Consider the following 57,671-nt stretch of genomic DNA (forward strand, 5'->3'; position numbering starts at 1 on the left):
GCCTTGGATTTTTCCAAGGCTTTTATTTTTGCAAAGAGCCAAAACAAAAATGGACCGAAGACCCCGTCCCCAGATTGTTGAAAATAGACCACAAACCCTGCCCCAAAGAAACCACACCTCCATACTCTGGTTTTGTCAAGTACGAAGTATGCATAAAATCATGCATATTCGGTAATTTATGCAACCATCAGGACATGTATACTTATAGTGTTATAGTATGCTTGTCAATCAGATGATACAGATGCTTATGAGGGTTGCAAATTGAATAACAGTCTGGGAAAAAGTTTAATTTTTGTTGGAAGACATGGCATAATAGAAAATTTTATATGTTTTAATGTAGGTACAGTTTCGCATCTTAGGAAGTGGTTTTCTTAAGGTGCGTTTTTGTTTGCATAAAGCGCGTAGCGGGGGTTTATCAAACTTAAAGGTATGCAACGAAAAATGAAAGGGGAAAGGAATATGAAGAAAACAGGTATTTTAAAGAAGGGTCTGGCGGCATTGGCTTTATCAGCCGGACTGTTTGCAATCTGGTCACCTATTAAGGCTTATGCTTATACAGGTGCCGTGAGTTCAGAAGATGAATTGAAGAAGGCCTTTGAAGAGGGCGGAGATATTTTTCTATCAAGTGATATTAATGCAGAATATGAACTGAACCTTCAAAAAACGCTTACGATTGATTTAAACGGGAATTCAATCATCAGTAACAGTCCATACGGCGTAATCTATATTTATGGTGACGGAAATTTGACGATAAATGATTCATATGGAGGTGGAAGTATCAAAGGAGGATATGCAAAGTATGAAGAAGGAGGAGGCATTTATGTTGTAGGAACCTTCACTATGAATGGCGGGAACATAACAGGTAATGAAACCGGTATAGGTATTTTTGATCCCGGTGACGAAAGTACTTATACTTACTATGATGGTGGCGGAGTATATGTTCACCGAGCAGGAACTTTTACAATGAACGGAGGCAGAATTACCGGCAATACTTCTGCAAATGCAGGTGGAGGTGTATATAATAATGGAATCTTTAACATGAATGGAGGCAGTATTACAGGTAATACTGCTAAAGGTGTAGGTGGAGGCGTATATAATTCCGGAACCTTTGAAATGAATGGCGGAAGCATTACCGATAATATTGCGGAAGGTTCAGGCGGAGGTGTAGATAATAACGGTACTTTTATCATGAGCAATGGCAAGATTACGAAGAACTCTGCTAAAGGATATGGTGATGGAGTATACACAAGTAAAAATGTGATTTTAAAAGATGATTTTAGTATCAATGATAACGTAAACAGCACCAAAGAATATGCTGAAAATTTATATCTTTATCGCGCAAAAGTAATAGTAGAGGCAGAGGCCAACAGTAATATTGGTGTGACATTGCACGATAAAACCGGTGTATTTGCTGAAGCAGATGATGGTTATAAGTCCGGGGAACTTGATTCTGATGATCTCTTGAATTTTGAAAGTGATTATAAGGGAATTCAGATGTTTCTGACTCCTGATAAAAAAGCAGCTCTTGGTGTGGATTTTTCAGCTGATAGCATTAACATAGAAGATCTGACTTATAATGGAAAAGACCAGATTGAAAATGTTGTAGTAAAGAGTAAGGATTATAAATTAGCAAAGGATGTAGACTACACTATTACTTCTCTTAAGAAGGATGGAATTGTTGTCTATACTGTTGTTGATGCCGGAGAATATACAGTTGATCTTAATGGACCGGATACAACTCTCACGAAAACATTCGTTGTGCATCCTAAAACTGTGACTGTCACCGGTCTAAATGGCAAAGACAAGGATTATGATGGTACAGTGGATGCTGAGCTTGATTGTTCAGAGGCGGTTTTTACAGGCATATGTGAGGGTGATAGCCTGTCAGCATCTGCTACAGGAACCTTTGAGGATGAAAATGTAGCTTCAGATATAACAGTATATATATCAGAGATAACTCTCGGAGGAACCAGCGCAAATAATTATAAGGTTGCAGATAGCGGAAACCAGACAAGCACGACGGCTTCTATCAGGAAAGCTGCACCTAAATTAGTGCATGCACCTAAAGCAAAGGCAAACCTGTTATATACAGGTGAATCCCAGACACTTGTAGAAAAAGGTCTTGTAAATGGTGGAGTATTTAAATATGCAATTGGTGATGATGATACTACAGCCCCTGTGGCAGGCGATTTTGCAGAGGAGGTTCCTTCTGCGTCGGCAGCCGGAACCTATTATGTTTGGTATATGGTAAAGGGAGACAGTAATCGTACTGATTTGGATCCCGTATGTCTTACCGTGAAAATTACAGACCCTTCAGCGGAAATCAAGTATGTTATAGCTTTTGATGCAAATGGCGGCAGCGGAACCATGGAAGGTACTGAAGTAACTGAAAATTCATCGTTTACACTTCCTCTTTGTGAGTTTACAGCTCCTGAAGGTAAGGAATTTGATAAATGGGATAAAGGAGAAGCGGGATCAAAAATCCAGATTACTTCTGACACAACTATTAAGGCTATCTGGAAGGATATGGCTTCTGCACCAAGCATGGTGAAGGCACCTGCAGCAAAGGATAACCTAATATATACAGGTGAAGCCCAGAAGCTTATTAAAGAAGGTCTTGTAAATGGCGGAGTACTAAAATATGCAATTGGTGCTGACGATATTACAGCCCCGGGAGCAGCTGATTTTACAGAGGAACTACCTTCTGCATCAGAAGCAGGAACCTATTATGTCTGGTATATGGTAAAGGGAGACAGCAGTCATATAGATTTGGATCCTGTATGTCTTACTGTGAAAATAGCAGACCTGCCAGAGGTGGTTGAAGTAAGGTATGCTATAGCTTTTGATGCAAATGGCGGCAGCGGAATCATGGAAGGGGCTGAAGTGGTAGAAAATTCAATGTTTACACTTCCGCTTTGTGAGTTTACAGCTCCTGAAGGTAAGGAATTTGATAAATGGGATAAAGGAGTAGTGGGGTCAAAAATCCAGATTACATCTGATATAACTATTAAGGCTATCTGGAAGGATAAGGCACATGAACCCGGCGAAGATCCCGACACACCGACTGACCCTGATACACCAACAGATCCGGATACACCGACAGATCCCGACACACCTACAGACCCGGATACACCAACAGATCCGGATACACCGACAGATCCCGACACACCTACAGACCCGGATACACCAACAGACCCTGACACGCCGGCAGATCCTGATACACCAACAAATCCCGACACGCCGGCAGAACCTGATACACCTACGAATCCGGATACGCCTACTAACCCTGATACGCCGCAGAATCCTACCACAGATCCTTCTGCTCCCGCAGATACACCACAGACTCCTGCTCAGGGTGAGACCAAGGCTCCTACAGTACAGAATCCTGCACCTGTAGAGCGCCAGGTTAACGAAGTTGTCAAGGATGGACACACAGCAGCTGAATACAAAATAACATCCATTACAGAAGGCGCAAGGACGGTTATTTACCAGGAGTACATACTTCCCGATGCTACAACAGCCAGCATCCCTGCAACTGTCACAATAGACAATCAGGAATATAAGGTAACTGAAATAGCAGCAAATGCATTTAAGGGCAATAAGAAGCTTAAGAAGATTACAATAGGCAAGAATATTGTAAAAATCGGAAGCAAAGCCTTCTATAAATGCAAGAACTTAAAGAACATAAATATTAAGACAACCGCACTTACAAAGAAGAGTGTAGGCGCAAGTGCCTTCAAGGGAATTCACTCCAAGGCTAAAGTCAAGGTACCCAAGAAGGTGCTTAAGGATTATCAGAAGCTCCTTAAGGCTAAGGGAGTAAAAGAAAAGACACAGAAGATAACTAAATAATGGCCCACTTGGGGACGGGGTTATAGGACCAAAATAAAATGGACCGAAAACCTCGTCCCTAAATTTTTGAAAATAAACTACTAACCCCGTCCCCAGGACCATTTATTATTGTTGACAAAGCAGAAAAGGGGCATTATACTGACTATAAATTCAAATTTAGTCAAAAAGGATGTGGAAAGATTTGCCTAAGAGTTATTCAGATCAGGAAAGGGAATATATTATTAAGCGCCTGAAGGAAGAGGCCGCAAAATGTCTTGCCCAGTATGGCGTAAGGCGCACTACGGTTGATGAGCTTGTTAAGCGCGTAGGTATTCCGAAGGGAACATTTTACCTTTTCTATAAATCGAAGGAATTGCTTCTGTTTGAGGTTATACAGGACCAGCATGAGGCGATCAATAATGAACTGGCAAGTGCGCTTTCCAAAATATCCATGAAGGCGCTTTCGGCGGATACGCTTACTGATCTGATTTTTGAATTTTTCAAAAAGACGGATGAGATGCCGATATTGAAGCTTCTTGATACGGATGAGGTTGAGCTTCTTGTGAGGAAGCTTCCGAGGGAGGTTGTTGCAGCACATCTTCAGGATGATACGGATACGATTGAGACAATGCTTTCCATGTTTCCGCTTAAAAAGAAGGTGGATGTGAAGGTTATAAGCGCAGCATTCCATGCAATATATTTTGCAACTCTGCATAAGGTAGATATCGGTGAGGAGCATTACGATGAGGCGCTACGCATGATGATATACGGCATTGTGGAGCAGATGCTTTGAAGAAGCTGAATGTGATGGCAATTCAGTCCGGCCGCGAGCCGGACTTTAAACAACAATTATTTTGACTAACAAAACAAATGTGGTCAAATAGATAAAAGGAGAAGAGTATGATACAAGTTAAAAACCTGACCTTTAGCTATACTAAAAAGCCCTTTATTCAGGATATGAATTTCGAGGTTGAAGAGGGAGAGATATTTGGTTTCCTTGGTCCTTCGGGAGCGGGAAAGAGCACACTGCAGAAAATTCTTCTTGGGATGCTTCCCGGGTATCAGGGTTCAGCAGTAGTTGGAGGCGTAGAGTGCAGTAAACACGACGCGGAGTTTTATCAGGATATAGGCGTGGATTTCGAGTATTCCACGATGTATGAAAAGCTGACAGCGAAGGAGAACCTTGAATTTTTCTCATCGCTTTATGATACCTCCGGCAAAACTGATGGGGCACAAGGCGGAAAGAAAAAGAGAGACCTTGATGAACTCTTTGCAGCGGTTGGTCTTGAGAATGACGCAGAAAAGCGTGTTTCAGACTACTCGAAGGGAATGAAAAGCCGCCTGAATTTTATAAAGGCACTAGTACATGAACCAAAGCTATTGTTTCTTGATGAACCCACAAGCGGCCTTGATCCTGCAAACAGCCGTCTGATGAAGGACATGATTCTTGAGGAAAAGCGTAAAGGCAAAACAATACTCCTTACAACTCACAACATGCAGGACGCTGCGGAGCTATGTGACCGCGTGGCTTTTATCGTGGGCGGACAGATTTATGCGTTGGACACCCCGCACAACCTGATAATGTCAAAGGGCGCGGCGAAGGTGACCTACACCTGGCTTGATGATGAGATGATTGAGCATAGCGCAAGCTGCGATTTATTAGAGCTATCACAGGACAAAAGACTTAAGAACCTTATCGCTGAAAACAGGCTGCAGTCTATACACAGCAGTGAGCCCACATTAAATGATATTTTCATAGAGATAACCGGGAGGACACTTGTATGAGTAGTTTAGGTCTTGCATCGGATAGGGTAAGCACGACTTACAAAACTAAAAACATTTTTTTCGGAAGATTCATGAAGCTTCTCATATGGGATATGAGATTCCAGATGAGATATGGCTTTTATCTGCTGTATACCTTTCTCACCATTTTTTATGTGCTTGTTCTTACGGCACTACCTGAAGCCTGGAAGGGAAAAACAGCGGCAATACTGATCTTCTCGGACCCTGCAGCAATGGGACTGTTCTTTATGGGTGCAATTGTCCTTCTTGAAAAAAGCCAGCGGGTGACATCCTATTTTGCAGTTTCACCTGTCAAAGCGTTTGAGTATGTCTGCTCTAAGGTGCTGTCACTGAGCGCCATTGCACTCATAGTAGCAGGTATCTTATCAAAGGCCTCCGGATGCGGATTGCTTGTGCCAGCCCTTTCCGGAACACTTTTGGCAAGCGTTATGTTTACACTTTTCGGAGTTATAGTAGCCACCAAGATCATCAGTCTTAATCAGTTCATTTTGTTTACCGTGCCGGTTGAGATGTTTGGCTTTATTCCGGCAATCATGCACCTTCTGGGGGTTACACCTTCAATTTTTAGGATATATCCCGCGAATGCATGCATGGAGCTTATTGGAGGTATGGGCATTTCAGTAGTGGGAATATTTTTGACCATAGTTTTGATAGTGGTATTGTTCGTTATCGCCTGCCGCTGCGTTTTCAAAATGTGGCAGGAGCAGGGAGGAGTTAAGATATGAGAGCGATTCGCTTTAGCTTCATTCATATGCTTAGGTTTGTCAGGAAGGATATGATGCTTCTGGCAGCGGGACTTTCGCCGTTTTTGATCGGCATCGCCATGCACCTTGGCATTCCTTTTATTGATCGGCAGCTGACACTTTTTACGGGATTACAAAATGTTATGGTTCCATATTTTGGACTGTTCGATATTCTCTATACGGCCATTACTCCGGTGATGTTCTGCTTTGTTGCTGCTATGGTAATGCTGGAGGAGCATGATGACCACATAGACAGATACCTCTTTATAACCGAGCTCGGAAGAGGCGGGTACTTTGTATCACGCCTGATGATTCCCGGCATTATTGCTTTTTTAGTGACGCTGATACTTCTTCCTATATTCGGGCTTTCAAAGTTGTCAGCTGTGGACATCCTTTTCCTCTCACTTACAGGTACTTTGCAGGGAATAGTCATTACGTTGCTTGTGGTTTCTTTATCGACGAATAAGCTTGAAGGAATGGCCCTCACCAAGATGTCATCGCTGATCATGCTCGGTGCGATAGCTCCGTATTTTATCCCAAGGCCATACGGATATCTGCTGTCATTTATGCCATCCTTTTGGACAGGAATGATGATAACTGAAAATAGTCCAATGTTCGTCATTCCGGCAATTATCGTTTCAGCTGTTTGGATGTACATATTGTGGAAGAGATTCGAGACGAAGATTAGATAAAATCCGAAATATAAGACTATGCAAAAGTGCAAAAACACCCTGTTTCTGTGGTAAAATAAGATGCGATATACTAAAGGAACATAATCGTGAGGGGACGATTTTAGTATATGAGCATTATTATGGAGGAATGGGGTATGAGCGACAAGTTTTTTCCTATTGAGACTAAGCATTTTTTTATAAAACCGCAAAAGGAAGAAATGGTTTGGGGAGATCCATGGGAAATCCGTTTTAAAAATGGGGATCAGAACAGTGTCGGTAAAATCGGCTTCGAGGATACAATTTTCCACGGAGAGGTTGCGATATCTTTAGATCTTGATGCGCCTTATGAAAAATCGGGATATAACGAAGAGATTCTGTTTTCTGTTTCAAGAGCGGTTTTCCGTTTTCGTAATGTTAATGAGGTGTCCACAAGCTGCAGACATGAGGATGACTACAAGGTTAAAGGTCTTGAAAAGGCTGGGTTTGTGCGCCGTGAGACTAAGGATGGGGTGGATTATTATTCCATCAAAAAGCAGAAGAGCGGCTGGACAGGACTCTATATAATCCTTGGAATGTGCGCAGGCTTTATGGTGGGAATTCTTATTTCGAATCTGTGGATAGGCACCATTGCCAGCGTCCTTATAGGTGCTATCATGGGCATTATTATGGATAAGAGAGTCGATACGGACAAGAATCGTCCTGCCTAAGATTTTCCAAAACAGTTGCAGGATAATCATTTCTGTTAAGATGCTGATCCTGCAACAATTATTAACAAATATTGTTTTGAAATGTTAATGACAGTTGGTAGACTATGCCACCTTGCGGAACTATTATCATGTTAAAAATAGTTGCAAAGGTGGTATGATTATGAGGAAAACATACTTAGACAATATCAAATGGATTACCGTAGTTATCGTAGTTTTGTACCATGTGATATATATGTACAACGCTATAGTAACGTCAGGAACTATCGGTCCTTTCAGCGAGGTTCAGTATCAGGATATTTTTCAGTACATCGTGTATCCCTGGTTCATGGTTCTGCTCTTTGTTGTGTCAGGAATGAGTGCGAGATTTGCGCTCACGAAACACACAGCTAAGGAGTTCATAGCTACAAGAACGGTGAAATACCTGGTTCCGTCAACACTTGGACTTCCTGTTTTTTACTGGATTCTTGGCTATTACAACATGCAGATCGGACATGCTTTTGATACTATGGGCGATGTTCCGGGACCTGTTGTTTTCCTTATTATGGCGCTTAGCGGAACAGCTGTTATGTGGTATATTCAGCTCTTGTGGCTCTATTCTGTGATTCTTGTTCTTGTCAGGAAAATCGAGAAGGACAGACTATATAACCTTGCCGGAAAATCGAATGTGATCGTTTTCCTTGCACTTATGCCTGTTATGTGGGGCGCTGCCAATATCCTCAATACTCCGATAGTAGTTGTATATCGTTTCGGAATTTATGGGGTAGCATTTTTTGCAGGTTACTTCATTTTTTCACACGATGAGGTCATGGATCGCCTTGAAAAGCTGTGGCTTCCGCTCACCGTCATAAGCATGGTGCTTGCAGTGATTTTCACAGTTGTATTCTGGGGACAGCACTATCCTGATCATGTGGTTCTTGATACATTTCTCTGCAATCTCTACGCATGGGCTGCGACTTTGGCGGTTCTTGCTTTTATGAAAAAGTGGGGGAATTTCAGTAATGACTTTACCGCATGGATGGGAAAAAAATCCTGGGGGCTTTACATGTTCCACTATCTGCCGATAGCGATGATTGCGTATTATACAAGAAAATACCTGCCGGGAATGGCACCTGTTTTAGTCTATCTTTTGACAACCTTCGGAGCCTTTGCAGGAGCATATCTGCTTTATGAGATTATAAGCAGGGTGCCTGTACTTAGGTGGTTTGTACTTGGAATTAGCAGGAAAAAAGTGCCTGTTGGAAGTAGTGAGAGGGACAAAAATGTTTGCTGATAACCTTATTGAGCTTAGAAAAATAAATAATTTATCACAGGAGGAGCTGGCGGAGAAGCTGGGTGTTACCCGCCAGACCATCTCCAAATATGAAACCGGCGAGTCACTTCCGGACATAGAAAAATGCGCCATGCTCGCAGATGTTTTCGGAGTATCAGTCGATGATCTTATAAACTATAAAAAGGAAGAGAACCTGGGACTAGCCGTGGCGCCTAAGGGAAAGCACATATTCGGGATGGTGAAGGTTGGAGACAAAGGACAGATTGTCATCCCTGCAAAGGCCAGAAATGTTTTCGACATAAAGGCGGGTGACAACCTTATCGTTCTTGGGGATGAAGGCAGCGGGCTTGCGCTTATCAAGGAAAAGGGGCTGCTTGATTTGCTTAATAGTGCTCGTCAGGTATAATGATTTAAGATTTATAAATACGTATGAAAAAGGATTTTTGCATTCTCCAGTCCTTCCCACCTTCCATATGAAAACGCAAAAACAGACCGCGCGGCACAAAACCGGGCGGTCTGCAAATTTATAAGGTTATTTATTCTTTTTCCAGAACGATAGTGATATCGCTGTAGGTATCGGGAGTGATGTAAACTGTATCATCGGGCTTGTAACCCTTAGGAGCCTTTAATACATGAACTTCATAAACGTCCTCAGGCTTTTCGAAGGTTGCAATACCGCTTTTATCAGTCTGACTCATGTTGCAGGTGTCTCCTGAGCAGAACTGAATCATTGCATCCGGAACAGGGTTGGATTCTTCATCTACAACATAGATTCTGTAGAAATTCTCAGTGTTTTCTGTTGAATATGAACCCAAGTCGTTGTAGGAAGCATCGGCATTTCCCTGAAGAGCTTTTTCTATTGCGTTTTCGTAGTTGTCAACCTGTGCTCCAACAATGGGATACGCCACGATTGTTCCTGTAGAATCAACAAGGAATGAAGTAGGCCAGCCGGAGCTCATATCAAACATATCAGTCCATCCATCGAAAGGAAGAATACACTGATAGGTACAGCCTGCATCCGTAAGAAGTGAGATACCTTCTTCTATAGTTTCAGCATCTGTTCCATCACCTAAAAGACCGACTATTGCACAGTTCTTCTTCTCAAGTCGGTTATTGATTTCCTCAAGCTCAGGAAGCTCGTTTACACACCAGCCGCACCAGGTTGCCCATACATTGACCATTGTGATATCGTGCTGTGAAAACAGCTCATCACTGGTAATGGGATTGCCATCGATATCTTTGGTTTTAAATGATATCTTTGATCCGATAATTCCGGGGAATACGCCGAGAGCTTCGTAGTACTCTGCACATTCAGCAATAGAGTCATTAAAAGACTGGAGCATATCGTATTCTTTTTGGAATTCAGGCTCAAGTTTGGAATAATTGGAGGAGTTGATATTAATTACTTCATAATAAGTGCAATCGTCATAGGTAGCGACTTCTACAAGATCCTTCTCGCTTATCTTCATTGAATCATCATCGCCTAACTGTTCAGTCAGTTCAGTGACCAGGGAAACAACGTCTGAAGCGCTTCTGTTTTTATCGATACCAATTATAGCGAAAAGAGTTAAATTAGATGCATAGTAGTGGTCAATCTCTTCCTGTGTTGGCTCGTCTTTTGACAGCAGCTCGTCAAGCTCGTCTTTGGCTATTCCAACATAGGTTCCATAAACCATGTATAATCCGTCACCGTTTGTCAGGTCCATCCCGCTTACGGAAATATCGCCTTTTGCAGTTTCATACTCAGCAGGAAGATATAGAGTTACACCCTCTTCCTCACATTCAAAGGTAGATGCAGTTTCCAGATCAATTTCGGATTTTTTGGAAGCGCCCGGAGCAGTATTGGCAGTAGCTTTAGCCTGGACTGTGTCAGACTTTGCTACTTCTGTTGTTTCAATTTCTGTAGTCTCATCTGCCTTAGGAGCAGCTGTTCCACAGCCACAAACCCCCACAAGCAGGCTTAATATTACAGTCTGCGCACATAAGAATCTGATTACTCGTTTTTTCATTGACTATTCTCTCCTCTCATGATTTTTATAGATACTCATTACATTATAAAAAATAATAATAAAACTCAGATGAGCAAACTATAAAACTTTTATGATTTATTACGGGAAAGTGTAAATCAGACGGTATTAAGTACAATTTATGGGGATATGTTTTTGTGGTAAAATAGGAAGCAACATGCATTACGAAATAATAATTGTGAGGGGACAATTTTTTATAATCTTAGTATCAGTAATGGAGGAATGGGGAGTATGAGTGATAAGCCCGTTTTTCTGAGTATAAACAAAAAAATATGAAAAAGGATTTTTAGGTGGACAGCATAAGTAAGACAATCAATAATCTCATATCTCGTATGCCGAGGGTGGATGGCAGCACATTAAAAATGGTTGCTTTGGTGACAATGTTAATAGACCATGTCGGAGCCGGAATTCTGTTGTTTGTCATAAGGGCGGGAGTCTATCCCTTTGGCGGAACCTTTAAAGCCAGTGCAGAGGTTTATGAATGGATAAGGCATATCGGAAGGCAGGCTTTTCCTATATATTGTTTTTTGCTTACGGAGGGTCTTATTCACACAAGGAGTATCCCGAAATATATCAGGAATCTGGCAATCTTTGGAATCATTTCAGAGCCGTTTTTTGACCTGGCGTTAAAGATTAAATATGAACCGTTTACAAGGGATATTTTCACAGTATATGCAGCAAATAAGAGCATACTACTGCATTGCCGCAATGTGTACGTCACCCTTCTGACAGGGCTGCTTGTTATATGGACCATGAAGCTTGTGGAGGATTCGTTTGGAGGGCCATTGTACTTTATTGACGGATCGGATGAAAGAAATCCTTTCCTTGCACTTTTGTATTTTATTCCGGCCGCAGCCGGAGCACTTTTGGCTCAATATATTAATAGCGATTACAGATGGTGGGGAGTGGTTCTTATTGCAATCTTCTTCGTCTTTAGAAACAACCGGCTGTTAGCATGTTTTCTTGGGTACATATTTTTTATGAACCTGGGAACAGAAGAGTGGAGTCTTCCGGCATTTTTACTGATAATGCTTTATAACGGCAAACCGGGAAAAATAAACAGGAAATTCAAGTATGTGTTCTACGCATTTTATCCCGTGCATTTAGCGCTGATATATTTTAGTCGAACCGTCCTATTGACAGGAATATTGCCACAAGGATAAGAAGCACCATGATAAGAAAGATGATCTCAATTATCTTGGCAAAGAGGCTGTACTGCTTGAACTCTCCGTTGAAGAATAAAAACCTTATGAGAATAAGGAAAAACAGCAACTCGGATATTATTATTATTGCGTCAAAGATTATGGACATTAAGGCTATTGAAGCCATTACAGGAATGGTGATCATCAGCATATTCCTTCCAAAATTGGGTATAGTTATCTAACGTTATTTTAACACCAAAATCATACGGAGTAGAATCCATAAACCGCATTTTTAAGCCATTTTTAATAGCTTCTTAATAGAAATAATATCATTCGCGGGTTTTTCCTTGAATTAACCATAAACGTATTTTAGGAAGCTCTGTTATGTTCGCTTGTTTTTCCAAATCCGGCGTCACATAGAGGGCAGGGAAGTTTTTGAAATTTACGAAAAACAAAATATTGCAATTGACCGGGATTTGGTTTACAGTATTGGTGTCACGCAACTGGCGGATTTGTGGGTAACCACAGGGGAGCGTGATTAATAAAGAATTGTCGACCGCCTGGGCAGCCGTTTTGTGGCATGCCCAGGCGGTTTTTTTCGTGCTATTGCAGAGCCATGCAGGAGAAATTATCAATGTGCTTGCACAAATTGATAATTTCTCCTATATGGCGAGCTACACGAATGAGGAAATGCGAAGCATTTTCGAGTTTGTGTCTGCAATAGCACATATACATGGAAGGAGAAAACATGGTTAATCTTGCACAGGAGCTTAGCTCAAATGCGTACCCGGGACGCGGAATCGTGATCGGCACAAGTGCTGACGGAAAGTATGCAGTTACTGCTTACTTCATCATGGGAAGAAGTGAGAACAGCAGAAACAGAGTATTTGTTACAGAGGGTGAGGGTATTCGCACAGAAGCTTTTGATCCCGCAAAGCTTGAGGATCCCAGTCTTATCATCTACGCACCTGTTCGCGTGCGCGGTGAGTACACAATCGTGACAAACGGTGATCAGACAGACACCATCTATGATCTCATGGAGGCAGGCCAGTCCTTCGAGGAATCACTTAGAACAAGAGAGTTTGAGCCCGATGCTCCCAACTACACACCTCGTATTTCAGGCCTTATGCACATTGATGATGGAAAATATGACATTTCTATGTCAATCCTTAAGAGTGATCATAACGATCCTTCTTCATGCCTTAGATTTACCTATACATATGAGAAGCCCGCTGCAGGCAAGGGATATTTCATACACACCTACATGGGTGATGGCAATCCGCTTCCCAGCTACGAAGGCGAGCCTACAGAAGTTGAGATTTCAGGCGACATCGATGAGTTCACAAACATGGTTTGGAACAACCTCAACGAAGACAACAAGGTTTCACTTTTCACACGCTACATCGATATTGCCACAGGCAAGTATGAAACACGCATCGTAAACAAGAACCAGTAAATTAAAGGAGAGTACATAATGAAAGAATTAGCACTTAAGTATGGTTGCAACCCCAATCAGAAGCCTTCAAGAGTTTTCATGGAGGATGGAAGCGACCTTCCTATAGAAGTTTTAAATGGTAAGCCCGGATACATCAATCTGCTTGATGCATTCAATGGCTGGCAGCTTGTATCAGAGCTGAAGGCAGCAACAGGAATGCCCGCAGCAACATCCTTCAAGCACGTATCACCTGCAGGTGCAGCTATCGGACTTCCGCTTACAGACATCGAGAAGAAGATCTACTGGGTAGAGGATCTTGGTGAGCTTTCACCTATGGCATCTGCTTATGCAAGAGCAAGAGGCGCTGACAGAATGTCATCCTTTGGTGATTTCATTTCACTTTCTGATACTTGCGATGAGGATACTGCAAGACTTATAAAGAGAGAGGTTTCAGACGGAATCATCGCTCCCGACTACACTCCTGAGGCTCTTGAAATCTTAAAGGCTAAGAAGAACGGCAACTACGCTGTAATCAAGATCGATCCTTCCTACAAGCCCGCTGCTCTTGAGAAGAAGCAGGTATTCGGAATCACCTTCGAGCAGGGTCACAACGACATCGTTATCGATGACAAAATGCTTGAGAATATCGTTACAGACAACAAGGATCTTCCCGACGCAGCTAAGAAGGACCTTCTTATTTCGCTCATCACTCTTAAGTACACACAGTCAAACTCAGTTTGCTATGTAAAGGGTGGTCAGGCAATCGGTATCGGTGCAGGACAGCAGTCAAGAATTCACTGCACAAGACTTGCAGGCTCTAAGGCTGACAACTGGTTCCTTCGTCAGGCACCTCAGGTTCTCGAGCTTCCTTTCCTTGATAACATCCGCCGTGCAGACAGAGATAACACAATCGATCTCTACATCGGCGCTGATTATATGGATGTTCTTGCAGATGGAAAATGGCAGAATCTCTTCAAAACAAAGCCCGAAGTATTTACAGAGGCTGACAAGAGAGCATGGCTTGATAAGAACACAGACGTTGCCCTTGGTTCAGATGCATTCTTCCCCTTCGGCGACAACATCGAGAGAGCTGCAAAGAGCGGCGTAAAGTATGTTGCACAGCCCGGCGGCTCAGTAAGAGACGACAACGTAATTAGTGCTGCAAATGACCACAACATGGTTATGGCATTCACAGGAATGAGATTTTTCCATCACTAATTAAAAGTTATGGGGCTGCGCACTAAATTAGTGCGACAGCCCCTATTTGCGCTTTTTTGGAGAGTCATATCATTCATTTATTCGAATGTTTTTATATTCTGAACCCTTTATAACATCGCGGTCAATATATATTTCATCACCAGAGTATCCATCTAGAACGGATCGGTCTGTGTACTGCCAAATTGCCCACTCTTGGAAAGGACTGAAATAGACGTTTCTAATCCAAATCGGAAAATCAATTTTTTCGCCATAGAAATACTTAAAGTAATAGCTCTGAGTAGTGTACACAATAGGTTTCTGGTCGTATTCCTGTTCAAAGAGCGAGACCATTTGAAAAAGGGTGCTCAAAACTACTTCTTTTTCTGGTGGATTCTGTCTCTTGTCACCATACCATTCGATATCAATTGCGGGAATTAAATCCATATGATACTCACCTGTAGCGGCTTTAAAGTTCTCAAGCTGTGTCTCAGGCGAACTTTCCAAACTCAGGAAATGGTAAAAACCATATTCAAGCCCGGTATTCTGTATACCTTGATAGTTTTGATTAAGACAGGAATCCACATAACTACTTCCTTCTGTTGCTTTTATATAAGCAAAAGATATCCCCTGTCTTTCTAACTCATTCCAATCTATATCTCCTTGGAAATGAGAAACATCTACGCCCTGTATAGCGTACTTAGATCCTATGTAAGTTGCTATTTTCTGTGTCAAAAAAAGTATAGCTATGATAAGTGTCAAAAGAGCAATGAACACTATTACGATTAGTCGCGTCTTTATTCTTTTCGCTGATTCAGTATATTTCATATCGTTATTCTCAAACTGACAAAAGGTGATATTCCCTACAAGTTTCGACTGTTCAAATTAGTCATATTATAAAATTTCCTCATTATAAAACAAGCTAAATTTTTGATTTGGCAACAAATTAGTGTTATTTAACATAGTTGTTGTCAATTCTAATCATGTCAATATATAAGAAAAACGCATATGGCAACAAAAGAAATATCAACTTTTTATTTTGTTGTCGTTTGAATTTCTCAAACATCATCAAATATCACCAGTAGCAATAAAATAATACTTATCGGATGCTTTTGTTGCCTTGTTTTGTTTTTGGTGCAACAAGAAATTTGATTTCTACATATTTGTTGCCGATGAAATTTTCAGGCACTTATTTAACAGGTGAACATGCAACAAATTTCCACTATTAAAATGATTTGTTGCTAAGAGGACTGTTTGTGTCTTTACAGACATGAAAAAAGGCAACAAATCAGCATATTAGTACCAATTTGTTGCCAATCCCAGCAAATACTACATACAAGACATGCTCCAGCAATTATTATGAATAATTAGCGAGAAAACCTCTTCCGACGATGTCGGTCGGGGATGAATCGCCCGTCTTCAACGCTTTGCTTTAACATATTTTCCAGATTTCTCATATTTTCTTCGATGGTCATCAGTGCGCTGTTCTTCTATGTATTTTTTGACGGTTTCCATGGATACGGAACCGGTAGTAGCGCAGAAATAACTGGCGCTCCAGAATGGTGAATCACCCCAGAGGTACTTTTCGATATGCTCTTTGTATCTTAAATGAACCTCTCGCGAAAGTCCGGTTTTTAATGTGTTGATCAGCTTTACCGGTGCCACATCAGGAGTCATTGAGATAAGAAGGTGCATGTGATCCCTGTCTGTTTCAGCTGAGAGCAGGTCACAGTCCATCCTTCCACAGAGATATGCGGCGTGGTTTTTCATGAAATCACCCATCTCGTCTGTGATGACCTTTTTCCTGTATTTTGTAACAAAAATAACATGGTATGTAAGCAGGTAGACTGAGTGCCTGTTCCTCTTGTAATTGTCCATGAAACCTCCAAATCTAATGCAAACAAATGTTTGAATATTTACTATAAATATGCTATAATACAGAGTATAAGGCTTGGTGAAGGGAATTACAACCGTGTACAGAACAAGGCAGTTCAGAATCAGTAAGAACAACAGACTATATGGTTACTGTAGCGATATCTGCAGAGCCTGCGCCATTCTGTACAACAGGGCTAATTTCATAATCCGTCAGTATTCTTCAGCCGTGGAAGCCATGGCATCCTACAGACCCCTGTATCCCAATCAGATGCAGGTATTCAGTCTTGTTAAGGACATCCTTGATGGTACAAAATATCAGGTAAAAGGTTCCTGGCTTTCTTACAATGCCCTTGACTATCTTTTAAAGGCCACAAAAGATAAGGCATACTATGGGCTTCCATCACAGGCAAACCAGCAGATACTGAAGCTCCTGCTCAGGGATTACAAGTCATTTTTTGAGGCAGTGAAGGCATATGCAAAGACTCCGTCTGCTTTTACAGGACGTCCCCGCATGCCCAGGTATGTCGGTGATGGGAAGTACAAGACAGCCATACTCACAAACCAGATATGCAGGATAAAGGAAGAGTCTCTTATCAGATTCCCCGGAACGAATGATATGCTAAGACTTGGTGAGGACTTCCCTTCCGGAAAGCTTAAGGAAGTGCGCATAAAGCCACATGGGAAGGACTTTGTGATAGATGTCGTTATGGATGTGGAAACAAGGGGCATGGCTCCTGCTGATGATAAGGAAATACTGAAGGATCTTGCAGATATGGCGGATATTTCAGGCATCCGTGTAATGGCAATAGATCCCGGAATAGATAACATAGCTGCCGTAGTAAACAACTTTGGCGAGAGCCCCTTTGTCATAAAGGGCGGAACCATCAAGGCTATCAACCAGTTTTACAACAAGGAAATGGGAAGACTCGCTTCATGTGCCATGAGATGCAATAAGAGATACCGTACCAGAAAAATGAGCATCCTTACTGAAAAGAGGAACAGGAGGATAAAGGACCAGTTCCACAAGATGAGTAGACAGCTTGCTGACTATGCAAGGGATAACCATGTCGATGTTGTGGTGATGGGACATAATGTATTCCAGAAACAGGAAGCAGATATGGGACATATCAGTAACCAGAATTTTGTGCAGATACCAATGCTGATATTTGCAGATATGCTCCGCTATAAGCTTGCTGAATACGGTATAAGATTTGCCCTGACCGAGGAGAGCTATACATCGAAGGCGGATTTTCTTGCCATGGATCCTATCCCCATGTATGAAAAAGGGAAGAATAAAGAATACTCTTTTTCAGGAAGAAGGATAAAAAGAGGACTCTACAGGCACTACGATGGAACACTCACAAATGCAGACATAAACGGGGCTGCAAATATCTTGAGAAAAGTATTCCCAAAGGTAACACAATGGGATAGAGGCATAGTGGGCATGCCATGTTCTTCAGGATGCCATAGGCAGACTGAAGGTTCATGCCGCACAGCGGCATAACAGAAACCCTTTCCGACGCAGAGTCGGTGAGGGTAGTTCATGAGCTAATATAAAAGGCAGTTAAGGAGATGAATCATGATGATAGAAAAAGATATGATTATAGATGATGCCATAGACTATGTTAAGGAACTTTTTGCAGGAAACTCCGATGGGCATGGAGCAGATCATACAATGCGTGTTTACTATAATGCACAGATGATCATAGCGGAATATCCTGATGCGGATAGCTTTGTAGTCTTGCTTGCTGCATTATTACACGATGCAGATGACCACAAGCTTTTCAATACGGAAAACAACATGAATGCCAGGTCATTTATGGAACAGAAGGATATCTCGTCAGAAACGATAGAACAGATATGCGAAATAATTAATTCTGTGTCATTTAGCCATAACAGAGGAAAAAGACCTGAAAACTTAGAGGGAAAGATTGTTCAGGATGCGGACAGACTTGATGCAATTGGCGCAATAGGGATTGCCAGAACATTTGCTTATGGTGGGAAAGTCGGAAGGCCGCTGTCAGATTCAATTAAGCATTTTTACGATAAGCTTCTCCTTTTGAAGGATGAACTAAATACTGATGTTGCTAAGACTATAGCCCAAAAGAGACATGAGTATATGCAGGGATTTTTAGAAGAATACTATGAAGAAACAGGAGATGGTCAGAGGGACGGGGGTTAACGGGTAAAATAATGGCCCTAGGGGCCGCTAACCTCGTCCCCCAGGACCAAAATCAGTCATATCATTCAGCTTTAGCTGCCTCACAGATAAGATCAATACACTTATCAAAACCAAGGCTTGAACTCTTTAAGCAAAGGTCATAGTACGGGGCATGACCAAACAATGTACTGGTGTAGTATTTGCAGTACTTTTTCCTGGTCCTGTCTACTTCACGAAGATGTTCAAGAACCTTTTCCTCGGGAGTGTCAGGCATTTTTTCACACATGCGCTTTAGTCTTGCTTTTTCGGACCCTGAGATGAATACATGAAGAGTCTTGTCAAATTCCTTGAGGATTATATTGGCATTTCTTCCTACGATTACGCAGTTGCCCTTTTCGGCAACTTTTTTTATGGCCTCCTTCTGGGCGTTGAAAAGTCGCTCATCAAGAGGCTTGTTGTAGAAATCAAAAAGGCTCTGGCCAAATCCGAATTGAAACGGAACGCGTTCATCATAGTGGCGAATCTCTTCAGGAGTGAGAGTTCCGCTTTCGAGCGCTGCTTTTAATATCATGTCCTTATCGCAATAATAAAATCCAAGTCTTTCAGCTACAGCCTGACCAATTGTGCTTCCGCCGGCACCGAACTGTCGGCTGATGGTTATTATGTTTCTCATAATTCCTCCATTAGTTCGAAGTGATTAAATATAAAAGAAATTACAGAACCTTGTTAAGGAAATCTATGGTTCTTTCTTCTTTAGGATTGAGAAGGACTTCCTGCGGTGTTCCTTCCTCGACGATGTAGCCGCCATCCATGAAAATAACTCTGTCAGCAACTTCTCTTGCAAAGCCCATCTCATGGGTGACGATAACCATTGTCATTCCGTCAGCTGCAAGATCCTTCATTACCTGTAAAACTTCGCCTACCATCTCGGGATCGAGAGCGGATGTGGGCTCATCGAAGAGCATGATATCGGGCTGCATGCAGAGAGCTCTTGCGATGGCTACACGCTGCTTCTGACCACCTGAAAGCTGGCTGGGATAGCTTTCTGCCTTATCCTCAAGGCCTACCTTTTTCAGCATGCCATTAGCTCTTGAAACAGCCTCTGATTTAGAGCACTTTTTGAGCTGAACAGGTGCGAGAGTGAGGTTGTCCAGAATGTTCAGATTGTTGAAAAGGTTGAAATGCTGGAAAACCATCCCGATGTTTTCGCGGACATGATTGATGTTGACCTTTTTATCTGTGATGTCAGTACCATCAATGATTACGCTTCCGCCTGTTACTGTCTCAAGCTTGTTCAGGCAGCGAAGGAAGGTGGATTTACCGGATCCGGAGGGACCGATAACACATACAACTTCGCCCTTTGTTACTTCTGTTGAGATATCTTTGAGGACCTGAAGGTCACCAAAGGATTTCTTTAAGTTTGATACTTTGATCTTAATTTCTTTATCTGCCAACGTTGAGCCTCCTTTCAACCATCTTTGCACTACGTGAAAGGATAGTGATAACGATTAGATACATAATTCCGACGATAGCCCATGTCTGGAAGGACATGAAGGTGTTCGCCTGTACATTTTTTGCTGTATTAACAAGCTCCGGGAATCCGATAACGGACAAAATGGATGTGTCCTTAAGTGTGATAATGAACTGGTTGATGAAGGTGGGAATCATTGTTTTGATAGCCTGAGGGAGAACGACCTTTCTCATGGCCATTCCGTAGGTAAGACCCAGGGATCTTGCAGCTTCCATCTGACCTTTATCAACTGACTGGATTCCGGCGCGGACAATCTCTGCCATATATGCACCGCAGTTAAGTGCAAGACATATGGTACCTGCCTGCAGCGCGGTTAAACTGATTGAAAAACCACCGATGATAGTATTAAAGAAATAAGGCACACCGAAGTAAACAAAGAATGCCAAAACTATCATGGGTACGCCTCTGATGACGTCTACGAATATTTGTGAAATGATGTTACATGCGCGGTTCTTAAGAACGCCCATGATACCGAATATCATACCGATGATACATGCGAAGAACAGTCCAAGAAGTGCAAGCAGAAGCGTTCTGCCAAGCGCAACGAGAAGCATTCCTCCATATACAGAAATAATTTTAATCATATAAAAGGTTCCTCATGATATACCGGGCAGGAAGCCCTGCCCGATATTGTTTGAATTTTATGAAAACTGATTTTCTAAAGATAATACAGAAACAAACCTAACTGTTTTATTCACCAAGATACTTCTTAAGAATTTCATCATACTTGCCGTTTGACTTGATGTTTGCAAGACCCTTGTTGAACATATCTACAAGCTCCTGATTATCAGCATTGAAAATAGCAAAGCCGTAAGCTGCGGGATCATTGCCTGTGCCGTCTACAAGCTTCATGGAGATGCCTGTATCCTTGATGTTTGCAGCCATGATCGGTGTATCATCAAATACTGCTGCAACCTGTCCGCCAACAACTGCCTGGTACATGGTCGGTGAATCCTCGAAATATGTAACAGTGAAGCCGTACTGATCAGCAAGGCTCTCAGCATATGTAGCGCTCATGGAACCTGTCTTAACAGCAACTGACTGACCGCTAAGATCATCAAAGCCTGCGATAGAAGAGGATGCCTCTACAGCCATGCTCTGGTTTGCATCATAGTAACCATCTGAGAAAATCCAGCCGGACTCTTTTCTCTCATCAGTGATTGAAGCGCCTGCGATCATACCATCAGCCTGACCTGCCTGACATGCTGCGATAGAAGCGTCCCAACCAAGAACCTGCATCTCATACTGGAAGCCCTGATCCTTAGCGATGGCGTCAAGGATATCCATATCAATTCCAACGAAGTTGCCATTGTCATCTGTGTACTCAAAGGGCTTGAAAGCTGTGTCAGTAGCGATTTTCCAAACCTTGCCGGATGCATCTGATGTAGCCGCAGCGTTATCTGCAGGTGCTGCTGAGTCTGCTGCGCCGCTTCCGCCGCAGCCTGCAGCTAAGACCATCATTGCGCTCATTACCATTGCCAACATTTTCTTTTTCATAACTATTTGCTCCTTCCTTTTTGACATTCTTGAACGAATGCTTTTACTAACTTCACGCTTTCCTCATTATTTTCGTAGGAAAACTCAGGATGCCATTGCACCCCTATTGCAAATCTGTGATTTTTCACAGCGATTGCCTCGATTAGTCCGTCCTCAGAGACGGCGAGCCTCTCTGCCTTTGGCGAGAGTTCCTTTACTGCCTGATGATGATAACTGTTTACTTCATGAATCCCTGCACCGAGAATGTCTGAAAGCTGAGTACCTTCAAGAATCTCAACTTTATGAGCAGCTCTGTCATAGGGCGGACTCATATGATGCTCGATGACGGAAGCGTATTCGGATGGCAGATCCTGATAAAGGGTTCCTCCAAGGTAGGCATTGATAAACTGGATTCCGCGGCATATACCAAGAAGAGGTTTGTTATCCGCTATACATTTTTCCAAAAGATAGCCTTCCATTTTATCTCTTGCTTCGCAGGTAGCTCCGCAGGTGCTCTTTTTATCCTCTCCGTAAACAGAAGGTGAGACATCGTGTCCTCCGGTAAAAAGGATTCCGTCGCAGAGAGAGTATGCCTCAGAAAGCTCCGCTTCGTCAGTGGTCAGCGGAAGCATAATGGGCAGAGCGGCGCATTTTTCCAGAACCTTCATGTATCCTGGAAGCATCCAGTAGCTGTCTTTTTCATCATCAAAAAGTGGTATTAAACCGATAACTGGTCTCAAATGATATCCCCTCCCAAAACTATGATGTTTGCAGGCTGAAAATGCGATGAACTTCGCGATTCGGCAACCATCATAAAGCAAAAGGCGCCTGCTTACGAAGTAGACGCCTTTGCCTTTATAGAAATTATACGAATAATTTTAAATTTTGCAATAGCCATCACCATTTCAATACATCTGTATACAGGACTCTTAAAAATGAAACAGATATGGCACATTTGTTGCAAGCCAAAGTGATTGGATTTTTTTCTTGCAATATTTGTGCCTTCTTTTTGAAAACAGAACAAAGAAAAGGGTGGCTCCAAAAGATAATATAAGACCATAAGAAATGCAAACGCGCCGGACAAAAAAGCGCGAAATAGCTGGATATTACCGCATGTGAAGGACATGGTGGGGAATAGATTTAAGAAAAGAGAGGATATTAAAAATGAGCAAACTTCCTGTAGCTATTCAGGTATATGGTCTTAGGGATTTACTTGAGAATACACCTGAAAACTTCAAAAACGTAATGACAAAAATCAAAGAATTCGGTTATGACGGTGTAGAGCTTGCCGGCCTGTACGGCCTTGAGCCTGCTTTCGTAAGAGACACTCTTAAAGAGGTTGGACTTACACCTGTCAGTGCACACGTTGCATTCGATGAGATGATGAATGATCTTGATAAGGTTATCGAGGATTACAAGCTTATCGGTGTTAAGTACCTTGTAATGCCTTATATGGCTGAGGAATACAGACCTGTAAATCCAGAAGGATTTGAAAAGTTCCTTCCTCTTTTAAATGAAGTAGGAAAGAAAATCCATGATGCGGGAATGACATTCCTTTATCACAATCATGACTTTGAGTTCGTAAAGCTTCCTGATGGAAGATATGGCTACGATGCAATGTTTGAGGCAATTGATCATGACAATCTCATGTGTGAGCTTGATACCTGCTGGTGTGATGTTGCAACAGGCCAGGCACCGGAATTCGTTAAGAAGTATACAGACAGAATTCCGATAGTACATCTTAAGGACTACATCAAGAAGGGTGAAGTTAAGAACATGTACAAGCTCATCGGTATCGAAACTGAGGAGTCAGAGGGAGATACAGGATATTTTGGATTCCGTCCCGTTGGCTTTGGACAGATGATCTGGGAGCCCGTTCTTGAGGCATCACTTGAGGCAAATGCAAAGTGGGTGATTGTTGAACAGGATGAGCACTATGAAGCAGATGTACTTGAGTGCGCAAGAAGAAGCCGTGAGTATCTTAAGATTTTCGGCTGGTAAAAAGAGAAAACAAATGAGTAATAACAAATAGATTTAGATTTAAGGAGAGAAAAACAATGAATACACCTAAGGAAATAAGAATAGCAATCATCGGATGTGGAATGATCTCACATCGTCACATGACAGTAATCAAGAACCTCAACAAGAGAGGACAGAATCTTCGCGTAGTAGCTGCTGCAGAAATCGATAAGGACAAGCTCATGGCTTGGGGTAAGCAGTATGGTCTTTCAGAGGATTGCCTCTATGAGGACTTCAGAGAGATGCTCAAGAGAGATGATATCGATGAGGTTGAAGTTTGTGTTCACAACAACCTTCATACATCTGTTGCAACAGCAGTTATGGCAGCAGGCTTCCCCTGCTACTCAGAGAAGCCTATGGCAGCAAGCTATGCTGATGCAAAGATTCTCTATGATGCACAGAAGAAGTATGGTCAGAAGCTCGCTATCCAGATCAGCTCCATCTACAATCCTCAGACACGTATCGCTAAGGAGATGATCGCTGAGGGCAAGCTTGGTAAGGTTTACCACTGCAGATCAGTAGGACACAGACGTCAGGGACGTCCCGGCTATGATATGCCTTTCTTTAGCCGTGACTTCGTAGATCCTAACGTAGGCGTACACGGACCTCTTTTTGACCTCGGTATCTATCACATCGCACAGATGCTCTATGTTATGGGAATGCCTGAGCTTGAGAGCGTATACGGAACCACAACCTGTGATTACTGGAGAGATAAGAGAATAGATGATGCTGTAGATTGCCACACACCTGTTGAGGATCTTTCAGTTGCACTTGTGCGCTTTAAGAATGGCCTTTCAATGGATATCTATGAAGACTGGGCTATCCACATGGATGAGATCGGCACAAGCTTTATTGCAGGTTCACTCGGCGGTCTTAAGTTTACAGATGTTGACCAGACAGGTGGCCCCATGGCTGTTCCGGAAGGCGGACAGATCGTAGGTGGCGGAGAACTTCAGAAGCCCAGACTTCAGCATTTCGGTGTTGATGAAAAGGGTCGTCTCTTCGATACAAAGCTTGAGTGCGCTATCAGTGATGTTACAGGTATGCAGGAGCTTGCACTTAATCCTGAGATGGAGAAGTACAACGACAACCAGCTTCAGTGGTATTCATACCTTCGCGGCGAGCTTACAGATGAGACAAGAATTGATTCACCTTACATCGCTATGCAGACAGCATTCCTTTCAGAGGGTGTTATGCTTTCAAACGAGCTCGGACGCAGCGTAACAGCAGATGAGATCAAGAAGATGTCAAAGTCTGTTGCACTTCGTGAGCAGAAGACACCTTTCGGCGTGATCAAGTATGATTTCGATGAGTACAAGCCGGAGTAATTGAAGGTAATAGGATAAAAATATAACTTCCCTCCCTGAATTCAGGGAGGGAACAATAATAGAAAGGACTTACAAAATGTATCAGTATAATAAAAAAGGTCCGAAGAGAGGTGTTGCTCTCTACAGCTATTCAGCAGAATTCGGACTTAACAAGACACTTGAGGATTGCTTTGAAGAACTTTATGACATGGGTGCACATGGCATTGAAATTCTTGCAAATACACATATTGAAAACTACCCCTATCCTACAGATGAATGGGTTGAGAAGTGGCATCATCTCTGCGAGAAATATGAGGTCGTTCCCGCAGAATATGGCAACTGGATCGACAGCCATGTTCTTGGAGACAGAGATCTTACTACAGAGGAGTCCGTTGAGATGTTAAAGAGAGACATCCGTCTTGCTCACCGTCTTGGCTTCCATGTAATGAGAACCAAGATGCCTGTTATCAATGATCTGCTTGAGCCCGTTGAAAATTGGAGAGAGATAATAAAGGGCGCACTTCCTCTTGCTGAGGAGCTTGATATAAAAATGTGTCCCGAAATCCACACACCTTCAAACCTTAATGGCAAGCTTGTAACAGATTTCGTTGATTTTATTAAGGAGACAGGCACAAAGAACTTCGGCCTTAACATCGATTTCTCGGTTTTCCGCACAGAGTTTAAGCCCGGTGAGTGGGTTGATCCGAACTATACTCCTAATAAGCCTAAGGATATAATTCCGCTTCTTTCTTATGTTTACTGTTGCCATGCAAAGTTCATAAACATGAGTGATGACTTTGAGGAAACAACAATTCCTTATCGTGAAGTAATAAAGGTATTACAGGATAACGGTTATGAAGGATATCTTCTGAGCGAGTATGAAGGTGCAGATAAGTATGATGATGGCTACGAAGTAGGTCAGACACTTAGAAAACATCACATCCTGCTTAAGAATCTGCTCGGAGATTAATTAGCAAATCAGTATAGAAGGAGATACACAATGGATAAACAGGTAATCCAGTCAGTTGGATTTAGGAATATTAAAGACGCAGAGGGAAATGTTACCGGCTTTCAGTTCAAGGTAAGACTCCCTTACTATAGAGGAATCTTCCTTTCACAGCTCCGTCCCGGCACACTTTTTGTAGACGGTGAGAGAATTGAGAAGGATGATATCATCTGGAATATCAAGGGTGAGGATTTCACCAACGAAGAAATGGCTTCAGATTTTAATACACATTGGTCAACAACCACACCGGCTGTTCTCAAGGTTAAGAAAAAGGGCGGCCTTGCACAGGGCTATCACGATCTTAAGTATGGCTTCTGTTGGACTTCTTCATATATGCCGCCGATCATTCAGGATGGTCTTGATCCTGATAAAGAGCCTATGGTATATATGCCTGAGTTTGGTCATCATGTAAATGAGAGACATTTGCTCATTGTTTAATACTTAGTATAGGATGCGCTTCGATAAAGAGAATTCTTTGTCGGAGCGCATTTTGTGCTTATATGGTAAAATTATTTTTTAGGGAAATATTTTAATTATTTATTTAACAAAATGAGGGAACTTATGAACTACGATACATGTTCTTATGAAATAATAAGACCTGAGAAAAATGAAAAGCACATTATTATGAGCCTGACATTTCTGTTTGTGCTGGAGGACAGTATAACTGTTGATGTGCTTGAGAACAGCTACACACTTGGCGAAGGGGATGTTATCATGATCAACCCCGGAGTTGAGTACAGCTACAGAGAGGTCGGAGAAGCTATTGTCGGCTGTGCGCTTTTCTCCATGAAGATGATACAGAATGTAATGAAAGGCAAAAGTGTTGTCTTTTATTGCAATTCCGAGGCTGATAAGAGCAGGTCCTATGAGGATTTAAGAACGATCTTTTATCATATGACAGAGGAACTACTGTATGGAGGCCGTCAGTCTGACTGCCGCGTAGACAGTAGCCTTTATTTACTTCTTGATACCCTCATTGAGAATTATCAGACAGAGAATCTTAATAAGGCTCAGGGTAATCCGGATAACGACATCCGCATGCAGCAGATGATGCAGTATATTATCGCGAATCTTGATCAGGAGGTTAATCTGACAGATCTTGCCGACAGTATGTATGTTTCAGCATCAACCCTGTCCAGAATTTTTAAGAAAAACACAGGAATCTATTTTGCTGACTATGTTACAAGGTTAAGGCTTCAGCAGTCGCTTTTCCTTCTGGCAACAACTGATCAGAATATGACTCAGATTGCGTTGTCCTGCGGCTTTACCAATTCAACTTCTTTTAACCGCGCATTCCGCAAGGAGATGAACATGTCTCCTTCCCAGTACCGTGAGGCTCATAAGGATGATGCGAAAAAGGAGAAAGAAGAGAAGGAAATCATTGACAATCAGATCAGGGAGAAGCTTGAAAAAAACGCAGCTATTCATGGCAGGCATGAGAAGCCGAGTGAACTGGTCTTTGATCTTGATACAAATCCCGGAGAAGATTACGTTAAAATCTGGAACAAGATAATCAATATAGGCAGTATCAACGATCTCACCAGGGCAAACACTCAGTATCATGTGCAGCGTCTTCATGAAAAGCTTCATTTTGAGATGGCGCGTATCTGGAACCTGTTTTCAACAAGACTGATGATTACTGATGGTACAGGCAGACAGCCCTGCAATTTCAATATGGTTGATATTGCATTGGATTTTCTTGTAAACAGCCATATTAAAGTGTTCATCAGTCTGGGTAGAAAACCCGATATGGCATCCATGGCTTCAGGTGAAATATATAACGTGAATGATTATATTTACTTTGCTTCAAGAAGAGCATGGGAGCAGGCTGTTACGGATTTTATTAACCATGTAGTTGACAGGTATGGCCTTAATGAGGTTTCAGGCTGGTGTTTTGAATTATCATATATTCCTATTTTGGATGACGAGACTTCCAGTCTGTGGGAAAAGGACCCATTCTCTATAGGGGAGGCCTATGAGTTCTTTCATAAAGCGGTAAAAAGAAAAATCCCCGGAGCTATGGTTGGAGGAATTGGCGGAGTAGTCGATCAGGATTGGGAGATGCTGTTAGACTTCTACTTAGACCTTGCAAGGAGGGGAGAGCATCCGGATTTTGTATCCTTCCTTTTGTTCCCATATGAAACGCCAAGAGGAAATGATGAAGCAATATATGGCAGGAGGGTAAGTAAGAATCCTGATACAGAGATCAGTCAGGTCAAGAAGATGAGAGAGCTGATGGATCAGACAGACATAGGAGAGAGTAAACTTTTTATTACAGAATGGAATATCTCTATTTCAAACAGAAACTATGTAAATGACAGCTGCTTCAGAGCAGCATATATTGCATCGCGGGCTGAAAAGCTCATGGAGCATGTTGATGCTCTTTCGATAATGTGTGCTTCTGATTGGATAAGCAATTACATGGATTCTACAGGACTCCTTAACGGAAGTATAGGACTTATCACAAAGGACAGTATCATGAAGCCGGCATATTACTCACTGGCTTTTATGAATACGCTGGGAGACAAGCTGCTATCTCGTGGCGATCATTATATATGCACGAAAACCGACAATGGAAGCATAAGAGTTCTGCTTTTCAATGATTCCTGGTTTTCGGCGGAATATTTCCTTAGAACTGAGGATGTTGGTCTTACTGAAATGAAGAAAAGCTTATATTCGAGGGGCTCTGTCCTTAATATGTCATTGTCAATAAAACATCTAAAAGGCAATGATAAATGGTATATAAAGAAAAGAATTTTAAATAGAAATCACGGTAGTATATTGGATGAATGGGAGAAATTTCAATATGAAACCAGACTTACCAGAAATGATGTAAAGTATTTGGAATCAATATGTGTGCCAAAGCTTACTTTGGAGAGCACACCGGTTGATGAGGGAGACCGCTCCATAACGATAGAGGCGAGTCTTGAACCGCATGAATTGTGCCTTGTTCACATATTCCCGGCGGAATAAATGTGCATGATTACCAATTGAAATTGGGCGTTGCAACAAGTGTTATCATTTGTTGCAATGTCCATTTTTATTTACGAAAAATACGAAACAGATGTATGTAAACGTGGAATTTATAGCAAGAGAAGATTGCATGAAAAAGATAAAGTATATATATCACAAACGTGCACGTAAAAAAGCTGTGTCTAAGGGGTTAGAACACAGGTGACAGAACAAAACTATATTTTATGAAGGTATATTTTGCGGGACTCAAAAAGGTTTCGTAGCTGGGAGGTAAATAATAGAAATGGTAAATCATGCTATATCAGATGAGGCTGTAGTTGACGTTGTTGCTGCGCCCTCGCTGGAATCAAAAAAAGAAAAAACTAACTGGATTACCGGTGGCTTCTACGCAATGGGTGAGGTCGGCTGCCAGCTTTCCTGGTATATGATCAACACTTATCTGACAATTTTCTACACAGATATCGTAGGGTTATCTGCTTCCGCAATATCGCTGATCTTTGTGGTTGCCCGTATCTGGGATGCGATAAACGATCCTATGATGGGTGCTTTATGTGACAAGACAAAAACACGTTTTGGTAAGTTTCGTCCATACGTTATGTTTTCACCAATTTTCCTTGCAATATTCAACATACTGACATTTACAGTATTTCCGATGCAGGGCATTATGAAGGTCCTTGTCTGCATGGTTTGCTACATCGGCGCAGGTATGGCTTACACAGCACTCTGCATTCCTTATCAGGGACTTGTAAACCTTATTGCAAGAGATTCACAGGTTCGTATGGACTATGCTTCATGCCGTGGTATTGGTTCAGGCGCTATCAGCATGATCCTTTCAGCTGTTGCAATGCCTCTTATTCTTTACCTTGGACACAGCGAGGCACCTACTGCAAGGGGATATTTCCTGACAACAGTTCTTTTCTCAATACTTCTTATTCCCTGCTGCCTGCTTTGCGCATGGAAATGTAAGGAAGTGGCTGCACCTGAGGCAACAGATGTAAAGCCCATGCCGATTAAAGAGGCACTTCCTTATATCGTTAAGAACAAGAACATCATGATTACAGTATTTTCAACATTTGCAGGTGCAATGGGCTGCATGGCACGTATGTCAATGCTTGCATTCTATGTACTTTATGTAGTTGGTAATCCTATGATGGTTGCTCCGATCTTCACAACAATGACAGTTTGCCAGCTTCTTGGTAATCTGACACTTCCTTGGGGAACAAAGACATTCTCAAAGAAGGGCTATATGCTCATCACAACATTTATACAGGTTGCAGCACTTGTACTGCTCTTCCTTGTTCCTGTAAACAACATGGCATTTATCATTGGTGTTTCAGCTATAATCGGTCTTACAATGGCTAACGCTAACATTGCTCCCGGTATGATGTGCGACAGTATCGAGTATGGCGACTGGAAGTATGGCGTTCGTGAGGTTGGTCTTACATTCTCACTTGTAAGCTTCTCAGTTAAGCTTGCTACAGCAGTTACAGGTGTTGTAACAGTATCACTTCTTGCAGCAATCGGTTATGTTCCTAACGCAGAGCAGACTGAGGCAGTTAAGACAGGTATCAACGCTCTTGTTAACCTGTTCCCTGCAGCAGTAATCGCAATTTCAGGTCTCTCAGTTCTCTTCTATGATCTTACACCCAAGAAGATGGAGAAGATTTACGCTGACCTTGATGCAAGAGCAAAGAAGGCTTGAAATTAGCCAGTAAAGCTTCTTAGTAAAGAAAGAAGCAACATGAGTTAAAACCTAATGGTAACGATAAAAAATCGCGCCGGTATGTTTAAATACATACCGGCGTTTTTGGCGAAAGGAATGATAATTATGAAAATTGAAACAATAACACTCAATGAAAAAAGAAATGTGACGCTAACCGCTATGCTTCAGGCGACCGGTGGAGAATTCCGAAATGTAACAAAAAGGCCGGCAGTACTCATTCTTCCGGGAGGGGGATATTTGTACTGCTCTGACAGAGAGGCTGATCCGATTGCATTTCCATATCTTGAGGCAGGCTATGATGCATTCATCTTAAGATACTCGACAGGTGAACATTTTGCATGGCCAAATCCCTTAGATGATTATGATCAGGCAATGGATTACATTAAGGAAAAAGCTGATGAATGGGGAGTGATGGCTGACAAGATAGCAGTTATCGGCTTTTCTGCGGGGGGACACCTTGCAGGAGCTGTGGCAACGATGGCTAAGAATCGCCCGGCAGCAGTAATCCTTGGATATGCTGTTTTACGAGACGATACCGCGCATGAGATCACTGAAGCACCTTCGATTGTGGATTCGGTTGATGAGAAAACACCGCCCTGCTTTTTATTTGCAACAAGAACGGACAGTGTAGTTCCAATCCAGAATACTATAGATATGATGAGCGCCTTAAATCGTTTTGATACTTCATATGAGTGCCATATTTACGATTTTGGTCCCCATGGTTTTTCAACCGCGGACTCAAGCCTTTTATCCAAGGGCACTCTTATTTCCGAAAGGGCAAAGAACTGGGTGTCAGACAGCATAGGATGGCTTCGCGATGTACTGGGTGATTTCGATGAAACAGGACTTTCTAAGCCTGTCTGCAAAGCTCATTTAACTGATGATGGTGAAGCATGGCTGTCGCTTGACTGTTCTGTCAGCAGAATCTATGGTAACCCCGAGGCTGTAAAGGTGATAGCGGATACTATAGAAATAATGAAGAAGAAAATAGAGCCCTTTAGTCCGGAGCTTTCCTTCGATGACATGATGGGAATATTAGGTAAAATGAAGTTAAGAGACCTGCTTGCTGAGCGAGGCATTGATATAGACCGCTTTGACGAGATTGATGAGAAGCTTTCAAAGATACCAAATATCTGATTGTTTGCTGATGATATTGGGCGGATTCTGATAGTGAAGCACATTTTGATTTTGAAAAATATCAGGTGATGGATAGTAGATAAAACATAAGGAGTTAAAGACATTATGGGTATAGATTTAACAAAGGAGCAGAAAAACAGGGTTGAAGAGCTGCTCTCAAAAATGACACTTACAGAAAAAATAGGACAGATGAATCAGGAGTCTGTCTCAATAGTCGGAGGATTCGATGTCCCCTTTGAGCAGCTCATTGAGATGATGACAGATGGAAGATTATCAAAAGAGGAATTCCAGAACATCATGGCCACCGCTGAAACTGACTATCACGAGGATGCCATCAGGGAGGGAAAAGTAGGGTCTCTTATGGTACAGGATCCGGAGAAGTGTAACGAACTTCAGAGGATTGCGGTCGAGGAGACAAGACTTGGGATCCCGCTGATTTTCGGCCTTGATGTAATCCATGGTTTCAGATCGGTTTATCCTATAGCAATTGCAGAGGCAGGTTCATTTGATACAGACCTCATGGAGAAAACTGCTGCCATGGCGGCTAAGGAATCAAGAAGTGCAGGTGTTGCCTGGCATTTTGCACCGATGCTTGATGTTGCAAGGGATGCAAGATGGGGAAGAGTTTCTGAGGGACCCGGTGAGGATCCATACCTTGGAGCAACCTTTGCAAGGGCTAAGGTCAGGGGGCTTCAGAACGACCACTCATCCACAGAGAACTATGTGGCAGCATGCTTAAAGCACTTTGTGGGATACGGAGCCTGTGAAGCAGGAAAGGACTATAACACGGTAAGCATGGCAAACCATATCTTATATAACAATTATCTTGTGCCCTTTAAGGCAGCGGTGGAAGAAGGCGCTCAGACAGCTATGGCATCCTTCAACGATCTGAACGGAGTGCCGAGCACAGTGAATAAGTGGGTTCTTCGTGACATCCTAAAATACAGCATGGGACTTAATGGCTTTGTTGTCAGCGACGCAAATGCAATAAAGGAGTGTGTGGTTCACGGCATAGCAGAGGATGAAAAGGATGCTGCAAGAAAGTCCGCGGTGGCAGGTCTTGATATGGACATGGGCACGGAGATCTATATAAATAATCTTGAAAGCCTTGTTAATGAAGGAAAGGTTTTGGTAGAAGAAATAGATGATGCCTGCAGAAGGATTCTTTCTGTAAAAATGTGGCTTGGACTTTTTGATCAGCCCTATGTATCTGAGGAAGCTATGAAGAGATACGAGGAAATACCTGAGGAGCATAAGGCCCTTGCACTTAAGGCGGCTGAGGAGTCTGCGGTTCTTTTGAAAAATGAGGGAAATATCCTTCCCTTGAAGAAGGATGCAAAAATCAGTCTTGTGGGAACACTTGCAGAAAAAAAGGATGAGGTTGTAGGTGCCTGGGCCATGAGCTGGAAGGAAAAGGACTGCGTAAGCATTTTGGATGGCATGAAGCAGGAATTTTCAAATGTGGAATATTACCCCTGCGGAGGTCCTGAGGGTGAGCTTAGCGAGGATGAGATAAGTGCGGCTTGCAATAACGGAGATGTAATCGTTGCAGTACTTGGAGAGACTGTTGCCATGTCAGGCGAAGCTGCATCAAGAGCTGATATAACACTTCCCGGAAAACAGAGAAAGCTTCTTGAAAAGCTCATTGCCTCCGGTAAACCTGTGGTTTTGGTTCTAATGAACGGAAGGCCATTGGCCCTTTCCTGGGAAGCAGAAAATGTGCCGGTAATACTTGAGGGGTGGCACCTTGGAATTCAGATGGGAAATGCCATTGCGCATATTTTGTCAGGAAAAAAGAATCCCGAGGGAAGACTTTCATCATCATTCCCTGCAGTAACCGGTCAGTGCCCGATTTATTACAACCATCCAAACACCGGAAGACCTGCGGGCAATTTTAAATTCACATCAAGATATCTCGATGCTCCGTTTACTGCGCTCTATCCCTTTGGATATGGCCTCTCATATACAAGCTTTGAGTACTCTGATCCGGAAGTAAGTGAAGAGAAGGACGCACTCGATATTTCCGTAAAAGTGAAGAATACCGGAGAAAGAGAAGGAGTGGAAACAGTACAGTTCTATATGCAGGATGTGGCTGCATCAATAGTAAGACCAGTGAAAGAATTAAAGGTCTTTGAGAAGGTCTCACTAAAACCCGGCGAAGAAAAAACTGTGAAGGTAAAGCTTTTCAAAAAGAATATGGGCTTCTGGAACAATCAGGGCAAGTACTTATTAGAGGATGGATTTTTCAGAATATATGCAGGAAGTGATTCAGCTACTGAAAACTGCAAAGAAATCAGAGTATCATTTGATGATGTAGAAAGGCTCTCTGATTATCCTATGGAAAAATAAGAATGTGTTTCCCTTGAAGAAATAGTGTGAAGAGGCATCGTTTTTGGTGTTTGCAACGGAGTTTTAACATCTGTTGCAAGCACCATTTTTTTTTGAGGCGCTTTGCAACAAATTAACTGTCTAAGTGGTAGGAGAGAAAAGAACGAGACCCGCTTCGGTTATAAGATAAGTACATCAAATGAAACAGGTACACGGCTTACGGAAATCTGTCGGGAAACCAGTATCCTTGATAGATACCGCCGTTAATCCAAGTAGAAAACATATTATATTTATCAATTTTGGGAGGAATATCAAAATGAAAAAGAAAATTTTAGCAGGACTTCTTGCAGGAACAATGGCACTTTCACTTACAGCATGCGGAAATGAGGCAGGCTCCAAAGCAAGTGCTGAGGCAACAGTAACAGATTCAGCTACAAGCACAGCTTCAGCAGATGCAACACATATCTATGTTTTAACAGCACCTGAGGATCACGGCTGGACAGGATCAGTTGCTACTTTTGCAAAGGAGAAGGTTTCTGAGGTTAACGGAGAAGGCAAGTATTCAGCAGAGCTTATAACCTGCGAGGATGCTGCATACCAGATCACACAGATCGAGGACATCATTGCAAAGGGCGACAAGAACATCGCAGTAGTTATTCAGCCTATTGATGATACAGTACAGTCTGCAATCCAGCAGCTTGTTGATGAGGGAATTCCTTATGTTGCATTTGACAGAATCATTGATGGCGTTTCAGCAAGCGCTGTTTCAAATGTTAAGGGCGACAATGAGGGTATCGGCGCAGGCTCTGCAGCATATTTCGTATCTCTTGGAATGCAGCCCGGTGACAGCGTTTACGTATACGAGGGAGATACATCATCAGTTACTACATTAAGAGATCAGGGCTTCACAGAGTACCTTCTTGGTGAGATCGAGTTTGACGGACAGAAGATCGCTGACGATGCAAAGTGGACACAGGATCAGATTGATTCCGCTATCACATATTCAGGTGCAATGAACTGGAGCAGATCAGATACGAAGTCAGCATTTGAGACCCTTATGGGCGATGCTTCAAACACAGAGATCAAGTGGTTCTATGCAGAGGATGATGAGCTTGCTATGGGTATGCTTGAAGCACTTAACGGCGGCGGAATCGATGATTCAGCTAAGGAAGCATTCCTTGGAAACAAGCCTGTAATAACAGGCTGCGGCGGACTTGATGAGCTTTACGGTGTTCTTAGGGGCGAGAGCTATGAGGATATCACAGCACAGCTTGGCGGCATCATGTCAGTAACCTACAGCCCCAGCATGATTCAGACTGCTATCCAGGATATGGTAGACAGCCTTGATGGTAACACAGTAACTCAGGATCACGTGATCGAGTGCCAGAATGTAACAGCTGACAACGTTGCTGATTTCAAGGGCTTTAACTGATTTAGGAAAATCGACACTTAAGATAATGCAGAATGGGAAAGAGGAACTATGGCACTTCTGGAAATGAAAGGGATTAAAAAGTCCTTTAGTGGTGTGCCGGTACTAAAAGGCGTGGATCTTACAGTTTCGAAGGGTGAGGTCCACGCCCTTCTTGGTGAAAACGGCGCCGGCAAATCAACACTTATGAATGTTCTTACGGGCACAATACCCTGTGATGGCGGCAGCATTGTTTTCGACGGGCAGCAGGCTAAGAACATCACTGTAAGGAAAAGTGAACAGATGGGAATTGCATTTGTTCACCAGGAACTAAATCTCTTTAATGACTTAAAGGTATTTGAAAATATTTTCATAAACAGGGAGATAACAGGACCCTTAGGGATGCTGAATAAAAAGGAGATGATCCGACAGTCCAGGGAACTTTTTGAGAGACTGGGGATAAAGATGGACCCTTGTGCAATGGTTTCTGATTTAAGAACCGGGGAAAAGCAGCTTCTTGAAATCAGTAAATCACTGCTTACGGGAGCAAAGCTCCTTATCCTGGATGAACCTACAACATCTCTTAATAATGATGAGGTTGAGCATCTCTTTGCAATGGTACGTGACCTTAAGAAAAAGGGAATATCCTTTATTTTCATTTCACACAAGATGCCTGAGATTTTTTCATACTGTGATTCATACACTGTATTCAGAAACGGAGAGTTTATCGGAAGCGGAAAAATTGCTGACACAACTCCTGAGGAAGTGACAAAGCTCATGGTTGGTCATGCCAGGGAGCAGGGAAGCTATGAAAAGAGGAAGACCGGGGATACAGTATTAGAGCTGAATGATCTTTGTGGAAAAGGCTTTAAAAACATCTCTTTTAAGGTGAAGAAGGGGGAGATCGTAGGCTTCACCGGACTTCAGGGATGCGGAAGCAGTGAACTTATGCAGTGTCTTTTCGGGATAACAAAGCCCTTTAGCGGAAGACTTAAGGTAAACGGAAAAGAAGTTACAGCGCATTCCGTGCATAACTCAATGAAGGCAGGAATAGGGCTTCTTCCTGCAAACAGAAAAGAAACATCAGTGATTCCTGATATGAGCCTTATTGAGAATATGTATCTTGCTGAGCATACGCTTTCAGCCTGCAAGTTTCATATAAACAAAAAGGATGAAGCAGGAAAATACGAGCGATATAAAAAGCAGCTAAATATAAAAGCGGAATCGGGAAATTCTCCAATTGTATCCTTAAGCGGAGGAAATCAGCAGAAGGTATTTATCGCAAGATGGCTCAATACCGATGCGGAGATTCTTCTTTTTGATAATCCCACACAGGGAATCGATGTAGGCGCAAAGGAAGAAATATATAAGCTTATTCTTTCTTTGGCAAATGAAGGAAAGACAGTACTTGTAAATACATTAGAAATCCAAGAGCTCCAGAAGGTTGCTGACAGATGCCTTGTTTTCTACGACGGACAGATTGCGGGAACGCTCAGTCACGAGGAAATTGAAGAGCATACTGTGATGATGATATCAACCGGATCAGTGGCAAACGGAAATATTGAAACAGAGAACGAGGTAGAAACACAATGAACACAGGTAAGACAAAATCAAATATGCTGGGAAAGGTCTGGAGAGACTACAGCTTCATATTTGTATTTTTAATAATATTTCTGGTATATGCCATGACAAGCAGCGCCTTCACATGGAGTGCTACAATGAACATCTTCCGCCACTCAGCGGTTATAGGAATCGTAGCCCTTGGCATGGGACTTGTGTGCTTAACGGGTGAGATAGACTTATCTGCGGGATCAACACTTGCATTCGTAAGCGGTTTTTCTGTGGTGATCTTTAACATGACAGGTGGAAATGTATTGCTGACACTTATTTTTTCACTCATCATGGGCGCGGTATTCGGACTTATAAATGGATTTTTTGTTGGTGTGGTAAAAATGCCTTCCTTCATTGTTACACTGGCAACCATGCTGATTTACAGATCCTTTGCACAGTACTTTTGCCAGCACATTTCAAAGGACCTTATTGGCGGTGGCAGCTCAGTTTATAAGATGACTTCAAGCTATAGTGGCTATGATGCAATGTATGGATTCGGTAATGGAAAAATTGCTACATTTCCTATCGTTGGTCTGGTGCTCATTATTATTACTGTTCTTTTTGTCTACATATCAAATGACACCAAATTCGGAAAAAAGGTATATGCAGTTGGTTCAAGTGAAAAGGGCGCATTTATGAGCGGAATAAATGTGAGACTTATCAAATTAATGACCTTTGTAATAATGGGAATCATGGTAGGCGCAGCCGCTTTTCTCTGGATCTGCATGAACGGCTCCTCAGACCCTGCCACAACAGGAAACAGCTATGAAATGTATGCAATAGCAGCAGTAGTACTCGGCGGAATAGCAATGTCCGGTGGTAAGGGCAAGATGATAGGAATCCTCTTTGGATCCCTTTCCTACACAGTAATCGATAAGATCATCATTGCACTGAAGATGGACTCACTGATCAACAATGCAGTCAAGGGAATAATTCTTATACTTGTTATTCTTATTCAGGTAGCAGGACCTCAGATAAAAGAGAGATTTGCAGTGATGAAAAAAGATAAATAAACAGAATTTCCTATTCCTTTTGTGATAAGAAACCTCCTAAGCAGATTGGTTTGATAACGAAACTGCTTAGGAGGTTTTTGAGTTGTCTTATCTTTTGATTATTTAATACTTTGTAATGGTAGCATACGGATGTAATGCATATATCCTTGATCTTTATAAGGATTAACTCAGAACATAGAAATTGTCAATTTTCTTGTATCTGGAAGCAAAAAGAGAGTTAAGAATCAGCAAAGATATGACGTTGAAGTCAGCAGCGTCGATGAGCGATATATGTGTTTAAGCGTTTAGATAAGAAATTTTGGGATTCACGACTATTACGAAGAGAACTATTGTATAATATTTTCACAGGCATTAGTTTTAAGAGGATGGACTATGAATGATCAATCTTTTTCATTTGTAATTTATATGATACACGCATGTGCCAATAAGTGGGGGAAGCTTCCATCAGAAGTGTATGTTTTACTTACAAAAGCAGACTGTATAAATAAATATCTTGTTCCTCATTTTGATATATTGCACACACAGAGTACCAATGCTGTTATTGATGACATTGTGCAGTACTTGGGAGTAAGGGGCATCAAAGTATGAAAGTTTATCATGGATCAATTGAAGTAGTTAAGGCTCCGGATGTTTTGCATTCATCCAGAGCTTTGGATTTTGGTAAGGGGTTCTACGTAACAACTGTTAAGGAGCAGGCTGAAAAGTGGGCGAAGAGAAAGGCTGATCTTTATGATAAACCCGTTGGAGTAATAAACGAGTATGAGATGAAGACCGATAAGTCAGGCTTTATTGAAAAAACCTTCACAGATGATTTGGGCGAATGGATAGATTTTGTATGTAATTGCAGAGATGGTGGGGATGATTATCTTAAGTATGATCTTATCTCTGGAAAAGTTGCTAATGACAAGGTGTTCAGAGTCGTTGACATGTATCATCAGGGAATCTGGGACAAAGAAAGAGCATTAAAGGAAATCAAGGTATATGAAACCTATGATCAGATTGCATTTGTGAGTCAGAAGGCTATAGATCAGCTTCTTTCATATGTTTCTTACTATGAGGTATGAGTATGGATGAAAAAGCTTTGGAACAGGTATATCAAGAGAATCTTGAAGAGAGGATAATAAAATATCTGGCAGAGCAAAATGGATTTTCATTAGAAGAGGCTATGTCAGTATATTATTCCAGTAAGCTTTCGAATAAGATTCATGAAGGCCGAGAGGATATACAGTATCTCGACTATAAAGTTTTGAGTGATATATTAAAAGAAACTGAACCCCAGTTATTCGTATGATTATATAAATCCCGCCTTTCCGGGTTTGGAAGGGCGGGATTTTGCTGTCCTAGATTTGGGACACTTCTTAGAGTATACTTGAAAGTGAGGTCGCGAGAAGAACTTGTGGTTTAGGTTGTAAATGAGTTGAAAATTGAGTAATCTGCGACTTTTAAGAAAAGGAGAGTTTATGCTGCGTTTTGTATTTGGTGCATCAGGATCCGGTAAGAGTTACCGGCTTAGAGAATACATAATAGAGAGGAGCTGTAAGGAACCCGAGAGGAATTTCCTTATTGTGGTGCCTGATCAGTTCACTATGCAGACGCAGATGGACATAGTAAAACAGCATCCCGATCACGGAATCATGAATATAGATGTTGTGAGCTTTTCACGTCTTTCACACCGTATTTTCGAAGAGGTTGGTGAGAGCCATGAGAAGGTGCTGGATGATATGGGTAAGAGTCTTGTGCTAAGACACGTTGCCGAGGAGAATAAGAGCAGTCTCCCGGTGATTGGTGGAAGCATGCATAAGATGGGATATATAGATGAGGTTAAGTCCACTATCTCCGAGTTTATGCAGTATGGTATAGAACCCGGGATGCTGGATGACATCATGAAGGTCTGTGAGAATAAAGGCGCGCTGAGGTCTAAACTATTGGACCTTCAGCTTTTATACTCTGAATTTAAAAATTATATTAAGGGGAATTATATCGCTCAGGAGGAACTTCTTGATGTTCTTTGCAGGGCGCTTCCTTCATCAAAACTGATCGCTGACAGTGTTATTGCGTTTGACGGATTTACAGGGTTTACACCTATTCAGTATAGGGTTATATCCGAGATCCTGAGACTAACGTCAGAGGTTATCTTTTCGTTCTCCATCGGAGAGGAAGAGAATCCATATTTATATGATAAAAATGAGGAGCAGGATCTGTTTTTGCTGACGAAGAAGACTGTTCATGATCTTCTGCGCCTTGAATACGATAATGAGAAGAATTCAGGTCTGGTGGATGTTCCTGATTTTGAGAGATGGGCTGAGTATAGGAATGGGCATTGTGATGATGTTTTCCTTAAGGCCGGAGAAAAGGGCAGACATGCAGCTAATCCGGAGCTTGCTTTTTTGGAAAAGCATCTTTTCAGATATGGCAATGAGCACTATGGGGATACAGATTTACAGAAAGATAAGATAGGTGATGCTGATGGAAATGGCGAATCTCCTAAGGCTTCCTGCGAGAGTATAAGAATTCTCGAGGCTGACACCATAAACCAGGAGGTTCAGATGACTCTGTCCTCCATAAGAAAGCTCCTTAGGGAGAACCGTGAACTGCACTATCGCGATTTTGCCATAGTCTGCGGAAGCATGGACAGATATGCCACAGCTATTTCCGAGGAGGCTGAGAAGTATAACATTCCGATATATCTTGACCAGACAGGGAATGTGAAGCTTAATCCCCTTGTTGAAGCAATTAGAAGCGCGCTTCTTACAGTTATTTCCAAGTATAGCTATGAGTCTGTTTTCCATTTCCTTAGAAGTGGTCTTTCGCCACTATCTTCCGGTGAGGCGGATATACTTGAAAACTATGTCCGTGCGCTTGGAATTCGCGGTCAGAAGGGTTGGGAGAATGAGTTTACAAGGCTCCCCAAGAATCTGGCAAGCAGACTCAAAAAATCCGGTGATGATGAAGATAATGCAGTTATCGAGGAAGAGAAGAAGGCATATTTAGACAGTTTAAATGATCTGAGAACAAGGACGATAGGTGCACTTGGGCCGCTCTTTGCTGCTGAAGGCAAGACAGTTCTTGATTATTCTAAGGCTCTCTATGAGTTTTTGATGGGGCTTGATGCACAGGCTAAGATGTCTGAGTTTGAGAGAAAATTCAGAGAGCAGGGTGATGAGATAAGGGCTAAGGAATACTCGGCAATTTATCGCAAGGTGATTGCTCTTCTTGATCAGGTAACGGGGCTTATGGGTAATGAGAAGATTACCTGGAAGGAATATGCGGACATTCTTGATGTAGGATTTTCTGATTTCGAGATAGGAACAATCCCTCAGAGTGTGGATAGAATTGTTGTCGGGGATATTGAGAGAACGAGACTTAAGGAAGTAAGGACCTTGTTCTTCCTTGGTGTTAATGATGATCTGATACCTAAAGCAGCAGGTACGGGTGGAATCATATCAGATATTGAGAGACAGTACCTTGCAGACACGTTGAATGGAATAGAGCTTGCGCCTACACCCAGGCAGCAGATGTATATTCAGAGGCTTTACCTGTACATGAACCTTACCAAGCCTTCTGACAGGTTATATTTGACATTTGCTCATCTTGATCCAAGCGGAAAGAGTATAAGACCTGCTTATCTCATTGGTAAGATCAGGACCCTTTTCCCTGGTGCAAAGATTGAGCACTATGACGGCAGAGCCTGCGGAGACGTCATTCAGACGCCTCAGAATGGTATTGATTATGTGGCTTCGCATTTACAGGAATATGCTTTAGGGTACATGAATGATGAGGAAGAGAGAGCTTTTTCGGGACTATTTCATGCCCTCAGTGGCAACAGAGACAGGCTTGCCAGAATGATTGAGGCGGCAGGAAGCGGCTATGTTCACAGGCCTCTTTCAGAAGCTGTTGCGTCAGCTCTGTATGGGAATTTCCTTGTTAACTCGGTCAGCCGCTTAGAGAAATTCGCACAGTGTTCCTATGCACATTTCCTGCAGTATGGCTTAAGACTTTATGAACGTGAAGAGTTTGACTTTGATCATTCGGATATGGGTACTGTTTTCCACGGAGCCTTGGAAGTCTTTTCAAGAAAGCTCTCTGAAAATGATCTAACATGGGAGAACTTCACTAAGGAGCAGGGTGAGAAGATTATGGAGGAATCCCTCCTTGAATTTGTCGACGGCTACAACGGCAACATTCTTGAGAGCACCAAGCGCAATGAATATCTCATGGAGAGGATAAAGAGGATTCTGTTTAGGACTGTTGATACGCTGCAGTATCAGCTTAGCAAGGGATCCTTTGTGCCAAAGAGTGTGGAGACATCCTTTGATGAGGTAGGGGACATCGATGCCATTAACATCAGCCTATCGGAGGATGAGAAGGGCAGAATTCTGCAAAAGATGAAGCTCACAGGTAGCATAGACCGCATTGATACCTATGAGGATGAGAATCATGTTTATATCAAGATAATAGACTTCAAATCGGGAAGTAAGGATTTTGAGCTGTGTTCTTTGTATTATGGACTCCAGTTGCAGCTCGTAATGTATATGAATGTTGCGAGAGGTATGGCGGAAGCTACCAATAAGGGCAAAGAGGCAGTGCCGGCAGCTATTTTGTACTATCATCTGTCAGATCCTGTTTTAGATGGCGGTGATGTTTCAGAGGATGCTACAGGTGATGATATTAATGCTTTGGTAAGAAAAGCTCTTAAGACAAAGGGATTGATCAGAGAGGATGAAGGAGTTGCTTTTCTTCTTGATCATGATTTTGCAGGTGGATCTGATGTGGTTCCTTTGAAGCTTAAAAGCAGTGGTGGATTTGATAAAAGCAAATCTAAGGTTATGGCGCCGGAGGATTTTGAACAGGTTTCAGAGTATGTTAGCCGCCTTATAAAAAAGAGTGGCAGAAGTATTCTTCAGGGAAATATTGAGGTAAATCCTTATTCAATGGGGAGTAAGGACGCATGCACTTATTGCGGATTTAAGTCAATATGCGGCTTTGAGCAGGCTATACCGGGATATTCCTGCCGACAGCTTCCCAAGTTGGATAAGGATGAAGTGCTTGAACGTATAAATACAGAATTGAATGCATAAAAATTTAAAATTAAGCCTTCTCCCGAAAAGTGAGGAGGTGTCAGCGAAGCTGACGGATGAGGATTTATATGGGATTTACTAAAGAACAACAATCAGTCATAGATGCAAGAAAATCAAATGTACTGGTTTCCGCGGCAGCGGGATCCGGTAAGACAACTGTGCTTGTAGAGCGCATTATACAGAGAATCACGGGAGATAATCCTATAGATATCGATAAGCTTCTGGTGGTTACTTTCACAAGAGCAGCTGCAGCTCAGATGAAGGAGAAAATCCTTAAAGCTATACAGGCTAAGCTTGTGGAGGATCCCACAAATGCACATCTTCAGAGGCAGGAGACTCTTGTTCATGGAGCTCAGATAACTACCATCGATTCATTCTGCCAGTACATTATAAGGAACAATTTTAATGATATAGATCTTGATCCTTCCTACAGAGTGGCTGATGAAGGTGAGATTAAGCTCCTTCAGGGGGATGTCCTTGCGGAGCTGTTAGAGGATAAGTATGCGGAAGGCGATCCTGATTTCTTAAACTGCATGGAGTATTTTGCTACCGGCAGCACAGATAAGAAAGTGGAGGAATTCATTTTAAAGCTCTACAACTACGCAATGAGTATGGCAGATCCCGAAGGGTGGCTTAGGGAGAGAGCAGATGACTATGCCATAACGGAAGAGACCTTTGATGCTGCAGGGTTTGTTAAGGATGCGATAGAGATATTTAAGAATGATATCTCTGAGGCAAAGACCTATTATGAAATGGCGCTCAAACTGGCGGAAAATCCCGATGGTCCCTACTTTTATAGTGAATTATTTGAAAAGGAGCTTGAACAGGTAGAGAAAATCTGCAATACGAATTTTACTGATTTTAATGATGTGAGAGCTGCTGTAGTAGACTTTCAGTTTGATACTTTACCAAGAAAAAAGGATGATTCTGTTAATGCAGATAAGAGAGGTCGAGCAAAAGACTGCAGAGATAAGGCGAAGAAAGCTATAAAAGATCTGGCCTCAAAATATTTTTCAGAAGACAAAGCCACTATCTGCAAGCGTATGGAGCTTGCAAGAAAACCTGTAGCGACTTTTTCAGAGCTTGTAATAAGCTTCAAAGAGAGATTTGATGCGAAGAAGCGAGAAAAGGGAATAATTGACTTTAGTGATATGGAGCATCTGGCTCTCCAGATAATTAAGAATGGCGGAGCAGAGCAGTATCGTGATTATTTTGAAGAAGTCATGATAGATGAGTACCAGGATTCTAACGGAATTCAGGAAGAACTTCTATCAGCTGTTTCCGGAGTATCAATTGGCAAAAATAACAGATTTATGGTTGGTGATGTCAAGCAGAGTATCTATAAGTTCCGTCTGGCAAGGCCTGAGATTTTCATGGAGAAAATGAAGACCTATGAGTGGGAAGAAGGAACACCTTCAAGAAAGATATCGCTGCATAACAATTTCCGAAGCAGAAAAGATGTACTTTACAGTGTTAACTACATCTTCGACCAGATAATGGGTGAAGAGCTTGGAGGAGTCAGCTATAACAAGGATGCAAGACTTACTACAATTCGCGAATTCCCTGAGGCTGAGGATAAGAGAGCGTTTTCAACTGAGTATATGTTTGCTGATATCGGTAAGGCAGCGTCCGAAGATGCCCGTGAGATGGAGGCTAAGATGATAGCTACCCGTATCCATGAGGCTATGGAGAGCGGCATCGTCACCGGTGAAGATGGAAAGCTTAGAAAGGTCAGATATGGAGATATCGTTATCCTTCTTAGAACCGCAAAGGGATGGGATGATGTTTTCAAAAAGACTCTTGAGAGCAGAGGTATTCCTACATATATTGAATCAAGAACAGGATACTTTTCCGCTACTGAGGTAGTTACTGTTCTTAATTTCCTTAGAATACTCAATAATCCCAGACAGGACGTGCCGCTTGTCAGCGTGATGCACTCTGCCATCGGAGGATTTACCGACGAGGATCTTGCTCTTATTAAGGCTCACGACAGAGATGTAGAGAAGAGTAAGTTCGACAGCGGAAGCTTTTACGATATTCTTCTTCGCTGCATTACTCCGAAGGATGAAGAGGCAGACCAGAATATGGATGCTGCATCAGGCCAGTCTGATGCAGTAGAGTCTTCAGGGAAAACTGATAAGAAGATTTTTGATGTAGAGAAAATAGAGCGCTTCATAGCTCTTATAGATGAATACAGAACCAAAGCAGAATACATGCCTGTAAATGAGCTTATCAGGGACATACTTAATGAGACTCACTACAGCGAGTACTGTGCAGCCCTTCCTGGAGGAACCAAGCGTCTTGCTAACTTAAAGATCCTTGTTGAGAAGGCTACCGCATATGAACAGACCAGTTTTAGTGGAGTGTTCCATTTTGTTAAATATATCGAGGAGCTTGAAAAGTTCGAGGTTGATTACGGCGAAGCCAATACCCTTGATGAAAACGCTGATGTCGTGCGAATCATGAGTATCCATAAGAGTAAGGGACTAGAGTTCCCGATAGTTTTCCTTGCAGGTATGTCCAAGACCTTCAACTTTATGGATACCAGGGAATCCGTTGTGCTGGATGTTGATATGGGAATAGGAACCAATGTCATTGACCTTGAAAACAGAATCAAGTACAACACCCTTAGAAAAAGTGTCATGAGCGAGACCATGAAAATGAGTATTCTCGGCGAGGAGATGCGTATTTTGTACGTTGCCATGACAAGAGCCAAGGATAAGCTCATCATGACGGGTCAGGGTAAGATAGATATGGACGGCATTCCTGCAGAGAGCGATTTTGCGGGTAAACTCCAAAATTTCCTTTTCTTTAGAGACAGACCTGCCATAGAAGGAGAGCAGCCATATTTGCTTCCGTATTATCTAAGAAGCTCTGCAACTACATATCAGGACCTGGTTCTGATGGCACTTGCAAGACACGATGATTTTAAGAAGCTTGGGGAACTCATCGGACTTGAAATAAAGGATAAAAAGGGTGGCAATACAGATGTGCCTGATGAGGAAGCGATTTCCTTTGATTTCAGAATTATGACAGATAATGAACTGGAAGCAGAGGAGATTGGAAACGAAGTGACTGCCAGAGTTCGTCTTGATAACCTCACTTCAACGTCCGGAGACGAGGAGAAGGAATATGTAGATCTCTTTGCAAAGCGCTTTGAGGATACCTATGCATTTACTTCCTTCGACAGACTTTTTGTTAAGACCACGGTTACTGAGCTTAAGAAGGCTAAGCTTGAGCAGAAGGAGGAACCTTCAGCTCATCTCTACGAAGAGGAAGAAATAGTTCCTTCCTTTATAGAAACAAAGGAGAAAAAGGCTGAGGGAGCTGCAAGAGGTACGATTTATCACAGAGTCATGGAGCTTCTGTATGATGAGGATTCCACGATGCCTCAAAAGAATGCGACGAATTCTGGAAAGAGTACAGAGATTTTAAATAATAATGTGACTATGCATGACTTTGCTTCAATGTCTCCCGATGACAGAGCTGCTAATCTTGCGTCCTGGATGAAGGAGATGGAGGATATTGGTAAGATGCCGGAAGGCTCCTCAGAAAGCGTTGATGAGGCAGATATCCTTAAGTTCTACAATAGTGATACCGGTAAGCGTATGAAGACAGCTCATGATACCGGACGGCTTCACAGAGAGTCTCCCTTCATGATGGGAATAAAGGCCAATAAGGTTAATTCTGAGTTTCCTGAATCAGAGAGAGTACTTATTCAGGGAATAATAGACGTGTGGTTTGAGGAGGATGACGGACTTGTTCTTCTTGACTACAAGACAGACAAGGTAAGAAAGGGAAGCGAGCTTGTAGACAGATACTCGGTTCAGCTTGATTACTATCAGGAGGCGCTTGAGAGGATCACACATAAAAAGGTGAAGGAGAGAATAATCTACTCCTTCACCCTGGGCGAAACTATAAATTTGTAATTATGTAGTTCTTATCATGATGCAAGATGAAGCTGTTCTCTTACGTCTTCTTCATTTGCAAGATACTTGATTCTTGTAAATGCATTTCTGACTGCAGGAACACAGAGAATAGCAAATGTGAGCACTGCTTCAGCTCCGAGGTAGGAACCGTTATATACTAGTGAGTATCTGAAAGCGCTCATACCCTCAGGTGCATACTGGCCAAAGAAGATCACCCCTGAGAGTACTGCAAAGAACAGACGACCTAAAACACCTGCGATATAACCTAAGCTCATGCCATGCTTGAAACGTGAGAATAATCCGGAAACTCCAAGAGCACCAAACGCAAGGATATAATCACATATGAGCTGAGGAATACTGATGATATAGGGTCCGATGATGAGCTGAAGTAGTCCGTATGCGAGTGCAGAAGTAAGACCTGCTCTTACACCGTACAGATATCCTACGAATGTAATGAAGAACATTGAGAACAGTGTAACGGCTCCACCCATGGGCATCTCCCATATCTTGATCATTGATGTGATCATTGCCAGGGTAACGCACATTCCGGCAAATACAAGTTGTTTTACTGAGAAATGATTCTTTCTGTCTCTTCCTGTGAAAAAGCAGGCTGCAACAAGAGCAAGAATAAACAGGACTACCAAAAGTCCATATCCCAATGATGTAAGTTCGTAGGTGTCATCTACAAGATTCATAAATAATGACATAATAAAACCTCCTCCACTTTGCAATTTCGCTGTGGGGGAGGTTGTTTCATCATGAGTTCGCAGTGCGAATATAGATAAATGCTTCCTTACGCCGGAATTACCCGGTTCAAGTAATAAGGGTCGATGCCATCAGGCACCATCTCAGCAAAGCTCCCCTAGCAAAATATTATTAAGTATTTGAATTGTTATTAAATTGTTTTTTCGCTATTATTTAATGCTATTTTTGTGTTGTTGTCAATTGAATTTTTACAGAAGCGGAATACCATTATCCCTGGCATACTGCGTATATTCTTCATCCCAGAGAGAACACTGAACCTCTCCGATGTGAGCTTTTCTTAAGAAGAATAAGCAAAGTCTTGACTGTCCGATACCACCACCGATGGTATAAGGAAGGTTCTTTTCAAGAATTGCCTTCTGGAAAGGAAGCTCTGCGCGCTCTGTGCAGCCGGCCTTCTCAAGCTGAGTCTTAAGTGAATTCTCATCAACACGGATACCCATGGATGAGAGCTCAAGTGCAATATCAAGAACGGGATAGTAAACAAGGATATCACCGTTTAATGCCCAGTCATCGTAGTCCGGAGCTCTGCCGTCGTGCTTCTCACCTGATGCAAGAAGGTCACCGATCTGCATGATGAAAACAGCACCTTTTTCTTTGGTGATAAGGTATTCACGTTCCTTTGCATCTTTTCCCGGATACATATCTTCAAGCTCCTGTGAGGTGATGAAGAAAATATCGTGAGGAAGAATCTCTTCAATATAATCGTACTGGATTGACATGTACTTCTCAGTCTTGCGAAGTACCTTATATATAATGCGAACTGTGTCCTGAAGGAATTCAATGTTACGGTCTTCCTTGTTGATTGCCTTCTCCCAGTCCCACTGGTCTACAAACACGGAATGGATATTATCGGGAATCTCATCCCTTCTTATAGCATTCATATCGGTATAAAGACCTTCACCGACCTTGAAGCCGTATTTCTTAAGGGCGTAGCGCTTCCACTTTGCCAGGGAATGTACGATTTCAGCCTGGCGTTCATTCTCCTCACGAATATCGAAGGCAACAGGGCGCTCAACGCCGTTCAAGTTATCATTAAGACCTGACTCCGGTGCAACAAATAAAGGTGCGGTAACACGAAGGAGATTCAGATTCTCGGAGAGAGTATTCTGAAAAAAGTCCTTAACTGTTTTGATGCCGACCTGTGTATCATGCAGGTTTAATGCGGATGTGTAATCCTTGGGAATAATAAGATTTTCCATAACCATGCTCCTCTCATTTACATCTATTATATGATTAAAGCGCTTTTTTGAACTTCACGCAAGAAAAATCTTAAGAATTAGCATTGTTTTTTAAGAATTGATTTATCATAAGCATAGAAGGGGTGGTAAATTTTAACTTAATTAATTTTGTAAACCGCATAAACAAGGAAACTTAATCGTTTTAAGAAAGTCTTAAGAAATTCCTAAGAAAATCTACAATATTTTTTCAATCTTTTGATATATAATCATGGATTAGTAAGGAGATTAAAGACTATGGAAATTAAGAAAGTAATCAAATTAACACCCTATCAGGTAAAAGATTTTGTTAGCGCTGCAACTAAGTGCGATTTCGACGTAGACATTTCTTATAACAGGTTTACGGTAGATGCTAAGTCTATGCTTGGTGTCTTTGGCCTTAACTTTGATTGTCCGCTTACTGTTCGCTATCGTGGACATAACGCAGATTTCGAAAGCTATCTTAGTGAGCATGCAGTAGCTTGCTAATTATATATTGATATATAATTTTTATCTGAAACGATGTTCTCCCCATGATATACTGTCATGGGGAGTTTTTTTTAGCATAATCACTTAACGAGGTGAAACCGAGTTTAGTGAGTATGCCAGTTCTGGCGAGCGAAGCGAGAGCAGAACTTCCTTATGAAAAAAGGAAAAATATGAAAACTATCAATATATCCGTACGATCTCTGGTTGAATTTCTTTTCAGATCGGGGAATCTCGACAACAGAATACATCACGCACCGGATACGGCTATGCAGGAGGGCGGTAGGATTCACCGCATGATCCAGAAGAAAATGGGTGCGGATTATCAGGCGGAGGTCCCGCTTAGTTTCACATATACAAGTGACAATTACATATTGGTTATCGATGGCAGAGCGGATGGTGTCATGGAAAGGAGAGATAAGCCTCTTCTTATCGATGAGATTAAGGGAACCTACAGGGATCTTAAGAAGATAAATGAGCCTGACTATGTTCATCTTGCTCAGGCTAGATGCTACGCAGCCATAATTCTGAGGGAGAGAGGCCTTGATGGCATAAGTGTCAGAATCACCTACTGCAACATAGATTCTGAGGAGATTAAGCTTTTTGAGGAGGATCTCACTGCGGATGAGATAAATGAATGGTTTGACCATGTTTTATCCATGTATCACAGATGGGCAGAATATCTGGCAACCTGGGATGAAATAAGAAAAGAATCAATTCGCGCCGCTCAGTTCCCCTTTGCTTACAGAGAGGGACAAAAGGAGCTGGCGGCAGGTGTCTATAGGACAATCTATCATGGTAGAAAACTGTTTCTTGAGGCGCCGACAGGAACCGGCAAGACAATAACTACCGTATTCCCCGCGGTTAAGGCAATCGGTGAGCAAAAAGCGGACAGGATATTCTATCTGACAGCTAAAACCATAACGAGGACAGTTGCCGAGGAGGCCTTTGAGACACTTCGCAGAGAGGAAAAGCTGAAATTCAAGACAGTAACGCTTACAGCCAAGGAGAAGATATGCTTTCTGGAAAAAACTGACTGTAATCCTGTGGCCTGTCCCTACGCAGAAGGACATTTTGACAGGATTAATGACTGTATTTATGAGGTTATTACAGAGGCAGACAGCTTTGACAGACAGACCATAGAGAAATATGCAATAAAGCACAATGTGTGTCCCTTTGAGCTTTCTCTTGACCTTAGTCTGTTTGCTGATGCGATTATCTGTGATTACAACTATGTTTTTGATCCGTTCATCTATCTTAAGCGGTTCTTCGCCGGCGGAGATAAAAGCGACAATATTTTCCTTATAGATGAAGCTCACAACCTTCTTGACAGAGGTAGGGAGATGTATAGCAAAGAGCTATATCTTGATATGCTGACCGGGTTTGAACGTCTTATAAGTGCTGTTCATCCAAGGATTGCGGCTATTGTTCGCTCTCTTATAGCAGAGATGGAGAAGTACATGGATGCCTGTGAAACGGCTGAGGTTCTTCAGGATATAACTTCTATAATAAAAATAATCAACCTTCTCATAACAGTTATATCCTCATGGCTTGAGGATCATGCAGAGGGTATGTATAGGGATGAAATTCTGGAGTTTTATTTTGAAATATCCAGATTTGCAAATATTTATGAACTTATTGACGATAAATATGTGATTTTTTCAGAGATGGATGAAGAGAATGGCTTCAAGATAAAACTGCTATGCGCTGATCCATCCGAAAACCTCTCCAGATGTATGGATAGAGCAAAATCCACCATATTATTCTCGGCAACTCTTTTACCTATTCAGTATTATAAAAAGCTCCTTGGTGGAACGCCTGAAGATTATGAGATATACGCTCATTCCGTGTTTGATCCTTCAAAGTGTGGAAAACTGGTAGCCTCGGATGTTACAAGTAAATACACGAGGCGAGGTGAGAACGAATATAGAAAAATTGCCGCATATATTGATGCGATAGTTGGTGAACGGAGCGGTAATTATATGATATTTTTCCCGTCCAGAGTATTCATGGATGAGGTCGGATATATTTTTGAGCAGGAATTCTATGATGAAAGCAAACATGAAATACTTGTTCAAAAGGAGGTCATGACCGAGACAGAGAGGGAAGAGTTCCTTGGCCGCTTTGCGCCTGCCAATGACATTGATTTTGGAAGCATTATAAACATGGAAGTTGAGATTGAACCATCAAAAAGCATTTTGGGCTTCTGTATGATGGGAGGAATCTTCGGAGAGGGCATAGATCTTAAGGATGACAGCCTCATAGGTGTAATTATCGTTGGAACCGGAATACCCATGGTATGTAATGAAAGAGAAATTATAAAAGAATACTTTGAATTTAACGATGAAGATGGCTTTGATTATGCGTACAGATATCCGGGAATGAATAAAGTCCTGCAGGCAGCAGGCAGAGTTATTAGGACTGAAACTGATAAGGGAATAGTTGCTCTTTTAGATGAACGATTTCTTCAAAAATCATATTATGAGATGTTTCCGCGGGAATGGAATCAAATACTGAGAACATCGACCAGCAGAGTCAAAAATGATATAAAGACGCTCTGGAAGCGGATTGACGGATGTTGATAAGTGGAAACTATCATAAGAATCAAGGTGTTTTTCAAGCGTAAACAGGGTGTGGTTAACATAATAAATACATTAGAAATAATTATGTTAACCACACAATTGTATATAAAATTCGAATTATTTACAAAATAATGGCACTATTAATACAATATGACCCATGTTTACCAGGAAAATGACACTCGTGTACATGTGGATAACTCTGTGGAAATTGGGGATATTCAGAAAAACGCATTTTGGGAATGCGCATAAAATGTGATGCTACAGTGGTTTACGATATTAAGCACTAAATAATCGAAATATCAACATGATACTAATATAGTCAATAAAACTATGTAAACCATATGTATTATATGACAGGTGTGTCATATGGCAAATCATGCCTATATTTTCAATAAAAATAAGGTAAAATTCATCAACCTGACATTGCCATTTATTTGACAAAAACATAGGGTTTGAAATATCATAGAACAATATATCTATATAAATATAAGAGGACATTAGTTTATGAGAAAAGAATTGGCAAAGACCTATGATCCTAAAGGACTTGAGGATCGACTTTACAAGAAATGGGAAGACAATAAGTATTTTCATGCTGAAGTGGATGAGACAAAGAAACCCTTCACTATTGTAATCCCGCCTCCGAACATAACAGGTAAGCTTCACATGGGCCATGCCTTTGATAACACTCTTCAGGATATTCTTATCCGTTATAAGAGAATGCAGGGCTATAATGCATTGTGGATGCCCGGTACAGATCATGCTTCAATCGCTACTGAGGTTAAGATCATTGATACTCTTAAAGCAGAGGGTATTGATAAGAGAGACCTTGGAAGAGAGAAGTTTCTTGAGCGTGCCTGGGAGTGGAAAAAGGAATATGGCGGAACCATCATTTCTCAGCTTAAGAAGCTTGGTTCATCATGCGACTGGGACAGAGAGCGTTTTACCATGGATGAAGGCTGTAACGAGGCTGTTACAGAGGTCTTTTGTAAGATGCATGAGAAAGGCTACATATATAAGGGAAGCAGAATCGTAAACTGGTGCCCTGTATGTAAGACTTCTATTTCTGATGCGGAAGTTGAGTATGAGGAGCAGGCCGGACATTTATGGCATATCAAATATCCTGTAATAAATGAGGATGGTACTGTTTCCAAGACTGATTTCATAGAGTTTGCCACAACACGTCCCGAGACAATGCTCGGAGATACAGCTGTTGCAGTTAATCCCGACGATGACAGATACAAGAGCTTCAAGGGTAAAAAGGTTCTTCTTCCTATTGTAAATAGAGAACTTCCTATTGTAGAGGATTCTTATGTAGATATGGAATTTGGTACCGGTGTAGTTAAGATCACACCCGGCCACGACCCGAACGACTTTGAGGTTGGTAAGAGACATAACCTTGAAGAGATCAACATTCTTAACGATGATGCTACCATCAATGCCAACGGCGGTAAGTTCGAAGGCATGGATCGCTATGAAGCAAGAGAGGCTATCGTTAAGGAACTTGATGAGATGGGTCTCCTTGTTAAGATCGAGGATTATTCTCATAATGTAGGTACTCATGATCGTTGCCATACAACTGTAGAGCCTATGATCAAGGCTCAGTGGTTTGTTAAGATGGATGATCTTATCAAGCCCGCTTCAAATGCAGTTAAGGATGGCACAATAAAGCTTATTCCGCCCAGAATGGAGAAAACATACTTCAACTGGACAGATAATATTCGTGACTGGTGTATATCAAGACAGCTCTGGTGGGGACACAGAATCCCTGCTTACTACTGCGATAAGTGCGGTGAGACCGTTGTAGCGAAGGAAGCTCCGAAGGTTTGTCCTAAGTGCGGACATGAGCATTTCACTCAGGATCCCGATACACTTGATACATGGTTTTCATCAGCTCTGTGGCCGTTTGAGACACTTGGATGGCCTCACGACACTAAAGAACTTAAATATTTCTTCCCGACTGACGTTCTTGTTACAGGTTATGACATTATCTTCTTCTGGGTAATCAGAATGATCTTCTCAAGCTACGAGCAGATGGGAACATATCCCTTCAAGACCGTTCTTTTCCATGGCCTTATCAGAGATTCTCAGGGTAGAAAGATGAGTAAATCTCTCGGTAACGGAATTGATCCTCTTGAAATCATTGAGAAATACGGCGCTGATGCTCTGAGACTTACTATCGTTACAGGTAATGCACCCGGTAACGACATGCGTTTCTATAATGAGAGAGTAGAGAACAGCCGTAACTTTGCAAATAAGGTATGGAATGCATCAAGATTCATCATGATGAACATGAGTGAGGATGAAAAGAGTGCAATCCACCAGCCTCAGCCTGAAGGACTTGAGCCTGTAGATCACTGGATCCTTTCAAGACTTAACAATACTATCCGTGAAGTTACAGAGAACATGGATAAGTTCGAGCTTGGTATTGCGGTTCAGAAGATTTACGACTTTATCTGGGAAGAGTTCTGTGACTGGTACATTGAGATGGTTAAACCCCGTCTCTACAACTCAGATGATAAGAAGTCACACGAGGCAGCACTTTGGACTCTTCAGACAGTTCTTATCAACAGCCTTAAGCTTCTTCATCCTTATATGCCTTTTGTTACAGAAGAAATCTTCTGCACTCTTCAGGACGAAGAGGAATCAATCATGATTTCAGAGTGGCCTGTATATAAGGAAGAGTGGAACTATGCTGCAGACGAGAAGTCAATCGAGACAATCAAGGAAGCAGTAAGAGGAATCCGAAACGTTCGTACACAGATGAATGTTGCTCCTTCCCGCAAGGCTTTAGTATACGTTGTATCAGAAAAAGATGATGTCCTTGACATCTTCCGCACAGGTAAGCTGTTCTTTGAGACACTTGCAAGTGCATCTGAATCAGTTTGCCAGGCAGACAAGGCAGGAATTCCTGAGGATGCTGTATCAGTAGTTCTTGCTGAAGCTACTATATATATTCCTTTCTCAGATCTTGTAGATATTTCTGCAGAGATCGAGCGTCTTGAAAAGGAGAAGAAGCGCCTCGAGGGTGAGCTTAAGAGATCTCAGAATATGCTTACAAACGAGAGATTCCTTTCAAAGGCACCTGCTGAGAAGATTGAGGAAGAAAAAGAGAAGCAGAAGAAATACGAGCAGACCTATGCACAGGTCGAGGAAAGACTTGCTCAGCTTAAAAAGTGATGAAAATCTATGAGTGAAGAAATTACTAAGAACATAGACGCTTTGCTTGAGCGTCTCGATGCAGGGGAAAGGCTCGGATTCTACGAATGTGACCGCTTTGTCGACCATATACCCGCTTTTACCGAGAAGCATTCTGTCGAGGAGACCAGAAATTTCCTCGAATTTATAGGAAGTCCCGATAAAAACATGCACATCATTCATGTGGCGGGTACAAACGGCAAAGGTTCTGTATGCAATTATCTCTCTGAGATATTGAGACAGGCAGGTCTTTCAGTCGGCATGTTTACATCTCCGCACCTCACAAAGGTAACAGAGAGGTTTTGTATAAACGGCAAGCCGATTGAGGATTCTATTTTCTGTGAGATCTTTGGTGATCTTATAAGAAAAATCAGAGAGTATAAGTCAGAGAGTTATTTTCCGACATATTTTGAATTTCTGTTTTTTATGGGGATGCTTCTTTATGAGAAGTATCCTGTGGATTATCTTGTGCTTGAGACCGGTCTCGGTGGAAGGCTGGATGCCACAAACAGTATTCACAATCCTGTGCTTGATGTTATTACCGAGATAGGCATGGACCACATGCAGTATCTCGGCAATACTATTTCAAGAATTGCAGGTGAAAAGGCCGGTATAATCCGTAAGGATACTCCGCTTGTATTTTATAATAAGCGTGACGAGAGTACTGAGGTCATAGAGAAGCGCGCAGAGGAGCTTTCTGCAAAGACTTACAGGGTTGATCCCGAAGTTGTTTCAGAGATTAACACGGCTCCGGATGATGCAGGTAATATTTGCATTGATTTTTCATATGAATCTCAGTATGATAAATATTGCGGTCTGCGTTTGCAAACTATTGCAAAATTTCAGACAGAAAATGCTGCTATAGCGATAATGTGCACCAGAGCTCTTAGAGATATGGGCGTCAACATAACAGACGATGATATTAGCTATGGCCTTAAAAAGGCTAAGTGGGGCGGGAGAATGGAACTTATTCTTCCCGGTATTTATGTTGATGGAGCACATAATGTTGATGGTATGGAAGCTTTTCTTGAGTGCGCGGGGGAAGTTCCCTGTGATAAGAAGAGAATACTGCTTTTCGGAGCAGTTGCTGATAAGCAATACCATCTCATGATAAGGCAGATTCTTCAGAAGGGGCTGTTTGATGTTATATGCGTTTCGGTCCTTGAAACAGGAAGATCTGTTTCAGAGTCACAGCTAAGAGCAGCTTTTGAATCAGAGATGCGTTATGCGGATGAGAGTCGGAATATCCGTTTTTCCTATTATACAAGTGTTAGGGATGCTTTGATGGATATTATTACCGACAGGGGAGCCGGAGACGTTGTATATGCTGCCGGTTCACTTTATCTGGTTGGCCAGGTCAGAGAGACACTGGGCATAATGCCGGGTAATTGATTTACTTTTCTTATGAGTTAGTTAACATGGGAGCATTGTAATGATCAATTTTGAGAATGAACTTAAGAAGTTTCGTCCCAGTCTTGAGATAGAGGATGCTGAGGAGATTATCTATAATCAGGATCTGGATGACATGGCAGATGTACTTGTCGGTCTGTTGAAGGATGCGAAGGCTGAGGAGAACAGCCATCAGACACGTATTCGATAGGCGATAGGGGGCGACTTCATATTATGAAATGTTATAGGTGTGGGGCGGAGCTCACTGAGCGTGAATACTGCCCGAACTGTGGTGCAGGGGTAAAGGTTTACAAGAGAATCATGTCTCTTTCCAACCGGTATTACAATGAGGGTCTGGAAAGGGCTGAGATACGAGATCTCTCCGGAGCTATAGAATCACTGCATCAAAGTCTTAAATTAAATAAAAGCAATATTCAGGCCAGAAACCTTTTGGGACTGGTCTATTATGAGTGTGGTGAAGTAGTTGCTGCGCTTAGTGAATGGGTTATCAGTAAAAACCTTAAACCCGAAGACAATGCTGCAGACGACTACATGGATCTTGTAAGGAATGATCCTTCGAGACTTGAGACCTTTAACCAGACTATAAAAAAATATAATATCGCACTTAATCACTGCCATCAG

46 protein-coding genes and 2 riboswitches (1 of these 48 running past the window's edge) are annotated in these 57,671 nt (G+C 42.0%); of the genes, 36 read left to right on the forward strand and 10 right to left on the reverse strand.

The window, feature by feature from the left end:
- Positions 1-459 precede the first annotated feature (459 nt).
- The 8 genes from G586_RS25040 (at position 460) to G586_RS0112655 (ending at position 9,431) form a co-directional block, all read left to right on the forward strand.
- Positions 460-3,852: a YDG domain-containing protein gene (locus tag G586_RS25040; protein WP_051204780.1), complete on the forward strand. Its 3,393-nt coding sequence runs from the start codon at positions 460-462 to the stop codon at positions 3,850-3,852.
- 181 nt (positions 3,853-4,033) lie between these two features.
- Complete coding sequence (locus G586_RS0112625; protein WP_026528044.1) at positions 4,034-4,624, forward strand: TetR/AcrR family transcriptional regulator; 591 nt, start codon at positions 4,034-4,036, stop codon at positions 4,622-4,624.
- A gap of 107 nt (positions 4,625-4,731) precedes the next feature.
- A complete protein-coding gene (locus tag G586_RS0112630) occupies positions 4,732-5,616 on the forward strand; it encodes an ABC transporter ATP-binding protein (protein WP_026528045.1) in 885 nt (294 codons plus the stop codon).
- Complete coding sequence (locus G586_RS0112635) at positions 5,613-6,359, forward strand: ABC transporter permease (protein ID WP_242832018.1); 747 nt, start codon at positions 5,613-5,615, stop codon at positions 6,357-6,359. Before G586_RS0112630 ends, G586_RS0112635 begins: the two co-directional genes overlap by 4 nt.
- The gene (locus G586_RS0112640) at positions 6,356-7,069 is read left to right on the forward strand and encodes an ABC transporter permease (protein ID WP_026528047.1); all 714 of its coding nucleotides are present in this window, start codon (positions 6,356-6,358) and stop codon (positions 7,067-7,069) included. Before G586_RS0112635 ends, G586_RS0112640 begins: the two co-directional genes overlap by 4 nt.
- Positions 7,070-7,203: 134 nt before the next feature.
- A complete protein-coding gene (locus G586_RS0112645; protein WP_155834152.1) occupies positions 7,204-7,755 on the forward strand; it encodes a hypothetical protein in 552 nt (183 codons plus the stop codon).
- A 160-nt stretch (positions 7,756-7,915) separates the two neighbouring features.
- The gene (locus tag G586_RS22985) at positions 7,916-9,025 is read left to right on the forward strand and encodes an acyltransferase family protein (RefSeq protein WP_051204781.1); all 1,110 of its coding nucleotides are present in this window, start codon (positions 7,916-7,918) and stop codon (positions 9,023-9,025) included.
- A complete protein-coding gene (locus tag G586_RS0112655) occupies positions 9,015-9,431 on the forward strand; it encodes a helix-turn-helix domain-containing protein (protein WP_026528049.1) in 417 nt (138 codons plus the stop codon). The genes G586_RS22985 and G586_RS0112655 overlap by 11 nt, the downstream gene beginning before the upstream one ends.
- 130 nt (positions 9,432-9,561) lie before the next feature.
- On the opposite strand, the gene G586_RS25045 is transcribed toward G586_RS0112655, so the two are convergent.
- Entirely contained in the window at positions 9,562-11,034 is a 1,473-nt protein-coding gene (locus tag G586_RS25045; protein ID WP_026528050.1) for a TlpA disulfide reductase family protein, read from the reverse strand.
- A 350-nt stretch (positions 11,035-11,384) separates the two neighbouring features.
- Here G586_RS25045 and G586_RS0112665 point away from each other — a divergent pair, with 350 nt between their 5' ends.
- From G586_RS0112665 to G586_RS0112685, 4 genes are all read left to right on the forward strand, one after another.
- The gene (locus tag G586_RS0112665) at positions 11,385-12,215 is read left to right on the forward strand and encodes a TraX family protein (protein ID WP_155834154.1); all 831 of its coding nucleotides are present in this window, start codon (positions 11,385-11,387) and stop codon (positions 12,213-12,215) included.
- An 86-nt stretch (positions 12,216-12,301) separates the two neighbouring features.
- On the forward strand, positions 12,302-12,436 hold the full coding sequence (locus G586_RS27235; RefSeq protein ID WP_255346259.1) for a hypothetical protein: 135 nt from the start codon (positions 12,302-12,304) through the stop codon (positions 12,434-12,436).
- A 247-nt stretch (positions 12,437-12,683) separates the two neighbouring features.
- A riboswitch (ZMP/ZTP riboswitch) is annotated at positions 12,684-12,767 on the forward strand.
- A gap of 175 nt (positions 12,768-12,942) precedes the next feature.
- Entirely contained in the window at positions 12,943-13,650 is a 708-nt protein-coding gene (locus tag G586_RS0112680) for an IMP cyclohydrolase (RefSeq protein ID WP_330363275.1), read from the forward strand.
- Positions 13,651-13,668: 18 nt separating this feature from the next.
- Positions 13,669-14,847 (forward strand): phosphoribosylaminoimidazolecarboxamide formyltransferase, encoded by a 1,179-nt coding sequence (locus tag G586_RS0112685; protein WP_026528055.1) that lies wholly within the window; start codon positions 13,669-13,671, stop codon positions 14,845-14,847.
- 69 nt (positions 14,848-14,916) lie between these two features.
- On the opposite strand, the gene G586_RS0112690 is transcribed toward G586_RS0112685, so the two are convergent.
- Both G586_RS0112690 and tnpA read right to left on the reverse strand, forming a co-directional pair.
- Positions 14,917-15,651: a glycoside hydrolase family 25 protein gene (locus tag G586_RS0112690; protein ID WP_051204782.1), complete on the reverse strand. Its 735-nt coding sequence runs from the start codon at positions 15,649-15,651 to the stop codon at positions 14,917-14,919.
- 591 nt (positions 15,652-16,242) lie between these two features.
- Positions 16,243-16,701, reverse strand: coding sequence for an IS200/IS605 family transposase (gene tnpA / locus G586_RS22995; RefSeq protein ID WP_051204783.1), 459 nt, complete (start codon positions 16,699-16,701; stop codon positions 16,243-16,245).
- A gap of 76 nt (positions 16,702-16,777) precedes the next feature.
- Here tnpA and G586_RS0112700 point away from each other — a divergent pair, with 76 nt between their 5' ends.
- Together G586_RS0112700 and G586_RS0112705 are read left to right on the forward strand one after the other, a co-directional pair.
- Positions 16,778-18,202, forward strand: coding sequence for an RNA-guided endonuclease InsQ/TnpB family protein (locus G586_RS0112700; RefSeq protein ID WP_035773254.1), 1,425 nt, complete (start codon positions 16,778-16,780; stop codon positions 18,200-18,202).
- A gap of 75 nt (positions 18,203-18,277) precedes the next feature.
- The gene (locus tag G586_RS0112705; protein ID WP_330363276.1) at positions 18,278-18,880 is read left to right on the forward strand and encodes an HD domain-containing protein; all 603 of its coding nucleotides are present in this window, start codon (positions 18,278-18,280) and stop codon (positions 18,878-18,880) included.
- A gap of 61 nt (positions 18,881-18,941) precedes the next feature.
- Here G586_RS0112705 and G586_RS0112710 read toward each other — a convergent pair whose 3' ends face one another.
- From G586_RS0112710 to G586_RS0112730, 5 genes are all read right to left on the reverse strand, one after another.
- Complete coding sequence (locus G586_RS0112710; RefSeq protein WP_026528059.1) at positions 18,942-19,532, reverse strand: AAA family ATPase; 591 nt, start codon at positions 19,530-19,532, stop codon at positions 18,942-18,944.
- A 40-nt stretch (positions 19,533-19,572) separates the two neighbouring features.
- Entirely contained in the window at positions 19,573-20,313 is a 741-nt protein-coding gene (locus G586_RS0112715) for an amino acid ABC transporter ATP-binding protein (RefSeq protein ID WP_026528060.1), read from the reverse strand.
- Positions 20,303-20,974 carry an amino acid ABC transporter permease gene (locus G586_RS0112720; protein ID WP_026528061.1) on the reverse strand — a complete coding sequence of 224 codons (672 nt, stop codon included), beginning with the start codon at positions 20,972-20,974 and terminating at the stop codon, positions 20,303-20,305. Before G586_RS0112720 ends, G586_RS0112715 begins: the two co-directional genes overlap by 11 nt.
- A 106-nt stretch (positions 20,975-21,080) precedes the next feature.
- Positions 21,081-21,887 (reverse strand): transporter substrate-binding domain-containing protein, encoded by an 807-nt coding sequence (locus G586_RS0112725; protein ID WP_026528062.1) that lies wholly within the window; start codon positions 21,885-21,887, stop codon positions 21,081-21,083.
- 2 nt (positions 21,888-21,889) lie between these two features.
- Positions 21,890-22,606, reverse strand: coding sequence for a gamma-glutamyl-gamma-aminobutyrate hydrolase family protein (locus G586_RS0112730; protein WP_026528063.1), 717 nt, complete (start codon positions 22,604-22,606; stop codon positions 21,890-21,892).
- Positions 22,607-23,030: 424 nt separating this feature from the next.
- Between G586_RS0112730 and G586_RS0112735 the strand changes: the two genes are divergently transcribed.
- From G586_RS0112735 to addA, 16 genes are all read left to right on the forward strand, one after another.
- Positions 23,031-23,867, forward strand: coding sequence for a sugar phosphate isomerase/epimerase family protein (locus G586_RS0112735; protein ID WP_026528064.1), 837 nt, complete (start codon positions 23,031-23,033; stop codon positions 23,865-23,867).
- Between the two features lie 56 nt (positions 23,868-23,923).
- Positions 23,924-25,213 (forward strand): Gfo/Idh/MocA family protein, encoded by a 1,290-nt coding sequence (locus G586_RS0112740; RefSeq protein WP_026528065.1) that lies wholly within the window; start codon positions 23,924-23,926, stop codon positions 25,211-25,213.
- 76 nt (positions 25,214-25,289) lie between these two features.
- On the forward strand, positions 25,290-26,162 hold the full coding sequence (locus G586_RS0112745) for a sugar phosphate isomerase/epimerase family protein (protein WP_026528066.1): 873 nt from the start codon (positions 25,290-25,292) through the stop codon (positions 26,160-26,162).
- A gap of 30 nt (positions 26,163-26,192) precedes the next feature.
- On the forward strand, positions 26,193-26,636 hold the full coding sequence (locus G586_RS0112750) for a C-glycoside deglycosidase beta subunit domain-containing protein (RefSeq protein ID WP_026528067.1): 444 nt from the start codon (positions 26,193-26,195) through the stop codon (positions 26,634-26,636).
- Positions 26,637-26,759: 123 nt separating this feature from the next.
- Positions 26,760-29,171: a GH39 family glycosyl hydrolase gene (locus tag G586_RS0112755; RefSeq protein WP_026528068.1), complete on the forward strand. Its 2,412-nt coding sequence runs from the start codon at positions 26,760-26,762 to the stop codon at positions 29,169-29,171.
- Positions 29,172-29,454: 283 nt separating this feature from the next.
- Complete coding sequence (locus G586_RS0112760) at positions 29,455-30,873, forward strand: MFS transporter (RefSeq protein ID WP_155834158.1); 1,419 nt, start codon at positions 29,455-29,457, stop codon at positions 30,871-30,873.
- Between the two features lie 126 nt (positions 30,874-30,999).
- Positions 31,000-32,031 (forward strand): alpha/beta hydrolase, encoded by a 1,032-nt coding sequence (locus tag G586_RS25050; RefSeq protein ID WP_196811601.1) that lies wholly within the window; start codon positions 31,000-31,002, stop codon positions 32,029-32,031.
- Positions 32,032-32,136: 105 nt separating this feature from the next.
- On the forward strand, positions 32,137-34,380 hold the full coding sequence (locus G586_RS23005) for a glycoside hydrolase family 3 N-terminal domain-containing protein (RefSeq protein ID WP_051204785.1): 2,244 nt from the start codon (positions 32,137-32,139) through the stop codon (positions 34,378-34,380).
- A 295-nt stretch (positions 34,381-34,675) separates the two neighbouring features.
- Positions 34,676-35,791 (forward strand): substrate-binding domain-containing protein, encoded by a 1,116-nt coding sequence (locus G586_RS0112775; RefSeq protein WP_035773259.1) that lies wholly within the window; start codon positions 34,676-34,678, stop codon positions 35,789-35,791.
- A 48-nt stretch (positions 35,792-35,839) separates the two neighbouring features.
- Positions 35,840-37,360: a sugar ABC transporter ATP-binding protein gene (locus G586_RS0112780; protein ID WP_026528071.1), complete on the forward strand. Its 1,521-nt coding sequence runs from the start codon at positions 35,840-35,842 to the stop codon at positions 37,358-37,360.
- Positions 37,357-38,391 (forward strand): ABC transporter permease, encoded by a 1,035-nt coding sequence (locus G586_RS0112785; protein ID WP_026528072.1) that lies wholly within the window; start codon positions 37,357-37,359, stop codon positions 38,389-38,391. The genes G586_RS0112780 and G586_RS0112785 overlap by 4 nt, the downstream gene beginning before the upstream one ends.
- A 372-nt stretch (positions 38,392-38,763) precedes the next feature.
- Positions 38,764-38,979 carry a DUF3791 domain-containing protein gene (locus G586_RS0112790; protein WP_026528073.1) on the forward strand — a complete coding sequence of 72 codons (216 nt, stop codon included), beginning with the start codon at positions 38,764-38,766 and terminating at the stop codon, positions 38,977-38,979.
- Positions 38,976-39,455, forward strand: coding sequence for a DUF3990 domain-containing protein (locus G586_RS0112795; RefSeq protein ID WP_026528074.1), 480 nt, complete (start codon positions 38,976-38,978; stop codon positions 39,453-39,455). Before G586_RS0112790 ends, G586_RS0112795 begins: the two co-directional genes overlap by 4 nt.
- Before the next feature lie 2 nt (positions 39,456-39,457).
- The gene (locus G586_RS0112800) at positions 39,458-39,682 is read left to right on the forward strand and encodes a hypothetical protein (protein WP_026528075.1); all 225 of its coding nucleotides are present in this window, start codon (positions 39,458-39,460) and stop codon (positions 39,680-39,682) included.
- Positions 39,683-39,851: 169 nt separating this feature from the next.
- Positions 39,852-43,469 carry a PD-(D/E)XK nuclease family protein gene (locus G586_RS0112805; RefSeq protein ID WP_035773262.1) on the forward strand — a complete coding sequence of 1,206 codons (3,618 nt, stop codon included), beginning with the start codon at positions 39,852-39,854 and terminating at the stop codon, positions 43,467-43,469.
- A 68-nt stretch (positions 43,470-43,537) separates the two neighbouring features.
- The gene (addA, locus tag G586_RS0112810) at positions 43,538-47,398 is read left to right on the forward strand and encodes a helicase-exonuclease AddAB subunit AddA (protein WP_035773265.1); all 3,861 of its coding nucleotides are present in this window, start codon (positions 43,538-43,540) and stop codon (positions 47,396-47,398) included.
- A 14-nt stretch (positions 47,399-47,412) separates the two neighbouring features.
- Here the strand turns inward: addA and thiT are convergent, their stop codons facing one another.
- Both thiT and asnA read right to left on the reverse strand, forming a co-directional pair.
- Positions 47,413-48,105 carry an energy-coupled thiamine transporter ThiT gene (thiT, locus tag G586_RS0112815; protein WP_026528078.1) on the reverse strand — a complete coding sequence of 231 codons (693 nt, stop codon included), beginning with the start codon at positions 48,103-48,105 and terminating at the stop codon, positions 47,413-47,415.
- Between the two features lie 66 nt (positions 48,106-48,171).
- Positions 48,172-48,272, reverse strand: a riboswitch (TPP riboswitch).
- 79 nt (positions 48,273-48,351) lie between these two features.
- Complete coding sequence (gene asnA / locus G586_RS0112820; RefSeq protein ID WP_026528079.1) at positions 48,352-49,362, reverse strand: aspartate--ammonia ligase; 1,011 nt, start codon at positions 49,360-49,362, stop codon at positions 48,352-48,354.
- A 273-nt stretch (positions 49,363-49,635) separates the two neighbouring features.
- Here asnA and G586_RS0112825 point away from each other — a divergent pair, with 273 nt between their 5' ends.
- The 6 genes from G586_RS0112825 to G586_RS0112850 form a co-directional block, all read left to right on the forward strand.
- On the forward strand, positions 49,636-49,866 hold the full coding sequence (locus G586_RS0112825; protein ID WP_026528080.1) for an HPr family phosphocarrier protein: 231 nt from the start codon (positions 49,636-49,638) through the stop codon (positions 49,864-49,866).
- Between the two features lie 170 nt (positions 49,867-50,036).
- On the forward strand, positions 50,037-52,445 hold the full coding sequence (locus G586_RS23010) for an ATP-dependent DNA helicase (RefSeq protein ID WP_035773280.1): 2,409 nt from the start codon (positions 50,037-50,039) through the stop codon (positions 52,443-52,445).
- A gap of 504 nt (positions 52,446-52,949) precedes the next feature.
- The gene (locus G586_RS0112835; RefSeq protein WP_026528081.1) at positions 52,950-55,622 is read left to right on the forward strand and encodes a valine--tRNA ligase; all 2,673 of its coding nucleotides are present in this window, start codon (positions 52,950-52,952) and stop codon (positions 55,620-55,622) included.
- A 9-nt stretch (positions 55,623-55,631) separates the two neighbouring features.
- Positions 55,632-57,032: a bifunctional folylpolyglutamate synthase/dihydrofolate synthase gene (locus tag G586_RS23015; protein WP_051204786.1), complete on the forward strand. Its 1,401-nt coding sequence runs from the start codon at positions 55,632-55,634 to the stop codon at positions 57,030-57,032.
- A gap of 40 nt (positions 57,033-57,072) precedes the next feature.
- Positions 57,073-57,240 carry a hypothetical protein gene (locus G586_RS26615; RefSeq protein ID WP_035773267.1) on the forward strand — a complete coding sequence of 56 codons (168 nt, stop codon included), beginning with the start codon at positions 57,073-57,075 and terminating at the stop codon, positions 57,238-57,240.
- A 23-nt stretch (positions 57,241-57,263) separates the two neighbouring features.
- Positions 57,264-57,671: the 5' portion of a tetratricopeptide repeat protein gene (locus tag G586_RS0112850; RefSeq protein WP_026528082.1), read on the forward strand. Its footprint extends 1,005 nt past the window's final position; only the first 408 of its 1,413 coding nucleotides appear in the window; the start codon lies at positions 57,264-57,266; the stop codon falls past the right edge of the window.

This window comes from Butyrivibrio sp. VCD2006 (assembly GCF_000423925.1).
Lineage (GTDB): Bacteria > Bacillota > Clostridia > Lachnospirales > Lachnospiraceae > Butyrivibrio.

Bases quoted from the DNA above. Each gene is read 5' to 3' on its own strand.
- G586_RS0112825 (WP_026528080.1), top strand. From the start codon at position 49,636: ATGGAAATTAAGAAAGTAATCAAATTAACACCCTATCAGGTAAAAGAT.
- G586_RS25040 (WP_051204780.1), top strand. From the start codon at position 460: ATGAAGAAAACAGGTATTTTAAAGAAGGGTCTGGCGGCATTGGCTTTA.
- G586_RS0112665 (WP_155834154.1), top strand. From the start codon at position 11,385: ATGCCGAGGGTGGATGGCAGCACATTAAAAATGGTTGCTTTGGTGACA.
- G586_RS0112635 (WP_242832018.1), top strand. From the start codon at position 5,613: ATGAGTAGTTTAGGTCTTGCATCGGATAGGGTAAGCACGACTTACAAA.
- G586_RS0112755 (WP_026528068.1), top strand. From the start codon at position 26,760: ATGAACTACGATACATGTTCTTATGAAATAATAAGACCTGAGAAAAAT.
- G586_RS0112790 (WP_026528073.1), top strand. From the start codon at position 38,764: ATGAATGATCAATCTTTTTCATTTGTAATTTATATGATACACGCATGT.
- G586_RS0112745 (WP_026528066.1), top strand. From the start codon at position 25,290: ATGTATCAGTATAATAAAAAAGGTCCGAAGAGAGGTGTTGCTCTCTAC.
- G586_RS25050 (WP_196811601.1), top strand. From the start codon at position 31,000: ATGAAAATTGAAACAATAACACTCAATGAAAAAAGAAATGTGACGCTA.
- G586_RS0112800 (WP_026528075.1), top strand. From the start codon at position 39,458: ATGGATGAAAAAGCTTTGGAACAGGTATATCAAGAGAATCTTGAAGAG.
- G586_RS0112705 (WP_330363276.1), top strand. From the start codon at position 18,278: ATGATGATAGAAAAAGATATGATTATAGATGATGCCATAGACTATGTT.
- G586_RS0112710 (WP_026528059.1), bottom strand. From the start codon at position 19,532: ATGAGAAACATAATAACCATCAGCCGACAGTTCGGTGCCGGCGGAAGC.
- G586_RS0112785 (WP_026528072.1), top strand. From the start codon at position 37,357: ATGAACACAGGTAAGACAAAATCAAATATGCTGGGAAAGGTCTGGAGA.
- G586_RS0112760 (WP_155834158.1), top strand. From the start codon at position 29,455: ATGGTAAATCATGCTATATCAGATGAGGCTGTAGTTGACGTTGTTGCT.
- G586_RS26615 (WP_035773267.1), top strand. From the start codon at position 57,073: ATGATCAATTTTGAGAATGAACTTAAGAAGTTTCGTCCCAGTCTTGAG.
- G586_RS25045 (WP_026528050.1), bottom strand. From the start codon at position 11,034: ATGAAAAAACGAGTAATCAGATTCTTATGTGCGCAGACTGTAATATTA.
- G586_RS27235 (WP_255346259.1), top strand. From the start codon at position 12,302: ATGAGAATAAGGAAAAACAGCAACTCGGATATTATTATTATTGCGTCA.
- G586_RS0112835 (WP_026528081.1), top strand. From the start codon at position 52,950: ATGAGAAAAGAATTGGCAAAGACCTATGATCCTAAAGGACTTGAGGAT.
- tnpA (WP_051204783.1), bottom strand. From the start codon at position 16,701: ATGGACAATTACAAGAGGAACAGGCACTCAGTCTACCTGCTTACATAC.
- asnA (WP_026528079.1), bottom strand. From the start codon at position 49,362: ATGGAAAATCTTATTATTCCCAAGGATTACACATCCGCATTAAACCTG.
- G586_RS0112775 (WP_035773259.1), top strand. From the start codon at position 34,676: ATGAAAAAGAAAATTTTAGCAGGACTTCTTGCAGGAACAATGGCACTT.
- G586_RS23015 (WP_051204786.1), top strand. From the start codon at position 55,632: ATGAGTGAAGAAATTACTAAGAACATAGACGCTTTGCTTGAGCGTCTC.
- G586_RS0112685 (WP_026528055.1), top strand. From the start codon at position 13,669: ATGAAAGAATTAGCACTTAAGTATGGTTGCAACCCCAATCAGAAGCCT.
- G586_RS0112740 (WP_026528065.1), top strand. From the start codon at position 23,924: ATGAATACACCTAAGGAAATAAGAATAGCAATCATCGGATGTGGAATG.
- G586_RS0112795 (WP_026528074.1), top strand. From the start codon at position 38,976: ATGAAAGTTTATCATGGATCAATTGAAGTAGTTAAGGCTCCGGATGTT.
- G586_RS0112805 (WP_035773262.1), top strand. From the start codon at position 39,852: ATGCTGCGTTTTGTATTTGGTGCATCAGGATCCGGTAAGAGTTACCGG.
- G586_RS0112735 (WP_026528064.1), top strand. From the start codon at position 23,031: ATGAGCAAACTTCCTGTAGCTATTCAGGTATATGGTCTTAGGGATTTA.
- addA (WP_035773265.1), top strand. From the start codon at position 43,538: ATGGGATTTACTAAAGAACAACAATCAGTCATAGATGCAAGAAAATCA.
- G586_RS0112750 (WP_026528067.1), top strand. From the start codon at position 26,193: ATGGATAAACAGGTAATCCAGTCAGTTGGATTTAGGAATATTAAAGAC.
- G586_RS0112655 (WP_026528049.1), top strand. From the start codon at position 9,015: ATGTTTGCTGATAACCTTATTGAGCTTAGAAAAATAAATAATTTATCA.
- G586_RS0112630 (WP_026528045.1), top strand. From the start codon at position 4,732: ATGATACAAGTTAAAAACCTGACCTTTAGCTATACTAAAAAGCCCTTT.
- G586_RS0112680 (WP_330363275.1), top strand. From the start codon at position 12,943: ATGGTTAATCTTGCACAGGAGCTTAGCTCAAATGCGTACCCGGGACGC.
- thiT (WP_026528078.1), bottom strand. From the start codon at position 48,105: ATGTCATTATTTATGAATCTTGTAGATGACACCTACGAACTTACATCA.
- G586_RS0112690 (WP_051204782.1), bottom strand. From the start codon at position 15,651: ATGAAATATACTGAATCAGCGAAAAGAATAAAGACGCGACTAATCGTA.
- G586_RS0112725 (WP_026528062.1), bottom strand. From the start codon at position 21,887: ATGAAAAAGAAAATGTTGGCAATGGTAATGAGCGCAATGATGGTCTTA.
- G586_RS0112645 (WP_155834152.1), top strand. From the start codon at position 7,204: ATGAGCGACAAGTTTTTTCCTATTGAGACTAAGCATTTTTTTATAAAA.
- G586_RS0112720 (WP_026528061.1), bottom strand. From the start codon at position 20,974: ATGATTAAAATTATTTCTGTATATGGAGGAATGCTTCTCGTTGCGCTT.
- G586_RS23010 (WP_035773280.1), top strand. From the start codon at position 50,037: ATGAAAACTATCAATATATCCGTACGATCTCTGGTTGAATTTCTTTTC.
- G586_RS0112640 (WP_026528047.1), top strand. From the start codon at position 6,356: ATGAGAGCGATTCGCTTTAGCTTCATTCATATGCTTAGGTTTGTCAGG.
- G586_RS0112780 (WP_026528071.1), top strand. From the start codon at position 35,840: ATGGCACTTCTGGAAATGAAAGGGATTAAAAAGTCCTTTAGTGGTGTG.
- G586_RS23005 (WP_051204785.1), top strand. From the start codon at position 32,137: ATGGGTATAGATTTAACAAAGGAGCAGAAAAACAGGGTTGAAGAGCTG.
- G586_RS22985 (WP_051204781.1), top strand. From the start codon at position 7,916: ATGAGGAAAACATACTTAGACAATATCAAATGGATTACCGTAGTTATC.